The following is a 56,473-nucleotide window of genomic DNA, read 5'->3' on the forward strand; positions in this document are numbered from 1 at the left end:
GCGCAGGCAGGCGATGTTGTCGGCGTACAGGTCCAGCAGCGTGCCCTCGCGCGCGGCGGGGGTCAGGGCACGGTAGCGGGTGAGGGTGATGGTCCGGAAGCGCACCTCAGGGCCGCTGGTCAGGCATACGAGACCGTAGGCAGGGCCGCCCGCGTTCGGGGTGGCTGTCACGGGCGGTCCCGTTTGGCGGCGGCGCGACAGCGGTCCGAGCAGTACAGGACGTTGTCCCAGTCGCGTTCCCATTTCTTGCGCCACGTGAAGGGCAGGCCGCAGTGGGCGCAGGGTTTGCTGGGGCGTTCGCTGGGCTTGCGGCCTCCGCCGGGGCGCTTGGCAGTGGTGGGGCTCATGCTTCCGAGTGTGCCTGCTGGGGTGGGGGCAGAGTGTGCGATCCCTCCGGGGTGGCCTTCATGGTGAGTGAAGAGGGGTGTCCTCCAGTTTTGAAAGCGCTTTCAGAACTATAGGCATCCTGGCCGGCTGCACGACATGAGGGTCCGGCGAACGGCAGGCAAGAGCCCAGTACCCCGGCACACCCGGGCCATCAGACTGATCTGCATTCCGGCCGTCTGGAAGGGGCAGATCATCCTTTCTGGGCCCAGAGCGGAGGTCTGATGCCCGAACAGCCCCGGCGTACGCCGACCTTCACGCTTACCCCGGAAGCCTTGACAGCGTTTTCAGAATTGCTTAGGCTCAGGCCGTACAGACAGCCCAGCAGGAGCCGCGCTCCTACCCACGCCCACCGGCCTCTCCCGTTTCCGGGCCGCCCCGTTCTGCCGTCCCACACGGCCCCGTCTGCGCGGGTCCGGTGGCAGCAGGTCCTCTTGCACCCCAGGAGTCAGCATGAACAGCTCACTGAAAGGCCCCACCCGCCCGGCCACCCACGCCGCCCGCCTGTTCATGCTGGCACTGACCGCCTCGCTGCTGTCCGGCTGCACGCGGTCCGGCGCCACCGAACCGCAGGCCGTCTGGCAGGACGAATTCAATGGCACCAGCCTCAGCAGCGCCAACTGGACCCCGCAGATCGGAAACGGGTTCATGTCCGGCAGCGAGTACGTCAGCGGGTGGGGCAACAACGAACTGGAGTACTACACCGACCGCCCCGAGAACCTGCGCGTCGAGAACGGCGAACTGGTCATCACGGCCCGCCGGGGCGCGTACCAGGGAACCGCGAACGGGCAGCCCGCCTCCTTCGACTGGACGTCCGCGCGCGTGCGCACCGCCGGGAAGTTCAGCCGCGCCTACGGCAAATTCGAGATCCGCGCGAAATTTCCCACCGGCAAGGGCCTGTGGCCCGCCATCTGGCTGCTGCCGGAAGAACCCAACCCCTACGGCGTGTGGGCCGCCAGCGGCGAGATCGACATCGCCGAGGGCTGGGGCAGCAAACCCACGGAACTCGCGCAGACCCTGCACTACGGCGGGCAGTGGCCGAACAACGTGTACTCCGGCAACACCGTGAACTTCCCGAACGGCGGCACCATGGACCAGTGGCACACCTACGCCGTGGAATGGACGCCCGGCAAGATCCAGTGGTTCATCGACGGCAAACTGACCAGCGAGAAGACCGCCTGGTGGAGCGCCAGGGGCACGCCGCCCACCAGCGACGCCGACCTGCACGCCTGGCCCGCCCCGTTCGACAAGCCCTTCCATCTGCTGCTGAACCTCGCGGTGGGCGGCAACTTCGACGGCAACCCGAACGCCAGCACCCCGGACACCGCCGAGATGCGCGTGGATTACGTGCGGGTGTACGGCCTGACCGGCGAGACCGCCAGCCCCGGCACCCGCCCCGCCATGAAGTACCCCTGGACGCCCGCCGTGGCCCGGCCCTCCCAGCCGGACGGGAACCTCGTGTTCAACGAGTCCTTCGACTGGGCCGACAACGACCCGCGCGTCACCGCCGACGCCACCCGCCTGGACGGCGTGACCCAGAGCGCGTACTGGACGCTATTCCGCAGTGACGGGCAGGCCACCCTGAGTAACGACGTGGCCGCCGGGAAGGCCCTGAAGGTGGATATCACCAACCCCGGCAGCGTGAACTACGCCGTGCAGGTCCGGCAGGACGGCCTGAACCTGGAAAGCGGCGGCAAGTACGAGGTGTCCTTCGACGCCTGGGCGCAGACCGCGCGGCCCATGATGCTGAAAGTCGGCGGCGGGCAGGACCGTGGGTACGCCGCGTACTCCGGCGAGCAGACCCTGCCACTGGGCACCGCGAAGGAACGCAAGACCGTCACCTTCGACATGAAAGCCACCACGGACGCCGCCACCCGCCTGGAATTCAACCTCGGGAACGCCGGCACCGGCCCGGTCTGGATCGACAACGTGGTGGTCAAACGCGTCGGGAACGCCGCCGGGGCGCGTCCACCCGCCGCCGACGGGAACCTGCTGTACAACGCCGCGTTCACGCAGGACAGCCCCAACCACCCCGGCATCACGGGCGTGCCCGGCACCGCGTACTGGAGCACCTGGAGTAACGTCCCTGAACGCCTGAACACCAGCGTCAGCGGCGGCGCTGTGACCCTGAACGTCAAGGACGTGGACCCCGCCAACAACTGGCACGTGCAACTCAACCAGACCGACGTGCCCCTGACCGCCGGGAAGTCCTACACCCTGACCTTCAAGGGCAGGGCCACCGACGCCCGCGAGGTCGCCGTGGTGGTCGGTGAGAACGGCGGCAGCTACGCCCGCTACCTCGACAAGACGGCCGCCCTGAGCGCCACCGAGCAGACCTTCACGTACACCTTCACAGCGGCCGCCACGAACCCCGCCGCGCAACTCCAGATTCTCGGCGCGGTCGGCACGCCCGGCAGCAGCTACGGCCTGAGCTTCCGGGACTTCCGACTCGTGCAGAACCCCTGACCTGAACGGGACCTCTCCCCCACCCTGGCAGGCGTCCAGGGTGGGGGTTTGCGTGTGGGGTCAGCCCGCGACGACTTCGCGGCCCAGCGCGGCGTGTGCTTCGAGTAGCAGCGCCTCGGTCTCGTCCCAGCCGACGCAGGCGTCCGTGACGCTCAGGCCGGGAATCAGGGCGCGGCGGTCGGCGGGGATGCCCTGCTTGCCGGCGCGGAGGTTACTCTCGATCATCAGGCCCCGCACGGCGCTCTGGCCGGCGGCGCGCTGGTGCAGCACGTCGCGCCACACGAGGCCCTGGCGGGTGTGGTCGCTGCCGCTGTTGGCGTGCGAGCAGTCCACCATGACGGCCGGGGTCAGCCCGGCGGCGCGCATCAGGTCACCCGCTTCCTTCACGAACTGCGGGGCGTAGTTGGGGCCGCCGCGTCCGCCGCGCAGGATCACGTGCCCGTCGGGGTTGCCGCGCGTGTGGACGATGCAGGCCTGCCCGTCGTCGTCGACGGTGAAGAAGGCGTGCGGGGCGCTGGCGGCCACGATGGCGTCCACGGCGAGTTTGATGCCGCCGCCCGTGCCGTTCTTGAAGCCCATGGGGGCGGACACGGCGCTGCTCATGACGCGGTGCGTCTGCGATTCGGTGGTGCGGGCGCCCAGGCAGGCCCAGGCGACCGCGTCGAACAGGTACTGCGGCGCGAAGGGGTCCAGCAGTTCGGTAGCGACCGGCAGGCCGAGTTCACTGACGGCGATCATGAGTTTGCGGGTCAGTTCGAGGCCCCGGTTGATGTTGTTGCTGCCGTCCATGTCGGGGTCGAGGAGGTAGCCGCGCCAGCCGACGGTGGTGCGGGGTTTATCCACGTACACGCGCATGTGGACTTCCAGGCGGTCCCCCACGCGCTCACGCAGCGCCGCGAGGCGGTGGGCGTACTCGACGGCCTGATCGTGGTCATGAACGCTGCACGGCCCGACCACGACCAGCAGGCGGTCGTCGCGGCCGTGCAGGATGTCCTGCGCGGCCTGCCGTCCGGCCAGCACGGTCGCCTCGGCCTGCGGGGTCAGGGGGTGCAAGGCTTTCAGGGCGCGGGGGGTGATCAGGGGCGTGAAGCCGCTCACGTTGAGGTTCTCGGTGCGGCCTGCTTCGATGATGGGGTCCGGGTGCGTCATGGGGGTTCCTCGGGGGCAGGCAGGGAATGAAGGTGGGGAATGAAAAGACCCGGTGGCCTCTGGGGGCTCACCGGGCGGCGGGGGTACAGCGCACCTAGGCCCGGTGTGAACCGAACCAATAAAAGAAGGCGCCGCGACTGGTCATGAGGGCAGTGTAGGTCCCCTGCACGCGGGGGGGCGGCGCGGCGGTCTAGGGCAGTGTCAGAAACCTGTCCAGTCCTGCGCGGCGCGGTGGGGGGCGCGGCGGGGGTGGGTCAGTGTTCGGTGCCGGCGATGTTGCGCAGGTTGCCCAGGCGGTCGGCCAGTTCGCTCAGTTGCAGGGCGCGCAGGGCCTTGGCGGCGCGGGTCAGGCCGGCGTCGTCCACACGGCCCTGGTTCCAGCCGGCGATCAGCATGGCGCAGCCCTGGAGGGCCTCGGTCACGGTTTCCCGGTGAAACATGGCGGCCAGCGGGCTGGTCTGGGCGGGCTGGGTCTGCTGCACCTGCGCCTGGGTGTCCAGGATGACCTGCATGAACACGGGGTCCAGGCGGGCGCGGTCGTCGGCGCTGATGGGGGTTCCGGCGGGGCTGCTCATGCGTGGCAGTGTAGTGCGGACGGGATGGGGGTCACCGTGGCGCTGGCCCCTGGCCCTCCGCTGCGCGCAGCCCCGGCTTCCCGCGACTGCCGGCCGCCTTTAGCATGCCTTTGCTGTCTGCGCCGCTGCCCGCGCCGGGCGGGCGAAACCCGTATCTTGTTGCATCTCACGGGACGCGGGGGGAGGGCGGATGGCATGAAGTACGATCCAGGCATCAGGTTTTTCGATGAGATGTTCAGGGCAGACGGGCAGGTCCGTCCGCACTACGAGGGTGTGGAGGCGTACATCCAGCGGCTGGGCACGGCAGAGTTCGAGCGGCGCCGGCACCAGCTGGACGCGGCGTTCCGGAATCAGGGCATCACGTTCACGGTGTATGGCGACGCCATGGGTACCGAGCGGACCTTCCCGTTCGATCCGGTGCCGCGCATCATTCCGGCGTCCGAGTGGTCGCACGTCGAGGCGGGCCTCAAGCAGCGCGTGAAGGCCCTGAACGCCTTCCTGACCGATATCTACAGCGGCGCGCAGATCCTGGCGGACGGCGTGATTCCGTCGGAACTGGTGTTCACGTCCGCGCACTTCCGGCGCGAGGTTCACGGGGTCATTCCGCCGGGCGGGGTGTTCATTCACGTGGTCGGCACGGACCTGATCCGCAACGAGCAGGGCGAGTACCTGGTGCTGGAAGACAACCTGCGCTCACCGAGCGGCGTGTCGTACCTGCTGGCCAACCGGCAGGCCATGACCCGCATCTACCCCGGCATGTTCGAGGGTCAGCGCGTGCGTCCCGTGCAGCAGTACGCGACGGCGCTGCTGGCGAACCTTCAGGCTGTGAGCCCCAAACCGAACGGAACGGTGGTGGTGCTCACGCCGGGCATGTACAACAGCGCGTACTTCGAGCACGCGTTCCTGGCTCAGCAGATGGGCGTGGAACTCGTGGAGGGCCGCGACCTGTTCGTGGACGCCGGGCGCGTGTGGATGCGCACGACCGGCGGCCGCCGGCAGGTAGACGTGATCTACCGCCGCATCGACGATGACTTCCTGGACCCGCTGGCGTTCCGGCGGGACAGTTCGCTGGGCGTGGCGGGCCTGATGGAAGTGTACCGGCAGGGACGCGTGGCGATCGCCAACGCGGTCGGGACCGGCGTGGCCGACGACAAGGCCGTGTACGCGTACGTGCCCGATATGATCCGCTACTACCTGAACGAGGAACCGCTGCTGAACAACGTGCCCACCTACCTGGGCTGGAATCCGGATCAGCTGGAATTCATGCTGGCGAACGCCGCAGATCTGGTGTTCAAGGGCGTCGGCGAGGCCGGCGGGTACGGCATGCTGATCGGCCCGGCAGCCACCCGGCAGGAAATCGACGCCTACCTGGAGAAGGTGCGGCTGGAACCGCGCGAGTTCATCGCGCAGCCGGTGGTGGGCCTGTCGCGGCACCCGACGCTGTACCCGGATTCCGGGACGTTCGAGGGGTCGCACATTGACCTGCGTCCGTACGTGCTGTTCGGGCAGGACGTGACCATCGTGCCGGGCGGCCTGACCCGCGTGGCCCTGACGCGCGGCAGTCTGGTCGTGAACAGTTCGCAGGGTGGGGGCAGCAAGGACACCTGGGTGCTGGAGGATGCCGACGCGGCCGACGCCGAGGAAGCGCTGCGGGCCGCCCGGCAGTCCCAGAGTCAGAGTCAGTCCCAGGGGGGCGGCTGGCAGAGTCAGTCGCAGATGCAGGGCATGGTGTCGGCTTCCGGGGACGGCCCGGCGCGGTCCTACCAGCAGCAACTGGAGAAGGATCAGCTGGCGCACGATCAGCTGGAACAGGCACCGGACGGAACCGGCGCCTGGGGGGCTGAACAGCCCGGGGAGAACCGCTGATGCTGCTGCTGTCACGACTGGCCGAGAACCTGTACTGGATCGGCCGGTACATGGAACGCGCCGAGAACACGGCGCGCCTGCTGAACGTCAACTACTACGCCTCGCTGGAATCCGCCGGGCGGGTCAGTGAACACTGGCGGCCCCTGCTGGAACTCACGGGCGGCGAAGGTCCCCTGCTGGAACGTTACGGGCAGCTGGACACCCGCAGCGCCACCGCGTGGCTGGCGTTCGATCTGGAGAACCCTTCCAGTATCGCCAGCAGCTTGGCGCGCGCCCGGCAGAACGCGCGGGGCCTGCGAGACCGGATTCCCAGTGAAATGTGGGAAGCCGTGAACCGCTCGTACCTGAACCTGTGCTTCGAGACGGGCGACGTGATGGACCGCGACGGTCTGTACGAGTACTGCGTGGCGGCCCGCGAGGCGGCGCAGTTCTTCTTCGGGATTGCCTTTGCGACCCTGCCGCGCGACGAGGGCTGGTCGTTCCTGCGCAGCGGGCAACTGCTGGAACGCGCGGATAACACCGTGCGGGTGTTGCAGGCGCGCGTGGACAGCCCGCAGGACCCAGCGGCCCTGGGCGGCCCGGCCGACCCGACAGCCCGCGCCCTTCAGGAACAGCAGTGGGTCAGTGTCCTCAAGGGCGCGAGCGCGTTCGAGGCGTACCGCAAGTCGGCGCACAGCGGCATCGACCCGCGCGGCGTGGCGGGCTTCCTGCTGTTCGACGAGTATTTCCCGCGCAGCCTGCGTTACAGTGCCGAGAACCTGCACGACGCGCTGGCGCAGATCGACCGTCACCACCCCGGCGCGCACCCGGAAATCCTGCGCCTGTCCCGCTGGCTGGTCGCGCGCCTTCAGTACGCCCGGATCGACGATATTCTGGAGCGGCGTTCCCCTTCGCTGCCGGAACTGCTGATCGAGATCAACCGGGTGGGCGCCGCGATCGACACGGCGTACTTCCAGCAGGAATGATGGACTGCCTGAGCGCAGGAACACCGGCTCACCAGGACCGGGGAGAGGGCTGATGCGCTGCGAGATCCGTCACACCACCGAGTACCACTACCCCAAACCCGCCTGGGATTCGTTCAATCAGGTGCGGCTGCACCCCAGTCAGGAGGCCCGGCAGACCGTGCGGTCCTTTCACCTGCACGTCACGCCGGACGCCGAGGTCACCTCGCACAAGGATTACTTCGGGGCGATCGTGCATCACGTGCACGTGCATGAACAGCACCGGCACCTGCTGATTGAGGCGCAGGCGCTGGTAGACACGCACGCCGTGCCCGACCCGGTCGCCACGCCCTTCGGGGCGCTGTGGCCCGAGCGTGGGCGGCACACCGAGTTCCTGGTGGCCAGTCCGCGCGTCCCCGCAGGCAGCTGGCCGGAACTGTTCGGCGTGACGCGGCCCATCGGGACGGACGACCTGCCGTCCTTCCTGGTGAACCTGAACTCGTCACTGTACCGGCAGTTCACGTACGACACGAAAGCCACGACCGTCAACACGCCCCTGGCGGAGTTCGCCACGCACCAGCGGGGCGTATGCCAGGACTTCACGCACGCCATGCTGGGCATCACGCGGCAGCTGGGCATTCCGGCCCGCTACGTCAGCGGGTACCTGTACAGCGGCGGCGAGATGGTCGGGGCCGAGGCCACGCACGCCTGGGTCGAGTGCTTCGTACCGGGGTACGGGTGGCTGGGCCTGGACCCCACCAACAACTGCCTGGCACACGAGAAGCACATCAAGATCGGGCACGGCCGCGAGTACAGCGACGTGTCACCCGTGCGCGGCACGTACTACGGCGGCGGGCAGGGCCGCATGGACGTGGCCGTTCACGTGTACGGACAGGGACAGTAAACCCAGAACCGATAGGGACAGAACCGGCACAAAGGGAAGGGCAGAGGCGCTACATTCACGCCTCTGCCCTTCTTACCTGAACCGGCACTGACGGAACCCGTTTCTCTCCTGCTCGCTCCGCTCGGGTTGAAAGCTTTTGCAAACCTTTCAACCGGAATCCGTATCAGTTGCCGGTGACGGCGCGGCCCACCGCGAAGATGCCGCCCACCATGCCTGTCACGATCAGTCCCACGACGGCCTGAGCGATCCACGCGAGGACCAGGGTGACGGCCGCCTGCGTCTGGTCGCGCAGGTTCATGCTGCTCTGCACGGCCAGGAACCCGAAGTAGATCAGCGCGAGGCTCAGGGCGAGGCTGACCAGCCAGCCGAGAATCGGGATGATGCCGATCAGAGTCATGACGATGCTGATCGGCACGTAGAACAGCGCGAAGGTGTACGCCACTTCCGGGTACGTGCCGGTGCCCTTGAACAGCGTGCGGCCGATCAGGTACACCGCGCCCGTGAACATCAGGAACCCCACGGGCACGCCGATCAGACGGCTGAACAGCTGCCCGAAGAAGGTCACGTCGCTGTGCAGGAAGGAGAACACGGCGGCAATGACGGCCGAGACGACGGCGGCCACCATCACGTACGTCAGGGCGCTGCGCAGGCCGCCGCCTCGCTCGTAGCGTTCGAAGGTGGCGGGGCTGGGCTGCGTGAGGACGGCGGTGCTCTGGGCGAACATGTTCTGCACGCTGGCTTCCGGTCCGGTGACGGGGTTTCTCATGCCCCAGAGTACGGGCGTCAGGTCAGGGAAGTTGCGCCCCGCTGACCGTCCGTTCACTTCACCGAGTCTTCATGGAAACTGGTCCGGGCACGCGACGGGCGCGGCGGCGCTGCGTCATGCTGGAAGGCATGACCCAGGCCTCTGCCCCACTGCCCCTGAGCACGCGAACCTCGACCGCCCTGATCACGGGAGCCAGCAGCGGCATCGGCGAGAGCCTCGCGCGGCAACTCGCGGCGCGCGGCGCGAACCTGATCCTGGTCGCCCGCAACGAAACCCGCCTGGAAGCGCTGGCGGCCGAACTCCGCGCGCGCTGCCACGTGCAGGTGCACGTGCTGCCCGCTGACCTGAACCGCCCCGGCGCGGCCGCCGACCTGAGCCGTGAGGTCCGGGCGCGCGGCCTGACCGTGGACATCCTGGTGAACAACGCCGGGCTGGGCAGTTACGGCGAGTTCAGCACGCAGCAGACCGCCGAGATCGACCACATGATCGCCGTGAACATCAGCGCCCTGACCGGCCTGACCCGCGCGTTCCTGCCGGACATGCTGACACGCGGTCGCGGCCGCGTGCTGAACGTCGCCAGTACCGCCGCCTTCCAGCCGGGGCCGCTGATGGCCGTGTACTACGCCACCAAGGCGTACGTCCTGAGCTTCAGCGAGGCCGTCGCCGAGGAGGTCGCGGGCAGCGGCGTGTTCGTCACGGCGCTGTGCCCGGGCCCGGTGCAGACCGGGTTCCAGGCGGTCAGTCAGCTGCACGAGAGCGACCTGCTGAGCGGCCCGGCCCGCCTGACCATCCTGAGCGCCGACGAGGTCGCCCGCCTGGGCGTGCAGGGCATGCTGCGCGGCCAGCGGGTCGTCGTGGCAGGCCAGTTGAACCGCGTGCAGACGCTGCTGCCCCGCCTGCTGCCCCGCGCGGTCGTGACGCGGCTGATCGCGCGCGTGCAGGGCCGCCGCGCCCCCTGAACCCGCCCCGGCACCTTTGAGAGGCGCGCGGCATGAGAGAATGAAAACGATGACGGATTTTTCCTCCACCGGAGACCAGCAGACCCACTCGGGCTTCATTGCCATTATCGGCAAACCCAACGTGGGCAAAAGCACCCTGCTGAACAGCTTCCTGGGCACCAAGGTCGCCCCCACCAGCCCCCGCCCGCAGACCACCCGACGCGGCGTGCGCGGCATCCACACCAACGGTGACCGCCAGATCGTGTTCGTGGACACGCCCGGCCTCCACAAGGCCAAGGACGCCCTGGGCAAGTACATGAACCACGAAGTGCACAGCGCCCTGGCCGACGTGGACGCCGTCGTGTGGGTCGTGGACCTGCGCCACCCGCCCACCGACGAGGACCAGCTGGTCGCCCGCCAGATCCGCGAACTGCCCAAACCCCTGTTCATGGTCGGCAACAAGACCGACGCCGCCAAGTACCCGGACGAAGCCATGAAACTGTACCGCGCACTCCTCGAGGGCCGCGAGCACGACACCAGCGAGACCATGCTGAGCGCGCAGAACAACCCGGCCGCCGTGGCCACCCTGCGCGAGCAGCTGCTTGAGGTTCTGCCGGAAAACCCGTTCTTCTTCCCGCAGGGCGCCGCCAGCGACCAGACGCGCGAGCAGTGGGCGGCCGAGATCATCCGCGAGGAAGCCATGAAGAAGCTGCGCGACGAACTGCCGTACGCCGTCGCGACCCGCGTGAACTCCTGGACCGAGCGCCAGGACGGCCTGCAACGCATTGAGGGTGAGATCGTCGTCGAGAAGAACGCCCACAAGGGCATGGTCATCGGCGCGGGCGGCAAGCAACTGCGTGAGATCGGTCAGGCCGCCCGCAAGCAACTGGAAGTGTTCCTGAGCCGCAAGGTGTACCTGGGCCTGGAAGTCATCGTGATCAACAACTGGCGCGAGGACGAGGAAGCCCTGCGCGAACTCGGGTACGAGTAAGGGTTTATATCGGCACAACCACCAGCCGGGGCGGAACGCAGATTGACGCGTTTCGCCCCGTCTCTGGCTACCCTGGCGGTCAGCGCCCTCGTTCCCGCAGCGCGTCCTCGTAGAACAGTTTCGTGTGGTGCATACGGATCAGGCGGGCGTCGTACAGGGCGTCGAATTCGGTTTTCGGCACGAAGCGCACCTCGGTCACCTCGTCCGGCAGGGCGGGGTGGAAGGTGGAGTCTGGTAGGGCCTCGGCCAGCCACGCGTGCCGCAGGACGGGCACGCCGTCCGGGAAGTGACCCAGGTACGCGGCCAGGAATTTCAGCAGGCGGACCCGCACGCCCGCTTCCTCCCACGCTTCGCGCACGGCGGTGTCCTGGGGGTTCTCGCCGTCCTCGACGGTGCCGCTGGGGATGTGCCACAGGCCTGCCTTCTGCCGCTGCGCTGGGACCCCGTTCTCCCGGACCATCAGGAGGTCACCGGCGGCGTTCAGGATGACCACGCCCGCCGCGCGGTGGGAGATGGGGGTATGGAGTTCGGGGCCGAACTGCACTTACCAGCCGTTCCGTTCGCGCAGGGCCGTGATCTGGGCGGTGTGGTGCCGTCCGTGCCAGGCGTACATGGCGAGCAGGGTGTCCACGGTGTACGTGCGGCCCTGCGCAGGGTGCGTCCAGGGCCTGGCCCAGTCGGGGCCGGCGGGGTCCAGGGAGGCGAACAGCATGCCCAGGCGCGAGTGCAGCGCGTCGATCAGGTTCAGGCTGACGTCGGGGACCAGTTCGTGGTCCGGCAGGGTCGCCCAGCGGTCCTCCTCGTAGGGTTTGATGGTGGGGTTGTCCTCGGTCAGCGCGAGTTTCAGGCGGATGAAGGCGTTCATGTGGCTCTCGGCGACGTGATGCACGACCTGCCGGACGGTCCAGCCACCCTCACGGTACGGGGTGCCCAGTTGCCCGTCGCTCAGGCCCTGCACGGCCTCGAACAGGTCGGCGGGCAGGGCGAACAGGTGCCCGAGGGCCTCCACGCGCTCCACGGGCGTGAGGGTCTGCGGTTTGGGCATCAGCCCGAGCGGGTAGCGCAGGTCGCCGGTCACGGGGTGGCCTCGGGCTCGCTGGCGTCCTTGAGGGTCCAGCGGGTCGCGTCGCGCTTCTCGATCTTGGCCATCATGCGTTCGAAGCCGCGTTCCAGGTTCAGGCCGCGTTCGTTCGCCATGCAGATGGTCACGAACAGCAGGTCCGCGAGTTCCATCTCGAGGTCGCCGGCATCCTCGCCGGGTTTGGGCGTCTTGCCGTTGGCGTGCGCGATGACGCGGGCGATCTCGCCGGTCTCCTCGGTCAGTCGGGCCAGCATCAGCAGCGGCGGAAAGTACCCCTCCCGGAACTGGCTGATGTAGGCGTCCACGCGGGCGCTGGCGTCCTCGAAGGTCAGGCTCATGCGGGTCAGCATAGCGGGAATGGCTCAGCGGGCCCTGCATGAACTGGCCGACGCGCGGGCCACCCCGCAGGGCGCACCATGCGGGTATGAACGCGCCGCATCCTCTGCACCACCCGCTCCACAGTGCCGGGCCGCCCGTGTGGGACGTGACCCGCGCCGGGGGGTTGGGGGTGCTCCCGGCCGATCCGGGCGCGCTGGAGGCGTTCCTGCCGGACCTGCGCTCGGCGCTGGCGGGCGTGCTGGTCGCGGCCGGGGGCGCGGATCTGGTATTCGTGGGCCGTTCGCCCGAGCCACTGCGCGCGTATCTGGGCGGCCTGCTGTGGGGCGTGGGCGTGCCGTGGCGGGTGTCGGGCCTGAACGTGTCGCTGCTGAACGCCACCCTGAACGCCGGGCAGGCGCGGACGCTGCGGCCCCTGCTAGCTGGGGCGGGCCTGCACCCGCGTGAACTGGTGAGCTCGGGCCGCCGGGCCGCGCTGGTGGACGTGGTCGCGTCGGGCGGGACGTTTGCCGAGCTGCACCGGGCACTGCGCGGGTGGGCAGAGCAGGACGGTCTGGGTGGGCGCTGCGTGACCCGGCGGGTGCGGCTGGTGGGGCTGCTGCGCGGCGGGTACGCGCGGCCCGCCGCACACCGCTGGAACGCGCTGCCGGAGTTGCGGGGCGTGCAGGCCCGCAGCGTCCTGACCGGCGCGGCCCTGTGGTCCTGGCTGGCCGAGGAGGGTGAGAAGGTCGCGCCGCGCTTTCCGGCCGACGCCTGGGCCGCGCCCCCCGCCGGTCTGCCCACCCGCGAGCCGGAGCGACTGGCGGCGCTGGCGCAGGCCCGCACGCTGTTCCTGCTGGGGCAGCGGCGCGGCGAGCGGGAGGCCATGACGGCCGCCCTGAATGCCGCCGGAGGTCAGCGGGTGGCGGCCGTACGCGCCCTGTGCGGCGCGTGGCGCGGCGCGGCCCAGCCTGCCGGGCGGGCAGCGACAGGACGCCTGCCCACAGCCCGCCGCACGCTGGGGTAGCCGCGCACCGGGGGACACGAGAGGGGGGGAACCCTGTCTGGATTCCCCCCCTCTACCTGCCAGCTCTGCCTCCCAGCCGGGCTTCAGCGGATGTACAGGTAGGTTTCCTGCACGTCGCGGTCAGCGGCGGCGTAGGGTTGCAGGTAGGCGCTGCTGCTGGCGTTCCAGCGGCCCTCGTCGTACGTGCCGCGCAGCACGAGGTCCGTGGTGGGGCGCACGCGGGTGAAGATGGCGCGCACGCGTTGCAAGCCGCGCGGTTCGGCCACGTTGAACGTCACGCCGTCCTGCGCGCGCGGGAAGGTCGTGGTGCCGGCGGGCACGTAGATGTTCCGGACCAGGGTGCTGGTGTACCCGTTGCTTTGCAGCGCAATCAGGGTGACGTACCCGGCCGCGCGGGTGGTGACGCTGATCCGCAGCGGCTCGCCCAGAGCGTAGGTGCTGCCCTCGCCCCGGTCAGGGCGCAGGCTGGCGATCAGGTTGCTGCCCGATCCCTGAAGGCCCAGGTTGGGGCGGACGGTGACGGTGCAGGCGCTGAGGCCAAGGGCCAGCGTGCCGAGCAGAAGTGCAGTGCGCATACGGTCAGCATACCGGGCGAGCCTGACGGAAACCTGAGCGTCCCTCCGGTGGGGGTGCTGGCGGGCGGCAGGGATGGTCAGCGGGCGCGCGGTCAGGCCGGGCGGACGGGCGTAGCATGAGGCATGAATTCTGCCGCCGCCGCCCCCGTCAAAGCTGCTGCCGCTGTGCGGCGGACCCTCCGGCCGCGCGTGGCCGTGACGGGCCTGCTGGTGTGGGCGCTGTGCGGCGGCATGAACACCCCTGGCCTGGGCATGCAGGCGTCGGCGGCAGCGGCCAGCGCGCCCATTCAGACGGCGCCGAAGCCCACGCCCAGTCTGTCCGAGGGACCGTACTCCAGTAATCGCTTTTTCAGTGATCTGCAGGCGAGGCGGGTGTCGCGGGTGGTGCTGTCCAGCGCCGGTCAGGCCAACGTGACGTTCGTGGACGGCAGCCGCCCGCGCTCGCTGGTCGTGCCGGCGGACGGTGCGACCCTGGCCCGTATCCGCGCGGCGAACGTACCATTGCAGGTGACGCAGGCTGGGTCGTCGTTCGCGTGGGTGGGGCAGGTGCTGCCGCTGATCCTGACGGCCCTGATCCTGGTGGTTCTGTGGCGCAGCATGCGCGGTAACGGCGGCGCGGGCGCGGCGGGGAATTTCGGGAAGTCGAAGGCGGCCGTGATCAGCGAGGGTCAGATCAAACTCAACTTCACCGACGTCGCCGGCTGCGACGAGGCCAAACAGGACCTTCAGGAAGTCGTCGATTTCCTCCGCCACCCTGAGAAGTACCACCAGCTCGGCGCCCGCATCCCCCACGGCGTGTTGCTGGTTGGCCCTCCAGGCAGCGGCAAGACGTTGCTGGCCAAGGCTGTCGCCGGTGAGGCCCGCGTCCCGTACTTCAGCATCAGCGGCAGCGACTTCGTCGAGATGTTCGTCGGTGTCGGCGCCGCCCGCGTCCGCGACCTGTTCGAGCAGGCCCGCAAGGCCGCCCCCTGCATCGTCTTCATCGACGAGATCGACGCCGTGGGCCGTAAACGCGGCATGAACATGCAGGGCGGCAACGACGAACGCGAACAGACCCTCAACCAGCTGCTCGTCGAGATGGACGGCTTTTCCAGCGGGCAGGAGGTCATCATCCTGGCCGCCACGAACCGCCCGGACGTGCTGGACGCAGCGCTGCTGCGTCCGGGACGCTTCGACCGGCAGGTGGTGGTGGACGCGCCGGACGTGCGGGGCCGCGAGCAGATCCTGCGCATTCATGCGCGTAAGAAGCCCCTGGACGCCAGCGTGGACCTGGGCGTGGTGGCACGTCGGACGGCGGGGATGGTGGGGGCGGACCTGGAGAACCTGCTGAACGAGGCGGCGTTGCAGGCGGCGCGGTCGGGTCGGACGCGAATCGTGGGGCGGGACGTGGATGAGGCGCGGGACCGGGTGCTGATGGGCCCGGAGCGGCGCAGTCTGGTGGTGCGGGAGGCGGACCGGAAGGTCACGGCGTACCACGAGGTCGGCCACGCCCTCGCCGCCCAGCTGCTGCCGCACGCGAACCGCGTGGCGAAACTGACGGTCGTGCCCAGGGGCCGCGCCGCCGGGTTCATGATGCCGGACGCCGATGACCGCCTGCACGTCACCCGCCCCGCGCTGGAAGACATGATCGCCGTGGCCCTGGCCGGCCGCGCCGCCGAGGAAGTCATCTTCGGTGAGGTCACGACTGGCGCGCAGAACGACTTCCAGCAGGCGACCGGCATCGCGCGGCGCATGGTGACCGAGTGGGGCATGGGCGAAACCATCGGCAAGGTCGCCCTGGCCAGCAGTGAGGGCGGGTTCCTGGGCGGCGGCGCACAGATGACGCCCATCAGCGAGGCCACGGCTGCGCAGGTGGACGCCGAGGTCCGCACCCTGATGGACGCCGCGTACGCCCGCGCGGTCGCCCTAGTCGGCGAGCACCTGGGGCGCGTACACGAGATCGTGACCGTCCTGATGATCCGCGAAACCCTCAGCGGCGAGGAATTCAGCGCCCTGCTCGGCGGTCAGGAACTCGAGCCCCTGCCGCCCGTCGCGCCGCCCAGCCCGGCCAGCCTGCCCGGCTGAAGCCGCACAGACAGACGGCAGGCACAGGGCGGCGGCCCCGCCCTTCGGGGCGGGGCGTCTGCCCTGAACGACAGGCACCGGGCCTGTGACGCGGGCGCCCACCTGTCCGGGTTGCCAACGCCACGCCCGGAGTCCGTATCAGATCTCTTCTTCCTCGGGGTCGCGGCTCAGGCTGGGTTCCACGGGGGGTGTGCGGCGGTTCTGGGTGCTGGTGTCCTGCGCGGGGGACGGGGCGGGCACGTCGTCGCGGGTCAGGCGGATCTCGATGGGGTTGGAGCCGAAATTCACGCTGCGCTGAGGGAAGGGAATCTCGATGCCGGCCTCGTCCATGGCGATCTTGATGCGGCGGTTGAACTCGCGGCCCAGCGCCCACTGGCTCTTGGGCTGCACCTTGTACAGGGCGCGCAGCGTCACGCCGTCCGGGGCGAGCTGCACCACGCCCTGCATCTCGGGTTCTTCCAGGAAGAAGTGCCGCCAGTCGGGCGACTCGTACAGTTCGGTGCTGACGGCCTGCAGGACCTTCAGGGCCTCGTCCACGTTGGCGTTGTACGTGACGTCCACGGCGGCGACCACGCGGGACCAGTCCTTGCTGCTGACGCTGACCGTCTGAATCTGGCCGTTCGGGACGATGTGCATGGTGCCGTCCAGTGCGCGCAGGGCGGTCACGCGCAGGTTCAGCCGTTCCACACCGCCCGAGAGTTGCCCGGTATTGATGGTGATCACGTCGCCCACTCCGTACTGGTCCTCCAGCAGGATGAAAAAGCCGTTGAAGACGTCCTTGATCAGGCTCTGCGCGCCGAAACCCACGGCGAGGCCCAGCACGGACACCCCGGCCAGGAGGCTGGTGGCGTTCAGGCCGATGGCCTGCAGCGCGGCAATGGCGCTGATGATGACCACCACGACCCGCAGCGTACTTTCCACTACGCCCTTGAGGGTCTGCACGCGCACGCTGCGGCGGTTGAATTCCTGTTCCGCGACAATGCGGGCCGCCAGGGTGCTGATCAGGTTCCAGGCGATCAGAGCCATGGCGATCACCACGACCAGTTGTCCGGCGCTGTGCCGGAATCCCTGCGTGATGTCGCGGCCCAGCTCGAACAGCACGGGCACGCTGGGCAGGTACGTGACGAAGGTGGCGACCGCCAGCCACGACACGCTGACGACCAGCAACCACACCCACTTGAGGACGCCGGGAAGGCCGCGGTGAATGTGGGGGCTCAGGGTCCTGATCAGCAGCCGTCCGAAACGGTAGATGGCGTAGGCGAACATGGCCGTCAGGGCCAGCCCGATCCACACCTGCGGTTTGACGATCTGAACACTCAATTCGGCCAACATGCCCCCCACCTTCTCATGAGAAGATGAGGGATGTGAAGGAAAACGGTCAGCTCAGACTTGACTGTTCCTGAAAGGCGGCTTCCAGGCGGGGCACCAAGTTGGCGTCGTGGGCGCGGGCGGCGCGTAGCAGGGCGTTCTTGACGGCGCGGGCGTCGGCGCTGCCGTGCCCGATGAACGCCAGACCCCTCACGCCGATCAGCAGGCTGGCGCCGTACGTGCTGGGGTCCATACGGTCGGCCAGTCCGCGCAGCGAGCCGCGTACCAGCAGGCCCCCGATCTTGCTTTTCAGGGTGCTGCCCAGGGCTTCCTTGACCCAGCCGAACAGCACTTTTGCCTCACCCTCGGCGAGTTTCAGGACGACGTTCCCGGTGAACCCGTCGGTCAGGACGATATCGGTGGTGCCCATGAACACGTCGCGGCCCTCAATGTTCCCGTGGAAGTTCACGCCGCGCCCGTGCAGTTCCCGCAGCAGCCCGTGCGCTTCAAGGACCAGGGCATTGCCCTTATGGTCCTCCTCGCCGATGGACAGCAGGCCCACGGTGGGGTTCTCGCGGTCCTCGACGACCCGCAGGTACACGCTGGCCAGCCGCGCCCACTGCGCGAGGTAACTGGCTTTCACGTCGGCGTTGGCCCCCACGTCCAGCATGGTCGTGAACCCGCCGCGCGCGGGCAGGTGCGCCAGGATGGCGGGGCGTTCCACGCCGGTAATGCGGCCCAGGGTCAGCAGCGCGGACGCCATGGTCGCGCCGCTGTGGCCCATGCTGACGGCCGCCGACGCGCGGCCTTCCTTGACGAGGCGGGTGGCGACGTTGATGCTGGCCTGCGTGCGGCGGCGCACGTCGCTGGCGTGCTCGTCCATGCCGATCACGTCGGTCGCCTCGACCACCTCGATGGGCAGCGCGGCGCTCCCGGCGTGCTTCCCGAGTTCCGCGTGCAGTTTCACGCGGTCTCCGACCAGCAGCACACTGACGCCCGCGCGGGCGGCCAGGACGGCTCCCTCGACGTTCGGCGGGGCGCCGTGATCGCCGCCCATCGCGTCAAGCGCGACCGGCAGGATTTTCGGGGCTTCAGCGGTCATCGGATTCCTGCAACGCCGCCGAGGTGTAGAACGGGCGGTGCTCGCTACCGCCGTTGCCGCGCGACTCGCTGGGCAGGCGGTAACCGGGGCGCTCGACGTGCTCGCGGATATCCTTGAAATCCACGTACTCGTCGGCGGCGTTACGCAGTTCGTAACTGGTCATCTCGGCGATGCAGGCCACGACCACGCGCTTGCCCCGGGCGCGCAGCACCTCGACCGGACGCTCGAAGTCGCCGTCACCGGTCAGCAGGACGGCCGTGTCGAAACGGTCGCTGGTGGACAGCAGGTCCGTGACGATCTCGATATCCAGGCTGGCGCGGCGGTGCGTCTCGCCGCCCTCGTCGGTCGCCTCGCGCAGCGGGCGGGTGCGGACCGTGTACCCCATGTACGTCAGGGCGTCCGTGAAGCGCTTCTGCTTGTCGTCAATGGGCGTGGGGACCGCCGTGTAGTAAAAGGCGTTGTACAGTGCGCCGCCCGCCGAGAAGTGCTCCAGGATCTTACGATGATCGAAGTTCCAGCCGAGTCGTTTGGCCGCTGCGTACACGTTCGCGCCGTCAATAAAAAGTGCAATACGTTCCATCTGATGTCTCTCCTGTGCGCCCTGCCCGCTGCGGGGCCCGGGCCGCGGAGCGCCGCCCCGGATGGGGGAACGCCCGCCCCGCAGAATACCCGACCCCCGGCGCGCCACCCACCCCCACCTACCCCCAGACTTCATTCACGGCCCGGCAGCCATTCACGACCCGGCAGGGGGGTGCAGGCGGGGCCGCCGCGCCGGGTCATGCAGGGCCTCCCAGACTTCGGCCCGCAGACGCGGCAGGTCCACGCCCCCGTAACCGGGCGGCAGGGTTTCCAGGTACCGGCTGGCCTTGTGGTAATTGCGGTGCGTGAGGCTCCCGTGATGCCAGCGCTTATGCAGCGCCGCCGCCAGCAGGATCACGCCCTGCAAGAAGGCCCGGTCCGGCCCCGCCGCCCGGAGCCACGGGTCCTCCCAGGCCTCGTGCGCCTCCCACCACTCGCCCTGCGCGAACAGGGCCGCGCCCCGCGCGAACGCCGCCGCGTCCCCTGGAGTCCAGTCCCCGCCGCTCAGGGCGTCCGGGAAGGCCGGGGTGCCCGGCAGGGAAGGCAGGTCAGCGTCAGGAGTCACGCCCCCACGCTACCGCCCCACGCGGTGGACCGGGCCAGAGGACCTGCCGGATTGAGATGCCCGTCACGACGGTTAAACAAGCGGTGAGCGTCTCCCCCATCCGCCGCCCATCCCAGGCATGCCCCCCCGGCGTATAGTGACGGACATGAAGCCTGTGGAACTCACGGACAGCAATTTTAACGACGAAATCGCCAGCGGCCTGACCCTGGTGGACTTCTGGGCCCCCTGGTGCGGACCCTGCCGGATCATCGCGCCGGTCATCGAGGAACTCGCCGGGCAGTACGAGGGCCGCGTGAAGATCGGTAAGGTCAACGTCGACGAGAACCCCGTCACGCAGGGCCAGTACCGCGTGATGAGCATCCCCACCCTGATCCTGTTCAAGGACGGCCAGCCCCTCGAGGGCGTCGTGGGCGCCCAGCCCAAACGCGCCTTCGAGACGCTGCTGGACAAGCACAGCGCCCCGGCCGACAAGATCGACGCTGCCCAGCCCAGCGCCTGAACACCACCCGCCCACACTGAACCCTCAGTGCAACATTCAGTAAGAAGGGCCGCCCCGGTCAACCCGGCAGGCGGCCCTTTCTGTTCTGTCGGCGCTGTTGGATCAAGCCCTCAGAAGCGCACGATGTCCGGCGGTGTCCAGGCGTGCAGCGCCTCGCCCAGCAGCACCTCGCCGTCCGGCCAGTCGCCGTGCCCGCTGGCGACGTTGATGTGCCCCGCCTCACCGGCCGAGATGAACGCCGCGCCCCAGGCGTCCGCGAACGCCTCGGCCCGTTCGAAGCGGGCGAACGGGTCGTTCTCGCTGGCGACCACCAGCGCCGGGAACGGCAACTCCTGCATGGGCACCGGGGCCATCTGCGCCACTGCCGGGTACTCGGCGAACGCCTGATCCGCGTCGGTCGGGCCGACCAGCAGCGCGCCCTTCACCCGCTCGTGCCCGCCCGTCAGGGCCGCCCAGTGCACGACGTTCAGCACCCCGCACGAGTGCCCCACCAGCACCAGATCGCCCGGCGTCGCCTCGATCACTTCCTGAAGTCGCTGCGACCACGCCGCCGGGGTCGGGCTGTCCGGGTCGTCCTGCTGCACGCGCGCCGCGCCGAACTTCTCGGTCCACAGGGACTGCCAGTGCTCCGGGCCGCTGTCTCCCAGGCCCGGCACGATCACGATGGTCGGTGTCATGGGCTCAGGCTAACGCCTGGGTGGATGAGTGGCTACAGGTTGATCGGCATCCAATACTTCGCTTACATGTTCACTTAGGGCATCTCACAGGCAACCCGTAGGACGTTGGGATCTATTCCTCCCGCCACTGAGCGATTTGACGTAACTCGAGCACCTCCAGAATTACGAAGAGCTTGGGAAATGGCAGCCGTTGGCCTATATGAAGTACTCGTAAACATTCCTAATAAAGCAGAATCAGCAGAAATAATATAAGGCGCTGCCGTGGAATATTTATTGAACGGGCTATATTGCCCATATTCACTACCATACTGTCCGTATTTATTAAACATACTGTGGGTGCCGTAAGGGCTACCATATCGGCTGTAGTCATTTGAGATGCTATTCGCACCATACGCGCCGTCGCAGGTTCCAAGGAAATTACCATCGGCGGCCACAATCATGGCGCCCCTAAGATTTCCAGCGATGGCAGACGAGCTGCCTGCTAGACAAAGCACACACAGAAATCCACGCCATTGGCTCATATCATCCCTCCATAGCAATTTAATTCACTGGGCTTGGCGCCATCTTACTCCTTATCTACAGAGAAACAAAAAGGTGATTTTGTGCATCTCACCCTTCGAGCAGTTCGACCTGCCTGCCGTCGGGGTCCTGCACGAAGGCCATGTCGCGTCCGCCGGGGCTGGGTTGCAGGTCGCGGGTGACGGTGACGCCGCTGGCGCGCAGGGTGGGCAGCAGGGCGCGCAGGCCGGTGACGTGCAGGGCGATGTGTTCGGCCCAGTGGGGGTGCGGGGCGGGGGTCTCCTCCGGGATCTGGAAGAACTGCAGGCGGCCCTCCCCGAGGCGCAGGACGGCGCGGCGGTAGCCTTCGGGGGTGGTGAGGTTCTTCTCGGTGACGCCGCCCAGTGTTTCGTAGAAGGCGACCGTGGCGTTCAGGTCGCGGGTGAGGAACGAGACGTGTTTCAGCATGGGGTCAGGGTATACGCTGAGGGCCGTGACGGATGAAGCTGCGCTGGTGGGGGCCGGGCCGCCGTGGACGCTGCGGGGGGCCGGGCTGGTCGCAGTGTTCGGCGCCCGGGGCGTGCTGATGCTGGTGCGGTACGCGTCCTCTCCGGTGGGGCCATATGACGAGCTGTTGTGGGCCGAGGTGCGTGGCAGTCCGGTGGGGCTGCGCCCGCAGGTGACGCGGATCGTGGTGAGTACGGAGGCCAGCGTGGTGTGGGGCCGCCGGAACTGGGGCATTCCGAAGGAACTCGCGGCGTTCCAGTGGTCGGGTGCCGGGCTGGTTGGCGGGCCGGACGGTTGGGGTGGCGAGGGTGGGCAGGTGCGGGTCATGGGGGCCGGGGGCGAGGTGCTGGCGCACCTGGGATTCCGGGCGGGCGGGCCGCGCGTGCCGGTGTGGACGGGGGTGGTGCCGGGGGCGTGGCGGACGCTGGCGCAGCCGGACCTGACGCCGGACGCGGACGCCGCAGGCCCGCGCGGGACGTTGCTGCCCACCGTGCTGACCACCGTGCAGGCGCGCGGGCAGGTGCAGGCGGCCCGCCTGAGCGTGGTGCAGGGCGCGTTTCATCCGGCCCTGATGGATTCGCAGCCGTTGCTGACGCTGGCGGCGCCGGAATTCCGGATGGTGTTTCCGGTGCCGCGCGTGGTCCGGGCGGACGGGCGGCCTGCCTGACCGGTCGTTCGGGGTCATCCCTCCCCGGCCGGTGGTGACATAGTGCCGGTCATGGAATACCGCAAGTTGCAGGGCACCGACCTGACCGTCAGCGCGGTCGGGTTTGGCGTGTGGACGGTCGGCACGACCTGGTGGGGCGTCAAGGACGAGGAGATGGGCAAGGGCCTGCTGCGCCGGGCGTTTGATCTGGGCGTCACGTTCTTCGATAACGCGGACACGTACGCGTCGGGCCGCGCCGAGGAGCTTCAGCGTGAGGCGCTGGGCGGCGTGCGCGATCAGATCGTGATCGGCACGAAGTTCGGGTACGACATCTACAACCACCCGGACCGTCCGGGACAGCAGGAGCGTCCGCACGACTGGACGCCCGCGTACCTGCGAAAGGCGCTGGAAGGCAGCCTGAAACGCCTGGGCACCGATTACATCGACTACTACCAGTTGCACAACCCGCGCATGGACGCCGTGCTGAACGACGACCTGTGGGCCGAACTGGACCGCGCGAAGTCCGAGGGTCTGATCCGCGCGTACGGCACGGCGCTGGGGCCGGCGCTGAACGAACGGCAGATCGAGGAAGGGATTGCCAGCGTCCGGGACCGCCGCGCGCCCACGCAGATCATCTACAACCTCCTCGAGCAGATGCTGGGTGAGGCGATCCTCCCGGCGGGCGAGGCGGCGGGTGTGGGCGTGATGGCCCGCGTACCGCACGCCTCCGGGCTGCTGGAGGGGTACATGACGCTGGACACCGAGTTCGAGCCCGGTGACCACCGCAACTGGCGTATGACCACCAACGCCCGGCGCAAGGCCTGGATGGAGGACGGCCTGAAGAAGGTCGAGCAGCTTCAGGCGCAGTTCGTGGAGGGTCAGGGCCGCACGGTCGGGCAGCTGGCGATTCAGTTCGCGTTGCGTTCCCCGGTCATGGCGAGCGTCCTGCCGAACATCTACTCGGCGCAGAACCTCGAGGAATACGCCGCGACCTTCGACGCCGCGCCCCTGACCGACGAGGAATTCGGCGCGATTCAGGCGCTGTACCGGGAGAACTTCGGCCTGACGCACGACCTGCGCGGCGAGGTTGTCGCGGGAGGCGCCAAGTGAGCGGCCGTCCTGACAGCACCCGCCCCGAGGGTGCGATGCCCGCCGAGACGGGAGCGCCCGCACCCGCCGCGCGTCCGGGTCGCCCGAAGATGATGGTGGACCTCGACCCGAGCGGTCAGGTGACGGGCCGCGAGGCCGACCGCGCCAACCGGCAGTTCCTGAACTACGCGTTCTTCAAGCTGGACCCCGCCTTCCGGCGACTGCCGCAGGCGGAACGCGACGAACTGAAGGCCGAGTTCCTCGCTGCCGCGAACGGTTGGGCCGCCGACGCTCCGGCCGAGAAGGGCCTGATCCTGCGCCCGTACTCGCTGGTGGGCGTGCGCGGCGACGTGGACTTCATGCTGTGGCGCATCGCGTTCGACGTGCGCGACTTCCAGGAATCCCAGGCCCGCCTGAACCGCACGCGCCTGATGGGGTACCTGACGCAGCCGTTCAACTTCATCAGCATGAACAAACGCAGCCAGTACGTGAACCGCGTGGAGGGCAGCGGGCACGGCCTGGAAATCCTGCCCGGCCAGGGTCAGTATCTGTTCATCTACCCGTTCGTGAAAACGCGCGCGTGGTACGACCTGACACCGCACTCCCGCCAGGGCATGATGGACGAGCACATCAACGCCAGCGTGCCGTTCAAGGGCGTGCGCATCAACACCAGTTACTCGTACGGCATCGACGATCAGGAGTTCGTGGTGAGCTTCGACAGCGATTACCCGCAGGAGTTCGTGGATCTCGTGCACCGCCTGCGCTACACCGAGGCGAGCATGTTCACGTTGCAGGACACCCCGATGTTCACCTGCGTGAAGAAGGACCTCGCGGGCGTGCTGGACGACCTGGGCTGAGCGGACCCAGGTGGGAGGCGGCGGTCCGCGTGGGCCGTCGCCTCCTCCGCTGTTTACAGGCGCTTGTAGTAGATGAGCGTGCCGTTCAGGCGGCCGTCCGGTGTCAGCGCGAAGTCCGGGATCTCACCGACCAGGGTGTAGCCAGCAGTCTCGTAGAGTTTCCTGGCGCCGCCGTCCACGGAGGTGTCGAGCGTCAGCAGGGTGCGCCCCCGGCGGGCGGCCTCGGCCTCGGCGGTCCTCAGGAGGCGGGTGGCGACGCCCTGGCCGCGCCACGCCGTGCGGGTCATCATCTTGGCGATCTCGGCGCGGTGCGGCTGGTTGGGCGGGAAGTCCAGCAGCAGCGTGACGGTGCCGATCAGCTCGGGGCCGTGCCACGCGCCGTACAGCACGCGCCCGCCAGCGTCGGCGGCGGTCAGGGAGGCCTGCCAGAACGCGTGGGCCTGTTCCTCCGGCAGGGGGTGCATGAAGCTGACGGACCCTCCGGCGGCGACGGTCTCGATCAGGAGTTCACCCAGCTGGGGCAGGGCGGCGTGGGTCAGCGGCGTGATCTGGAGGTCGGTCATAGGGTCAGCTCCGGGCGAGGGCGACGAGGTACGTGCAGGGGTGGGCAGTCTCGTTGGCGATGACCACGTCGGCGGGCGGGCCGAAGCCCAGGCTGTCCCCGGCATGCAGGTGGTGGGTTTCACTGCCCTCGGTAACCGTGAGCTGGCCTGAACGCACCTGGATCACCTGCCGGATCAGGGCGTACGAGGAGGCAGGCAGCGCGGCCTGCCCACCGGGAGGCATGGTGACCTGCACGAGTTCGACCGGGTGGTCGGGGCGCATGAACACCTGCGTGCGGGTGTAGCCGGTGGCCGGGTCGCGCCACACGGGCTGGTCGGCGGCGCGGGTCAGGCGGCTGGCGGCGGCCTCGGCGCGGACGAGCAGACCGGCGAGCGTGAGGTCGAAGGCCCCGGCGAGGCGCACGAGCAGCGCTGCCGTGGGGCTCATCTCGCCGCGTTCGATGCGGCTGATGCTGGCCCTGGCCACGCCGGAGCGCGCGGCGAGGTCGGCCAGGGACCAGCCGCGCGCCTCGCGTTCTAGGCGCAGTCGATGGGCGATGGCGTCCGTCGTTTCGTCGCGCGTAGTAGACACTCATCTACTATACGCGACAACAGGGAGGAAGAAGGCGGTTACAGGTCCACGCCGTCCAGGCTGGCGACACCGTTCTTCAGGGCGTACAGCGCCGCCTGGGTGCGACTGTCCAGGCCCAGTTTGCCCAGCAGGCGCGAGACGTGGGTTTTCACGGTGGCCTCGCTGACGTTCTGGTCGGCGGCGATGTCCTTGTTGCTGTAGCCGTGCGCGATCAGTTGCAGGACGATGGTTTCCTTGGGCGTGAGGCTCTCGCGCATCTCGCCGCCCCGGAAGTCCCGCACGAGGCGGCGGGCCGCTTCCGGGTGCAGGCGCACCTCGCCGCGCGCGGCGGCGTGAATGGCGTCGGCCAGGGTGTCACTACTGGCGTCCTTGAGCATGTAACTGATCGCGCCGGCCTCGATGGCGCCGTTCACCTTGTGTTCCTCCAGGGTGCTGGTCAGGGCGATGATCTCGGTATCCGGGTGCGCGCGTTTCAGGGCTCGGGTGGCAGTAATGCCGTCCATGACGGGCATCATCAGATCCATGATGACCACGTCCGGGTGCAGCGCGGCGACCTGAGCAAGGGCTTCCTCGCCGTTGGCGGCCTCGCCGATCACGTCGATCAGGGGATCGAGACCCAGGAACAGGCGCAGGCCCTGGCGGACGACAGCGTGGTCGTCGACCAGCAGGACGCGCACGGAAGGTTCAGTGGGAGTGGGGTGGGTCATGGGGTGTCCTCCAGGGGGGTCAGGGTGAAGTTGGCGCGGGGGGCGTCCACGAACACGTCGAGGTCCGGGGCGAGGGGAGCGGGCGCGCCGCGCGGCCAGGAGAGGGTGTCACGGTCCGTGAAGCGCACGCGGACCTTCAGGGCGGGCGGCAGGCGCAGGGTCACGTCGCCGCTCTGCGTGCGGATGTCGAGGTTCCCGCGCGTGAGGGGCGTGGCGGTCACGGTGAGGTTGCCGCTGTCGGTGGTCAGGGTGGCGCGGCCCGTGACGGTGGGCAGCGTGAGGCGCACGTCGCCGCTCTCGGTACCCACGCCCAGCGTCTGGGTGCGCATGGCGCTCAGGTCGAGCGTCTGGTCGCCGCTGGCGGTGTTCACGCGCAGGGCGTCGGGGGCCGAGCCGGTCGCGGCGCGGACGGTGACCTCGCCGCTGCGGGTCACGACGCTGAGCGCCCCGGCAGGCCGGGCGGGCAGGTCGAGCGTCTGGTCGCCGCTGTCGCTGCGGAACGTCAGGGTGCGCAGGCGCAGCGGACCCAGGTCGGCGGTGACGTTCCCGCTGGTGGTGTCGCCCGCCAGGGTCAGCGGCAGGTCCCGCGTGAGGCGCAGGTCGGCCGTGTGCTGCACCTGTTCCGGGCCGGCCACGATCACGCCCCCCCGGTCCAGCGACTGAACGCGCAGGGACAGCGCGGCGTTCAGGGCGCGGCCCTGGCGGGTCACGTCGGCCTGCACGGGGTTGCGGGCGCGGTGGTGAACGAGGCCCTGCACAGCCAGGGGACTGCCCGCCGGCAGAGCCCCCAGCGTGAGGTCCACCCGGTCGCCGCTGAAGCTCAGGCCGGCCGTGCGGGCCAGGTCCAGGGGCAGCGGGCCGTCCAGGGGCACGCTGACGGGCGTGTCCAGCACGCTCATGCCGGGCGTGGGCTGCAGCGTGACGTTCTGCCACGCCAGCAGCGCGCCCCCGCCGGCCAGCAGCAGCCCGGCCGCCATGCGCGTCAGCACCGGCATCAGGGACCGCGAGGGCGGAACGGTGGTCACGCGCTTCCCCGAGCGGGCAGGGTCAGGGGGGCCAGGGCCGGCAGGGTCAAGGTGACGGTGGTGCCGGCCATGCCGTCCGCCCCGGACTGCACGGTCAGCGTGCCGCCCGCCCCGGCGGCGCGCTCCCGCATGCTGCGCTGCCCCAGCGTGCCGCGCCCCTGCGCCTGCGGGTCGAAGCCGCGCCCGTCATCCCGGACGGTCAGGGTCACGTGCGGTCCGTCCTGCACCAGCGACACCCACACCTGCGCGGCGCGGGCATGCTTGACCACGTTGTGCAGCGCTTCCTGCGCCACGCGGTATGCGGCGGCCTGCACGTCCGGCGCGAGGTCCGGTTCGCGGCGCAGATCGGCGTGCACCTGAAGGCCGTGCCGGGCTTCCAGGGCGTGCGCGTGCTGCGTGAGAGCCGCGATCAGGCCGCCTTCCTCCAGCGCGTCGGGGCGCAGGCTGAACAGCAGCGCCTTCATCTCGGACACGCCGCCCTCCGCGAGCCGGATGGTGTAATCCAGGCTCTGCAACGTGCGGGCCGGGTCGCGTTCCAGCGTGGCACGCGCCGTCTTGGCCCCCAGCGTGATGCCGTACAGCGCCTGCGCGACACTGTCGTGCAGTTCGCGGGCCAGCCGGGCGCGTTCCTGCTCTCCGGCGCGCGCTCCGGCCCGCTCGATCAGTTGCGCGGCGTGCAGGGCGGTGCCCGCGTGGTCCGCGATGCTCAGCAGGAACGCCAGTTCGTCCGCGCCGGGCCGCACGCCCGGACGGTAGCGGGCGCGCAGCGTGACGCCCTCCAGCGTCCCCGCCGAGGCGGGCAGCGAGACCGGCAGTACCGCCATCAGGCCCCCGTCGGGCCAGGGCAGCACGTTCGCCTCACCCGGCTGCGGCAGGGCCGTGTCCGGCACGTCCCCCACCGGCCCTGCTTCCGCGTCCGCCCAGGCATCCGAGGAACTCGACGCCCACAGCGTGCCGTCCCGGGCGTGCAGGGTGACCCGGGCGGCGGTGCTGGCCGCGCAGGCCTGGGTGGTCAGGTCGCCCAGTGTGGCGTTCAGGTCGTCGCCCAGCGCGACCCGCCCGGCGGCGCGGCGCAGCGCGATCACCTCACGTCTCGCTGCCTCGTCCCCGGCGTCCAGCGGCAGCAGGGCCGCGGCCAGCCTCGTCCACATGCGGCCCATCAGGTTCAGGACGCCCGCCGTGACGATCAGCGTGCCCAGGCCGACCAGCATCAGGCCCGCCACGGCGACCGGACCGGGCTGCACGGTCCACTCGTTCCACACGATCGGCACGGCCGACCCCAGCGCCCACGCCGGAGCGGCCAGTCCCATCAGGGCCACGATCATCAGCGTGACCAGCACCAGCCAGCACAGCAGCCCCAGCGGCAACTGCACCACGTGAAACAGCAGCGTCCGGTACGTCACGGGAGACGCCAGTTGCGCGCCCAGCCACGCCAGCACGCCAGCGTAGGACGCGGGAAGCCGGCGGGCGAACGAGACGCCCAGCACGCCCGCCATCCACCTCTGCACGTCCCCCAGTGCCCCCACCAGCCACACCGCGCCCACCAGCGCCGGAGCGCCGATCAGGACCGGCAGGGTCAGCAGGCCGCCCGCCACGACCACCGTCAGCAGCACGGCCACCAGCGCGCCGACCGGCAGGGTCAGCAGCACGTACGCCGCCGCGCGGTACGTGCCGGGATCGGTCATGTCACGCAGGGGGCCGCCACGCACCCCGCGTGACCCGCCCGGTTCCCGCACCGCTCCCATGACCTTCATCATGCCGCGCAGCGTAGCGCCGCGCACCCCATCCGCTCGTCCCACCAAAGGCGGAGACGCCCAGGCTGCAGGATTTCCCACGGGTTCCCTGGGTGCAGAAGGCGGGCCGGTCCCATAAGAGACCGGCCCGCCCTGAAGACTGCTCCGGCTCAGCCGGGAATGCGGATCTTCTGCCCGACCTGGATCAGGTCCGGGTTGCTGATGTTGTTGTAGTGCGCGATTTTCTTGTACTCGGCGGCGTTGCCGTAGTACTTCTGCGCAATGGCGCCCAGGGTGTCACCAGACTTCACGGTGTACACGGTGTCACCAGTGCTGGTGTCCTTCTCCTTGACGAGTTCCTTGGCGCCCGCAGCCACGCGCAGGCCGCTGGCGTCCACGGAGGCGACGCCCTGCACTTCACGGGCCAGCTTCTCGGCGAGGCGCTGCTCGTGCTCGTTGTCCACCACGCCGCGCAGGATGACGCTCTTGCCGCTCTGAAGAACGTCGATGGGATCGTCGGCCAGTTCCACGTTGCCGCGCAGGGCTTTCAGGACGGCCTTGGCGACGCGGCTGTTGTCTTCCATCTCCTTGACTTCGGCGTCCAGCTTCTCGTCAGCGGCGCTCAGGTCGGGCGTGGTGACGGTCGCGGCGGGCGCGTCCGGGGCGGGCTGGGCGGGCGCGGCCACCTGCTGCTCGAAGGTCACGCCGCTGGTGTCGACGTTCTTCACGCCGTTGATGCCGCCGGCGACAGCGTTGATCAGGCCCACGTACCGCTCGTTGGGGACCATGCCCGTCACGGTGACGGTGCCGCCGCGCTCCTGCACCTGGAGTCCCAGGTCCTTCAGGCGGGGCTGCTCGTTGATGGCGTCGTTGACTCGGTCAGCGGTGCTCTTTCCAAATGGCCACATGAGCCGAGCGTACACCGCCAGCAGCCGCTAACGTGAGATACCCCACGTTCCTTAAGGGCTGATCAGGATTCCCTGAGGGGTCCTTCAAGGCCACCTTTCGGTCAGGGGGCCGGCGGCAGCACAGAACTCTGCACCCAGTCCCTCAGGACCCGCGCAGCCTGCTCTCCCAGGGTGCGGCGGGTGTAGTCCAGCAGGTCGTCGGTGCCGACCACCTGAGCGGCCCTTTCCGGAGCGGCTGACGGGGCTGCTGCGCCGCCCTGGGCGTAGCCGCGCAGGAAGGTGCGGAAGGCGTCGTCCCCGGCCTGTCGCCGCAGGGCGTGCAGGGCCAGGGCGCCGCGCTGGTAGGCGCTGCTGTCGAACATCTCGCCCTGGGTCGTGGCGGTCAGGGGCCGGGTGCCGCGCCGCTGCAGGGTGGCGTACCAGGCGTCTGCGAGCACCTGCCCGTCCTGGCCCTGGTGTTCGGTCCACAGGAGTTCCGCGTACGTGGCGAATCCCTCGTTCAGCCACACGTCGGACCAGTCGCGCAGCGTGACCCTGTTCCCGAACCACTGGTGCGCCGTTTCGTGCACGATCACGCGCTCGCTGCTGGACGTGACGGGCATGGTCGAGAGCGTTGCGGTTTCCAGAGCCGGCAGGCGAGCCGTGACGACCGCCGAGCCGTACGTGGCGAACGGGTACGGACCGAACCAGTCACTCAGGGCTTTCAGGATCTCGCCGGTGCGGCGGTAGGGGGCGCGCACCGCGTCGGTCGTGCCGGGCGGAAAGTAGTCGCGGCGGGCTACCAGGGTTCCGCCGGCCCCGACGGGCACGCCCGGGCTGTCCACGGCGTCCAGGGGCCCCAGGTGCACGGCCAGGGCGTAGGTGGGAATGGGCTGCTTCTGGTCGAAGGTGACGGTGTGCGCGCCGGGCGTGTCAGGGGTGTCGGGCGTGTCGGTCACGAGCACGCGCTCACCGCTGGCGACGGCGGTCGTGCCGGGCGGGACGGTCAGGGTGACGGTGAACGTGGCGGGGTCCGAGGGATGATCGTTGACCGGCAGGAAGGTGCGCGCGCCGTCCGGTTCGCTGAACGCGAAGTTCGCGCCGCCCCCCACGTTCACGGGGTCCGGAACGGCCTGCCAGCCCAGCGTGAACGGAAAGACCGGGTCCGGCAGGACGCCCGCCACGCCGGCGTACCGCAGGGTCACGCGGGCCTCCTGACCGGCAGGCAGGGCGCGCAGGATCAGCAGCTTCCCGGCCGCGTGGTCCTGCCGGAACGGAACGGGCTGGCCGTTCCACAGGGCCACCGTGACGGCCGGCCCCAGGAAATCCAGGCTGACCAGTGGCAGGGACCGCCGCGCGCGCAGGGTGACGTTCACGTCGCCGCTCAGGGCGCGGGTGCCGGGCTGCGTGACGGTCAGGTGCACGTCGTAGTGCACGGCGTCCAGGCCCGCCTGCCCCAGCGTGGGGTACAGGGTGTCCCCCACCGACCGGACCTGGGCAGCGGGGGACAGCTGCGGAGCGGTCTGCGCGGCGACCGGCAGCAGCAGCGGACCAGTCAGCAGTTGGCCGGCCAGTAGCCACCGGACCCAGCGGGAGCGGCGTGACCGGCGCAGACTGTAGGCGCGCAGACTGGACGGGGGGTCGGCTGGGCGCACCGGGAACCGGGCCTAGATGGGGTAGTACGCGCGGGGCTGACCGCGCACGAAGTCGCGGGTGGGCACCCAGATCAGCGGGTTGCGTTCCTCGACCTCGGGCGGCGGGCCGTAGCGGACCAGGGACTCGACCTGCTCGAACGGCACCCACTTGACGCCCACGACCTCGGGGTCGGTGGGGTCCAGTTCGCCGTGGAAGGTCGCGGTGAACCGCCCGAAGATGGCGTAGCACTCGTTGCGGGTGCCGGGCAGCAGTTCGCCCTCAAGCAGGCTGACGAACATCAGGTCCGTGACGGTCAGGCCCGTCTCGTACAGCACCTGACGCACGGCGGCGTCCCCGAGGGTCTCGCCGGCGTTGGCCTTGCCGCCGGGCAGGCCGTAGAAGATGCTGCCGTCGTCCATGCGTTCCTCGACCAGCAGCAGGTGCCCGTCGCGGATCAGGTACACGTGCGCGGCGCGCTTGATGGGCAGGGTGCGCGACAGGTTACTCATGTGAGTGGCAGTCTAGCGCGCCTGCGCCAGTCACGGGCTGTACTGGTCACGCGCCGGGCGTGCCGGACAGCGAGGCCAGCACGTCGTCCGGCAACCGGGCGGGACGGTAGGCGTGATCGGTGGCGATGTGGCGCGTCTCGCCCTTGGCGAGCAGTTCGTCGCCGCGCCGGACCTCGTACGTGAAGGTCAGGGTCCGTGAGCGCACGGACGTGACGCGCGTCAGGACGTGCAGCGTGTCGTCGTACCGGGCGGCGCGGCGGTACTCGACGTTCAGACCCGAGAGCATCAGGTAGTAGCCGCGCGCCTCGACCTCACGGTACGGCAGGCCCAGGGCGTTCATCAGGTCCGTGCGGGCCACCTCGAACCACACCGGGTACGTGGCGTGATGCACGACGCCCATGGCGTCCGTCTCGGCGTACCGCACGCGGATCACGGTCGGCGCGTTCAGTGAAGGACCGACCGGAGGGCTGGCGGGCGCGGTCACAGAATGGTGTCCGACACGGCGTGGAATTCCAGGGTGGGCGTGCGGCGCAGTTTCACCTGATCCGCCACCTGCCGCTGAAGGTGCCCGCGTGCGCCGCGCAGCGCGTCGAGCAGGTCGTCCATGTCGCCGGTCATGGCGCTCACGTACACCCGCGCGATGCCGTAATCGCTGGTCACGCTGATCCGCTCGACGGTCACGATCATGGGCACGCGCGGGTCCCGCAGGCCCGAGATGGCCTCGCTGAGGACGCGCGTCAGTTGCGACTGAAGCTGTTCGGGTTTCATGCGCGCACCGGGGTGGCAGGCAGGCAGAGTGCGGTCAACATCCGCGCATGGTAAAGCATGCCCCGGCGTGCCTGCCGGAGCGCCGTCACGGAAGGCGGCCCGGCAGTGGCCAGGGGCGGCGGTCACGGACGTGGCACGGTCCGGTCACGGGGCGCGGCGCAGGGTAGGGGCACCCGCCTCATCCGGCCGCCGCGCAGGCAACCGGGCCGCGCAGGCAAGCAGGCCGGATACTCCCACCGGGCGGGCAGGAGGAACACCCATGCGCCGAACCCCGACCCTCTCGCTGACCTCTGCACCCATGAAGTCTGCACCGATGGCCTCTGCCCCGATGAAGTCCGCGCCAACCATCCGTGCCCGCTGCCGGCCACTGCTGACCGGGGCGGCCCTGCTGGGGGCGTGCAGCGCGGCCGCGCAGGACGCCGCCCCGAATCTGGCGGCCCCTCCCCTGACGGCCCCGGTGCTGGCGGCCCCCACGCTGGCCGGGCCGCTCGCAGCGGGCTTGCAGACCATGCCGGGCACGCATGAACAGGTGTGCGCGTCGCTGGAGGCGGCCGGGTGGTCCCTGATCGCCGTGGCGTACAGTCACGGGCACGAACGGCACCTGTTCATGCTGAGCACGCCGGACGGTCACGTGCAGTACGCCCTGGTCAGCGGTACGTCGCCTGTGCAGCTGAACGTATCGACGAGTCAGCCGTCCATGCCTCACGGCAGCGTCACGGCCCACTGAAAATCCCGTCTCCCCTGCTCTCTGCCCCTGCCCGGCCGGATGACGCGGCTGGGTCAGCAGCTGGGTCAGCGGGCGTAGCGGCGGCCGGTGTAGTCCGTGAACACGCCGATGCCGTAACTGACCTTGCGGACGCTTTCAATCACGGCCCGTCCGTTCCAGGCGATGCCGGTCGAGCTGCCTCCGTCGAGCAGCAGGGCGTCCTGCACGCCCAGGCGGGCCATGACGCGGCCCATCTCGGTGGTCGTGAGTTTCACCTGGGTGCTGACCAGCACGAGGTCGCGGTTGCCGATCAGGCCGACGGCGCTGCGGGCCGCGCGGCCGAACAGGGCCGGGTCGCGGAAGGCGGCGCTGTAGCGGGTCAGGAGTTGCCCACGGCTGAGAATGCGGGGGCCGGTGGCGATCACGGTTTCCATGCCGACCCAGGTGGTATCCAGCGGGCGGCCCAGAAGCGGGGTGGTGCTGGCGCGGATGGTGGCGCGGTTGTCGGGCGTGATGGCCAGCGCCATGGGAATGCGGCCCCAGGTGAGCATGCGGCCCTGCATGACGATGTCCCCGGCGGGCGCGTACGTCTGCGGGTGAAAGTAACTGCCGTTGATGACGACGCGCGCGCCGCTGCTGCGGGCCAGCTGGCTGACGCGCGCGCCGCTGCCGAACGCCATGCTGGGACTGGCGAGCACCGGGGCGATCAGGGTGTTCCGGTGCCGCAGGTCCACATTTGCGACCTGAACGGGGATGTTCAGGGGCGTCAGGCGTTTGAAGGTCACGGCGCTGTTCACGGGGCGGGGCGGGATGGGTACCGGGACGCGCGCGGGGACCAGCAGTTTCTGGCCGGGGACGATCAGCCGGGCGGTGTTCAGGCCGTTCAGGCGGCGCAGGTGATCCACGCTCAGGCGGTAGCGGGCGGCCAGCCGGGTGGGGGTGTCGCCGACGGCCATGCGCACGTAGCGGTACACGGTGCGGACCTCGGAGGTCGCGGGTCTGGACGGCGCGGCGGTCTGCGGGGGGAGTTTCAGAACCTGACCGGGCCGGATGACGCTGCTGCGCAGGCTGTTCCCGGCTTTCAGGGCGGCGACGCTCACACCGTAGCGGCGCGCGATCAGGCTCAGGGTGTCGCCCCTGCTCACGGTGTGCCGCCCGGCGGGCGCGGCGGAAACGGAAGCGCTTCCGGTGACGCGAAGCACCTGCCCGGCGCGGATGATGTCGCCCTTCAGGCCGTTCAGGGCGCGCAGCCGGTTCACGCTGACGCCGCTACGCCGCGAGATGAGAAAGAGGGTGTCGCCGGATTTCACGGTGACAGTGGCGGGGGCAGTAGACGGAGCAGCGCCGGCCACGCCGGTCAGGGTCAGGCCAGTCACGATCGGGCCAGTCACGCTGCCGAGGGTCAGGAAGGTCAGGAGAAGTCGGCGCATGGCGTCACACCTGAACACAGTGAAGGCCGCCGCGTGTGAACGGTCCCTGACGCGAAGTTCATGCGGGCCCCCCAGATCACGGGGGCCACGGGGCGGATGGGAGGCGCGGCACGGAGCGCCGCGACTGTTCTGGCGGAAGTCCGTCATGCCCTCACCCTGGCACGGGGGCTCTGCCACGCCTCTGACCGCAGCAGACAACCCGGGCGCGCGTCAGCTGCCGGGCGTACTGCCGGGGAACACCGCGACCCGCCCGATCATGTACGCGCAGCCGTACAGGAACAGGGTGGCAACCGGCAGCAGGCGCAGGCCCACGCGGTGCTCGATCAGGCGGCCCCGGACCAGTACTTCGATCACATACAGGCTGATGACACACAGGCCCGCGTACATCCAGTGCTCCCAGTCACGGCTGGGATCTACCGGGAAGCCGTACTTGCTGACCCCCTCTCCGGCATCGGTGGCGCTCGGGACCTTCGCGCCGCCCAACGCCAGAATCACGCCCGTCACGGCCGGCAGGAGCGTCAGCACCCACGTGACCCGTAACCAGAGCATGAATCCCCCACCGATCCGCATTTTCACGGCGGGCGCGATACTCCACACGAACAGCACCAGGGTCGCCAGTGCATACGGCGTGGGAAACAGCTGAGCGAGGCCGCTATTGAACTGATACCCGTGAATCAGGCGAAGGAACTCCATACCCGCAGCGTAGCGCGCCGCTCAGGGGCTGATGGGTAATGGCCAGTCACGTTCGCGCGGCGGGTCAGTCACGCGGCGTGACTGTCCCCGGCAACCCCACCCAGTCTGCTTGCCCGTCAGCTCAGGAAGTCCACGACGGCGTGCGGGGGCAGGGGCGTGCCGGGCGTGAGGACGGTGTTCTCGCCGGCGACACGCAGTTGCAGGGTGTCCGGGGCGTGCAGCAGCAGCAGGTCGCGGCCGCTGAGGCTGACGCTCAGGCCTTCCAGGGCCGGGGCGCGCAGGGTCACGCCGAGGTCGGTGGTGGGCGCGTGAACACGCAGGGCGTGCTCGCCGTACGGGCCGCGGACGTGCAGGACGGGACCGCGACTGTGCAGGGCCAGCGGGAGGCCCAGTCCGGCGAGGCTGCCGAGGGTGGGGTGGGGGGCGCGGGCGCGGCGGGCGACGGCCACGCCCAGCAGCGTGCCGGGGCGCACCACGTCGCCGGGTTGCAGGAGGCGGGCACCCTGGCTGACTTCCAGGTCGGTGGGGATGCGCAGGATGCGCAGGCCGTCGCGGTGCTGTTCGGCGCGCAGGCCGCTCAGGTGCGGCACGCGGGCCATCTGCCCCAGGTCGAAGGGGCCGCCCAGGGGGGTGGGGATGCTGCTGACCTCGCCGTCCGCGCCGACCAGGGAGATGGTGCGGTCGTCGCGGTACTCGAGGCCCTCGACGGGCGTGGGGTCGGCCGGGCGGGGCGTGCGGGCGCGCGGGGCGGGTGCCGGCGGGCGGGCGCGCCAGCCCAGGATCAGCGCGGCGGCCAGGGCCAGACCGGTCAGCCAGACCAGCGTGGACCGTGACGGTCCGGCGGGAGCGGACGGCCCCGTGGTGGGTGGCCTGGGGTCGGGTGTGGCGGGTGCCGGCGGGGGGGGCAGGCGGCCGCCGGGCGCGCCGGTGACAGCGGCCAGCGGTTGCGGCGGCAGGCCCGGGATGGACAGGACCGGGGTGACGCTCTGGCTGGCGCTCAGGCCGTCGCCGGTCAGCTGGACGGCCAGTTTGCGGCCTCCGGGCTGGGTGTGCAGCTGGGCGCGCAGGCCGGGCGCGCCGCTCAGGGTCGCCTGTTCCAGAGGCAGGCCGGGGGGCGTGCGGTAACGCAGGATCACGTCCTCACCGGCTTTCAGGGTGCGGTCCGCGCCGGGGTTCAGCCACAGCAGGGGGGCCTGGGTGTTCAGGCGCAACAGCACCTGCCGGGGCCGGGGGGCCACGTGATTCGCGCCGGTCACGGGCGGGGCGCACAGCAGGGCCGCGCCGCTCTGGTCGGGCAGGTTCAGCAGCTTCAGCTGGCCGCCGGTCACGGGCGGGTCGTTCAGGCGCAGGCGTGGAGCGCTGGCGTCCGGGGTGAGGGTCAGGGGCGCCGTGTCCGGGAAGGGGCTGGGCGCGGCGGCCGGGTCGGTGATGGTCAGCAGGCCGCCTTCCAGGCCGGGGGCGTCCAGGGTGGGGGGCGTGCCGACCGGGAGGGTCAGGCCGCTGGCGTAATCGCTGGCCTGCAGGGCGGCGCGGGCGTCGGCGGGAATGTCGGTGCCCAGCGCCACGTAGTGCAGGCGGTCCAGCGGGCCACGCGCCCGGAAGGCGTCCAGCGCGGCGCGGGCGGTCACGGCGGGGCGGGTCTCGTCGTTGTCGATGCCGTCGGTCAGGACGAACACGGTGGTCAGGGTGGACCCGGCCGGGGCCGGCTGGGCTGCTGTCGACTGGGCTGGGCTGGCGTTCAGGGGGGTCAGGGCGTCCCGGAGGCTGCGGTACAGGTAGGTGTTGCTGCCGTCGGCTTTCAGGGCGCCCAGCGCGGCTGTCCACGCGGGGTTACGGGCAGGCTGTTCGAAATGCGCGCGGCTGCGCAGGCCGGCGTCGAAGGTGAGCAGGTCGGCCTCGTCCGGCTGGTGGGCCTGCACGTAGGCGGCGATGCTGTCGCGGACCTGCCGGAAGATGTCGGCGCGTCCGTCCCCGATGCCGCGCATGCTGCCGCTGGTGTCCAGGATGAACACGCTGCGGGTGCGGGTAGGGAGGGTCCCGCCGGGCAGGGCGCAGGTGCCGGCGCTACTGGGGGTGCTGGTCGTGGCGCCGGGCGCGGCCGCGCTGGGGGCCGTGTCCTGCGCGGCTGCGGCGGGGCTCAGCAGCAGGAGGCTGGTCAACAGGTGGGCGCGGCGCATCGGCCTTCTATTTTGAGGCCTGCGGCGCAGGCTGTGTGCACGGGGCGTGCGTGGCCCCGGGGGCGTGGGTGGCCGCGCGCCGTGCGGGGGCGGCCCAGACGGTGTTTCCGCCGGGCTGGGCAGGGGCACGAGTTCCCAGGAATATTACGCTATATACGTAATATATTTGACCCTTTTCAACCCTGGTAGTATACTGGGCAGACACGGCAGGCGCACGCAGCGCCCAACCACCACCAACCACCCCACTCAGTCCGCCGCCCCAACAGGCCGCGAATTTCAGGAGCCACATGACCCAGATCGACGACCAGAACACCTCCACCGTCCAGGGCGGCCCCAGCGGCAACTACACCGCCGCCGACATCAGCATCCTCAAGGGGCTCGAAGCCGTCCGCAAACGCCCCGGCATGTACGTGCAGGGCGGCACCGGCATCGACGGCTACCACCAGCTGCTCACCGAGATCATCGACAACGCCATCGACGAGGGCCTTGCCGGATTCGCCAACGAAGTCCACATCATCATGCACGCCGACGGCGCCGCCACCGTCACCGACAACGGCCGCGGCATCCCCGTCGACATCATGCAGAGCGAAGGCCGCTCCGCCATCGAAGTGATCTTCACCGAACTGCACGCCGGCGGCAAATTCGGCCAGGGCGCGTACAAGGTCAGCGGCGGCCTGCACGGCGTCGGCAGCAGCGTCGTGAACGCCCTGAGCACCTACCTCGACGTGACCGTCAACAAGCACGGCCAGCTGCACCACATCCGCTTCGAGAAAGGCGACGTGACTACCCCCCTCGAAATTCTCGGCGACACGCCCGCCGACGTCACCTGGGCCACCCGCGTCTCCTTCCTGCCTGACTCGGCCGTGTTCAGCGAATTCGACAACAAATTCAACTACGACCGCATCCGCAACCGCCTGCGCGAACTGGCATACCTGACCGGCCTGAAAATCGTGATCCGTGACGAACGCACCGAACTGCACGCCGGTGAGATCAAGGAAGAAACCTTCCACGAGAAAGGCGGCATCGCCAACTTCGCCCGTGCGCTCGTCACCGACGACACCAAACTCCTGTACGACCAGCCCATCGTCATGCGCGGCACGCACAGCGACGTCGAAGTCGAAGTGGCGTTCATCCACGCCAACACCTACGCCAGCGACAACATCCTCACCTACGCCAACATGATCCGCACCCGCGACGGCGGCACCCCGCTCACCGGCTTCAAGACCGCGTACACCCGCATTCTCAACAAGTACGCCAAAGACAAGAACATGATCAAAGCTGGGAACCCCGTCCCCACCGGCGACGACCTCCTCGAAGGCATCTACTGCGTCGTCAGCGTCAAACTGCCCGAACCGCAATTCGAATCGCAGGCCAAAGTCAAACTGCTGAACAGCGAAGCGCAGACCGCCGTGAACGCCATCGTCGGCGAGAAATTCGGCGAGTTCCTCGAAGAGAACCCCAAAGTCGGCAAGACCATCGTCGAGAAAGCCGCCGAAGCCGCCCGCGCCCGCGAGGCCGCCCGCAAAGCCCGCGACATCGTCCGCCGCAGCAACCCCCTGGAAAACGACGACCTGCCCGGCAAACTCGCCGACTGCAGCAGCCAGGACCCCGCCGAGAGCGAACTGTTCATCGTCGAAGGCATCAGCGCCGGCGGCAGCGCCAAAGGCGGCCGCGAACGCCGCTTCCAGGCCATCCTGCCCCTGCGCGGCAAGATCCTGAACGTCGAAAAATCCGAACTGAACAAGATCCTCAAAAACGCCGAGATCCGCGCCCTGATCGGCACCATCGGCGCCGGCGTCGAAGGCACCGGCGACCGCATGCACTTCGACCTGTCAAACCTCCGATACCACAAGATCATCATCATGACCGACGCCGACATGGACGGCGGCCACATCGCCACCCTGCTCCTGACTTTCTTCTACCGCTACATGCGCCCCATCGTCGAAGCCGGATACCTGTACATCGCCCAGCCGCCCCTGTACCGCGTCATGGTCGGCCGCGAGAAGAAAGGCACGTACCTCTACGACAACGACTCCCTGAAAGTCGCCGTCGCCCAGGCCAACCGCGAAGGCAAAAAGTACGACATCCAACGCTTCAAAGGCCTCGGCGAGATGAACGCCGACCAACTCTGGGACACCACCATGAACCCCGAAACCCGCGTCCTCAAACGCGTCGGCATCGAAGACCTCATCGTCGCCAACGAAGTCTTCGAGAACCTCATGGGCACCGAAGTCGCCCCCCGCAAAACCTTCATCCAGGAAAACGCAAGATTCGCAGAAATCAGCGTGTGATTGAAGTAGATTGACCTTAAATTTAGCACCTTCACGCCGGACTGTTAACAGTCCGGCGTTATGCTATTTACACAATTCTGATATTTGAGATGAATTCAAGCGTCCTTTTGAAAAATCTACTATATTGATATTTTCTTTATTCCCAGAACCAATATCTGTTTTTCGGGATATGAATGTAGCTATTTTATCTCTACTGGCACGGCAGTCTTCAGGTAGCTGAGTAAGGGTATTTGCCAGGGCCGCAGTCACGTAAGGAACGGAAAATGATGTTCCCAGATGAGGCATAGATGCGGGATCTCCATAAATGTCCAAAGCGGGAGCATATGTCTGAGCTTCATATTTTTTAGGAAGGGCAGTTGCACCATTGTCAAAAAAGTCTACCAATTGCATCTTTTCATTAATAAATAGACCGCCAACATTGATCATTCGACTGTAAGAAATTGCATCGTAGGCAGGGTACTGACGTTGGTCAATAAACCCCGAAGCTTCAGGGCTGACTGGTTGAATCTTATACCGATCAGCATTTCCATTAGCAACAACAATCCAGACACCATTTTTCATTGCACTTTTTAGCACTCTATCCATTAGAGATGATCTAATGGTATACGTCATACTAAGGTTAACAACAACATGCCGCCCTGTCGATATCCGATGGAGAATGGCATCGCAAATAACCTGTGCAGTTCTCGCGAGTGAGCAATCGCTTAACTGACATGCACTAAGTTGACGCACTGCAACATTTTGGTTTACCAGCTTGGAGATGTTTCTTGCTATGATAGAGCCATGGCCACTTATAGTATAAATTTTACTACTATCTTTTACTTGATTAACAAAAGAGTCGGTTACTATTCCATTATTATCAATACGGCTCGTGTCTATCACAAATACATCAACCTCTTTGCTGCCCTTATTAGGCGATCCGGAAATACCCATATAATATTCGGCACTTTCCATCACTAAGTCACTTTTTTCTAAAAGGTGAATCAGTTTATTTTTTCCCAATAGCTCACTATAATCCGCAGTACCAGTGAATGGTTCAGTCGTGGGAGCCGGGGAACCAGCGCCTATTATCTCAGGGAAATTACTATAAAATGAGCCGTACGAAATATCAACACTGAAATCAGCAAAAGGCTTTTGGCAAGTTTCGTCTATATCATCAAAATCTACATTGATGGTATTTGGAGAATAATTCATGGGGTATATTGCATTTAGTAAAGATGGCCTTCTATAATTATTTTCGACTTTCGACTTTAGCTCTTTTTCTAGCGGACCGTCGAGATTAAGTCGATCAATTCCGATCTTTATTTGAGCGATTTCACTTGATATGTCCAAATCAAACCTACCGTTTCTGATTAGGATGGGATAAAAAAGGTATCCTTCCTCCATAAGTCCGCTAAAATCTTGCCTAATCTGCTCGACCTCTTGTACTTCTGTCACTATTTCTGGACCAGTATATCTTTTATAAAAATTGTTTTTAATCTTATTCAATTTCAGAGAGTATTGGCGCATTATCTCCATATATTTTTCTTTGTCCTTTAAATCCAAACTTTTGAATCGATCAGCTAAAATCAAGAAAGGTTGTCTATATTTGCTATCTGAGTTAACAGGCAAAAATATATTATTGCTCTCATCGATATATATGATAGGTAACATATTTGTTTTTTCCACTTCGAATATAGTACGGTCATATTGGGTAAAAATAGAACTGTGCTCTCGATCAATAATTTTTATTTCATATGGAGCGGAAACTACTAACTCGTCTTCGACAAGAGATATCGAATATGACCCAGGAACGAGCGTCTCTGGCAATTTACATAACCATCTTCCAATTATATCAGCATCAGCACGGCATTCTATTTTTCTCAATCCGGTTTTTATTGACAATTCCAGTTTCTTTGTATTCTTTTGATTCAAAAGGATTTCCATTGTAGATCCCGGATAAATCCACTTAGGCTCTATTCCATCGACCCTTACTACATATTGGGCCGTAGCGGTACATGTCGCCATAAAAGAGATCGCAAGAAGAAGATTTCTACACATAAGACTCCTCAGTTTACTGGGATGGAAGCTTATTTGAAACTATCACACTACTTAAAATATTATCCGAATCATGTTTCAAAAAGTCAATGGTCTTTTTAAACTCACGCTCATCATTAGATAGCTCAGCGATGTTTGCTCGAATAATAGTCTGTAGTCTCAAATTTGACGCTCGGCTTGCAAATTCTAGACTATCTTCATAGCATTTCCCGGCTAAACTGAACATCCTCCGCATATGGAAAAATGCCCCTTTTGAATTTAATGCACTTGCCACTCCCGTCATATGACCTATATCATCAAATTTTGATATTGCACAATCATACAAATTAACTATATATTCTTTTTCAACCGTTTGCTCTTCATACTTAGACGCAAGCCATTCAGCATTATTCAAGACAATAGTTGGATGTTGTATAGGAAAATGAATCGATTTTTCAACTATCCCACTATATTTACGCCTCACGTCACCGTTATCTTCGATTCTTAGAAGGATTGATTCACATAATAGCGACATTCCAGTGTTTTTGCTGGCATTAAAATAAGAGATTGCATAAGAATAGTAATTTTTGGCTATATCCAGCTTATATTCACGCATTGAAATATGCGCCACTAACATATTCTTCCAACCACTCACCATACCTTTGTCATTTGGCAGCCTACTAATATACAATTTTGCCTCATCGTATAATCCAATTCTATATTTTAAGTCGGCAAGTACAATAAACTTTCTCACAGAATCAGCACAACATGAGACTCTTGCCTCTATTTTTTCAATCGCTCCGATCGACAGATTATATTCCGAGACGACAAGTCTTAATTCATCTGAAAAGAGGCAATTCTCTAAAACTTTTACTGCTTTATTGACATTTCCATTATCGTAATATTTCGCCGCTGTGAAGAGCGCAGCGTTCTCAATACTCTCCTGGTCAGATGGTTCCCAGAGGTCGCGGGCGCGTAGCCAGTGGGGCCATGCGGTTTCCGTGGGGTGGTGTCGGGCGAGGTGCAGGTGGGTCAGGGCGGTGTCGAGGGGGTGGGTATCGAGGAGGTGTTGGGCGGGGGTGCTGGCGCGCACTCGGCCACCTGAGGTTGTGAGGCCTTCGCGGGTGAGGGTGTCGAGGGTGGCGGCCAGTGTGGCGGGGGTGAGGTTAAGGGCGGCGCGGGTGGCGCCGAGGTTGGGGGTGTCCTGCGCGGCCAGGGCGAGGAACAGGCGGCGGTGGTCGGGGCCAAGGAGGGTCAGGTGGGCGTCCAGGGTGCGGTCGGGGGGGGTGCCGTTCAGGTACGAGGCGAGCAGGGTGGGGTGGCCGCCGGTGGCGGCGTGCGCGCCGGGGTGGCCTTGCAGGTCTTGTTCGGTCAGGGAGTGCAGGGGGATGTGGTGGTGGGTGGGCAGGGCGGGGGGTTGGCGGGCGGTGATGGCGATGGTCGCGCCGGGGTGCTGGCGGGCAGCGAGGGTGAGGGTGGCGCGCGTGGTTTCATCCATGTCCTCCCAGTCGTCGAGGGCGAGTTTGAGGCGGGTGTCGCGCAGGAGGTTCAGGGCGTCGGCGGCGCTGCCCAGCGGGTGGGCGCTGAGGGGTTCGAGGGTGGCGAGGGGCAGGCCGCCGCGGGCGGGCAGGACGCGCCAGCCGGTGTGGGCGAGGCTGTCGATCAGGGCGGTTTTGCCGATGCCTGGGGGGCCGCTGATCCAGGCGATCTGTCCGGCGGGCAGGTGGTTCAGGATGTCGAGTTCGGTGGCGCGGCCGATCAGGGTGTGGGTGGGTGGGGTGGGGGCGGGGGCGTGCAGGGTGAGGCCGAGTTCGCTGGCGTCGCGGCGGAGCGTGAGGGTCAGGGGGTGGTCGCTGAGGCCCAGGATCTGCCAGAGGCGGAGCAGGTCTTCGGGATCGCAGGGGGGCGCGCCGGGCGTGTGGTAGGCGTGGGTAGCGTGCGCGTGAGCCTGGGGGTGTTCGCTGCGGGCGTGGCGGTGTTCGGCGAGGCTCAGGTGCGCGGCGCGGGCTTCGCGGGCCAGGGTTTCGCGGGTGTCGAGCAGCCATTCCTCAAGGTCGGGGTTCAGGGCGGCGTTCAGGCCATCGAGAAACGCGCCGTGGTACAGGGTCAGGGCGTCGGCGGGGCGGGCGGCGCGGCAGTGGTCGCGGAAGGCCTGGGCGTCGCTGGGGATCAGGGCCTCGACGCGGCCGGCCTGTTCGAGGACCGCGCCGCTCAGGGGGCGCAGGCGGATGAGGTTCTGCGCCAGGGAGTTCATGGGGTTGGCCGCGTCCGGCCAGAACAGGCTGGCGAGGCGGCGGCGGGGTTGCGGGCCTTCCAGGCACAGGTAGGCCAGCAGCAGCAAGGGCTTCTCGCGGCGGAAGGTGACGCCCTCGACTGACACCCCGCCGAATGTGAGAAGTTTCATAGAGCATTGTAGCGACACACCCGGTGGGGGGGTCAAGTGGATGTGACCACCCGGCCTGAGAGCGGGTGGTCACGTCGGGGTCCTGCGGGGTTGGGGATCAGGGGCAGGCGTTCACGAGGCTGGCCGCGATGGGGGCCTGTCCGGACGTGGTGACCAGGGGCAGCAGGGGCACGCCGGGCTGGCAGCTCAGCCAGTTTGCCAGCACGCCGCTCACGACCGGCGCGGCGAAACTGGTTCCGAAGTACGGGTAAGCGCCCAGCCAGAACTCGCCGGGGGCCTGCACGCTGGGCGGCTCGGTCAGCACGCCGGGGTTCCCCACGCCCCGGTTGTACGTGGCCAGTTGCTGCCCCGCGATGTCCCACCCGGCCACGCTGAGCAGCATGGTGGGCCGCAGGCTGCGGGACGCGAGGTTGACCGCCGGGCCGAAATCGAACGCGCGGGTCCAGTCGGCAGGGTAATGGTTGCAGCGGTCCCCGGCGACCAGACCGGCGCAGTCGTCGCGGTTCCCGTAACTGGCGACGGTCGGCACGCCCAGCGCGGCCACCTCGCGCAGCGCGAGTTCCAGGCCGCGCGTGGGGTTCGGGCCGCCCACGCTGAGGTTCACGACGTGCCGCCCGCCGCGCCGGGCCTCTGCCGCAACAGCGCACAGGGCCTGCACGGTCTTCAGGGTAGAACAGGTGCCGTCCTTGTCGCACACCTGCTGGTACTGCACGGCCGCGCCGGGTGCGACCGCCTGTGCGATCTGCCCGATGGCCTGACCGTGGCGGGGGCGATCCGTGAACGTCACGTTGTAGTACTGCCCGCTGTAGGTGAACGGATCCTCGGCAGCGCTGGCCGTGTCGAGGACGTGGATAGTCACGCCCTTGCCATTTCTGGATTTGAGATTCAGCAGGCGGGCCAGCACTGAGGCCGGCGGCGTTCTGGCGTAAGGCGGTTCTCCGACCTGATCGGGCCAGCCGACACGGGTTGGGTCGGTCTGCAAGTCACCGGCGAAGATCAAGTCCAGCAGCGTGAGCACCTGCCCCAGCGGAAGCCCGGCGGTGGGCACGGTGCCCGCCAGCGCCGAGCAGATCGAGTCGGTGGGCGCGGCGGGGGGGCGGGCGGCCGGGTTAAGCAGTTGCGCCAGGTTCGATGCTTTCAGGGTGTTCAGGGTGACCAGGGGCGCGCGGACAGCCACCGTGGGGGACAGGGTGGTGCGGGGCGCGACCAGTCCGGGCGTGACGCCCTGCCCCCTTATCGGCGCACTCAGGGGAGTCAGTGCGGGCGGTTGCTGGGTGCTCAGGCTTTTCAGCACGGCCTGGACCTCCGGCGGACAGCTTTTCGCGCAGGTGTCGGCCAGGGCCTGAAGGCGGCGGGTGTACTCGGTCTGCACGGTCCTGGCGGCGTCCGCACGGACGTAGATCAGGGCCTCCGTTCCGGATGGCACTTTCAGGACGTTCAGCCGCAGGTTCTGCGGGGCGCCGCGCAGCGTGAGGGTCTGCGGGCCCCCGGCCGCCGCCTGTGGTACCTGAAAGGCCAGCCAGCCGCTGGCGCGGTCCAGGCGGTACTCGGCTGCCTGCCCGCCGACGCTCAGTTTACCTTCCGGCGCGACGCCGTTCAGGCCGAAGATCCAGGCGGTCTCGCCGGGCGCGGCGGCAGCGGGAAACAGGCCAGCAGGGCGCGCCGCCGTGGCGGCCGGCAGCGCGGCGGGCGTCTGCTGGGCGTGGGCGGCCCCTACCAGGATCAGGGAAAGCACGCTGGTCAAACGGGAAAGCAGTGCGGATCGAGTCATGGATGTCCCTCCGGTGAGTAGCATCTCAGGTGCGGCGTGATCGGAGCGTGATCGGCGGTCAGGGGGGAGTCTGCAGTTGGGCGTTCCTGCGGATCTGCGTGACCAGTTCGTACTGACCAGCTCCAGTCAAGAGGGTCAGGGCGTCCTCAAACGCGCTGAGGTTGCCGTCAATCTCGCTGAGATTACTCAGGGCGACACCCAGCAGTCGCGTATTACCGGTGCCGCGCAGATGCGTGATGGCAGCGCGGTAATGCTCGGCGGCAGCCGTGAAATCGCCGCTCTCATGGGCATCTACTCCGCAGTTGATGTGGACGTTCGCCAGCCCGAAAGTGTCACCTGCCTCCCGCAAGGCCTGCATCAGGGCCGGGTACAGCGCCTCCGCCTGGGCCCGCTGACCAAGGGTGCCCAGCAGCATCACATAGTTCAGGAGCAGGCGGCTGCGTGCGCTGGGAATATTACGGGCACGTTGCAGCAGCGGCCCGAACACCACGTGCGGCTCCGAACCCAGCCCGACCTGGGCGCGGGCGACCATGCCCAGTTCGGTCAGGTGCGCCTCGTCGTCGCCGTGAAGGTTCCAGAGGTCGGCGGCGATCTGGCTGTGGCGCCGGGCGGCTTCCCAGTGTTCGCGCATGCGGGCGGCGTGGGCGCGGACACTCTCGGCGTGCGCGGCGTCCGGGCTGTTCCCGCCGATCCGGTCGGCGAGGGTGGTGGCCTCGTCGGCGCGGCCCAGGCGGATCAGGGTGACGGCGCGGGCGGCCAGGGCGTCGCTGACCTGCTGGTCGTGGGGGCTCAGGGTGTTCAGGCGGTTCAGGGCGTCCTGGTAACGGCCCACGCCGATCAGTGCCCAGGCGTGCGGGACGGCCAGTTCGGGCAGGCCGGGCAGCGTGTCGAGCAGTTCGGCGGCCTGCCCGGGGTACCCGCGTTTCAGGTGGGCGTGCGCGTGGATGCGGGCGGCGCGGGCGGCGCGGCGTTCGTCGGTGTCTTCCCACAGGTCGCGGCTGCGGTCGTAGAAGGGCCAGGCGTCCTCGTCGGGCAGGGCGCGGGCGAGTTGCAGGTGAATCAGGGCGGCGTGCACGTGAATCTGCGCCAGGGCGTCGCGGGTGGCGGAGGCGGCGTAGGCGCGGCCCGTTTCGGTGGTCAGGCCCTCGGTGGTCAGGAAGGACAGGATCCGCGCGAAGTCCTGCGCGCCCAGGTTCATGGCGGCGCGGGTGGCGCGCAGGTTCGGCTGGTCCTGAATGGCGAGTGTCAGGAACGTGTCGCGGACCGGGTCCGGGTAAGAGCGGACGCGCGCCCCGAATTGCAGGTCCAGGGGCTGGCCGCGCAGGGCTGCGCCGACCAGGGTGGGGTGCCCGTCGGTGTGGGCGTGCAGGCCCGGCCAGGGGGTCAGGTCGCCCGGCTCCAGCGGTCCCAGGTGCAGGTGCAGGTCCACGTCGAAGGGCGGGTGGGTGCGGCCCGTGATCAGCAGGGCCGCGCCGGGCCGCACCTGCGCGTCCCGGCCCTGCGCGGCGAGGGTCAGGGTGGCCTGCGTGCCGGGGTCGGTGCCCTCCCAGCCGTCCACGGCCACGCGCACCTGGGGGTCGCGCAGGGCATTCAGGGCGGCGTGGGTGCTGGTGGGCGGGGCGGCGCTCAGGGGAGCCAGCGTGCCGAAGGGCAGGTCGGCGCGGCCCGGCAGGACCGTCCAGCCGCCGGCGCGGGCCAGGGCGTCGAGCAGCGCGGTCTTGCCCATGCCGGCGTGCCCGGTGATCCAGGCGACCTGTCCGGGCATCAGGGCGCCCAGCGCGGCCAGTTCGGTTTCCCGCCCGGCGAACGGGGCGGGCGGCGCGACCTGCACGGCGTCCAGGTGCAGGCCCAGCGTGCGGGCCTCGCGTTCCACCTGCGCGGCCAGCGGGTGTCCGGCCAGGGTCAGCAGGTGGTGCAGGCGCGGGAGTTCCAGTTCGTCGGCGGGGGGCGCGCCGGGCAGGGTCAGGGCGCGCGCGGCGAGGTCCCCGGCGTGCGCGGCGTTCCCGTGCGCGGCGGCCTGCGCGGCCAGGGTGGTCAGGGCGGTGCGGGCGTCGCGGGCGACGGTTTCGCGGGTGTCGAACACCCATTCTTCCAGGTCCGCGCCGAGCGGGATGGTCAGGCTGTCCAGGAACGGGCCGCGGTACAGGTCGGCGGCGTCCTGCGGGCGGCCGCGCCGCACGGCCTCGCGCAGGTCGCAGGCGTCGCAGCGCAGCGCCCCGCCTTCCTGCGCGGCGCCGGCGGTTCCGGCGGCCACGCGGGGGCCGTCCTCGGTGAGGGCGCCGCCCAGGCCGCGCAGGTGCACGAGGTGCTGCGCGAGCGAGTTCATGGGGTTGGCCGCGTCCGGCCAGAACAGGTCCGCGAGGCGGCGGCGGGGTTGCGGTCCCTCCACGCACAGGAACGCCAGCAGCAGCAGCACCTTCTCGCGCCGGAAGGTGACGCCCTCCACGGACAGATCCCCCAGCGTCCGCAGGTTCATGTCACCCATTGTCCCGGATGGGGGCACTGGACGCAACGGGGCGGACCCCAGTTCACGCATCCCGGCGCGGCCCGGTCAGGCGGCTTGTTATGGTGGGGCATGCCGTCATTCCCCGTGGACATCTCCCGTCAACTCACACCCGGCCATCCCACCTGGCCCGGCGATCCGGATTTCCGCGTGGAACCGCAGGCACGCATCTCGCGGGGCGACAGCGTGAATACCGGCGAGATCCGCACGAGCACGCACACGGGCACGCACGTGGACGCCCCCTGGCATTACGACGACGCGGGCCGCCGACTGCACGAGGTGCCGCTGGGCACGTACATCGGCCGCTGCCGCGTGGTCAGCGTGCAGGGCAGCGGTGAGCCGCTGATGCTGGAACCGGGCGTCCTGGCGGGCCTGCCGGACGCGCTGCCGTCCCGGGTGCTGCTGAACACCGGGCAGCCCGCCCACTGGGAGGAGTTCCCGACGCGTTTCGCGGCGCTCTCCCCTGCCTTCGTGCAGGAACTTGCACGGCGCGGCGTGCAACTGATCGGCACGGACTGCCCCAGCGTGGACCCGCTGACCAGCAAGACCCTGGACGGGCATCACGCCTGCCGCGAGACGGGCCTGCTGATCCTGGAGGGCCTGAACCTGAGCGGCGTGCCGGACGGCGAGTACGACCTGATGTGCCTGCCGCTGCCGCTGGCCGAGATGGACGGAGCGCCGGCGCGGGCCGTGCTGCTGCCCGCCGGAACGCTGGACGGCCTGAACGGGTAACTGGGGTGCGGGTGGCCGTCTCCCGGACCGGGGAACGGCCACCCACACCCCTGCCCGCTCAGCGGCTGAGGACGGCGTCGCTGAAGCCGAAGCGGGCGCTCACGGTTTCCGGCGCACGTTTGGGACGCCCGGTCACGGGGTCCACCCACACCCACTCGGTCTGGCACTCGGCGAGGCGCACGCCGCCCCCCGGGTCGCCGGGGTTCACGCGGTCCAGGGCGTAGGCACGGACGCTGCGCACCCCGGCGTGCAGGGTCAGGGCCGTGCGGACCCGCACCGCGTCGCCCAGCACGGCGGGCCGGTGGTACGTGATGACGTGCTGGCGCGCGACCGGGACGGCGCCCAGGGCGCTCAGGGCGTCCGTGCCCATGCCCAGACGCAGGGCGTGCTCTCGGGCCACCTGCTCGCACCACGCGAGGTACACGGTGTTGTTCACGTGGCTCAGGTCGTCGAGGTCATGCTCGTGGACGTGCAGTGTCAGTTCGTGACGGCGCGCGTCAGGCAGCGTGTCCCACAGGACGTCGGCGTCCGGAATGCGGAGTTTCAATCCTGGTCCGCCTGCGCCTGGGTGTCCGGGGCGGGCAGTAGGGTGTCCACAGCCCGCGCGCCGTCAATATCGGCCTGGGTGACGCCGCCCGCGTCGTGCGTGAAGAAGTTGACGCGCACCTTGCGGAAGTAGATGTGCAGGTCCGGGTGGTGGCCGCGTTCCTCGGCCTGCGCGGCGACCCGCACGGCGAAGTCCACGCCCTGCTGGTACGTACCGAACTCGAATTCGCGGAACAGTTTGCCGTCGTCGCCGTACCAGCCGTCGGGTTTGAGGTCCTGCACGTCCCCGTCCGTCAGTTTGCGGGCGGGGTCGTAGTTCATGCGGGGATCGTAAGCCATGCCCTGCATGGTAGGCCGCGCCGTCCCGCAGGGCAGGCGAACCGGGACACAGTTCAGTACGCGCCTTTCAGTGAACGCCGTAGGCAGGTGCCGGTAGCCGCGCAACATCGCAGAAGTCAGCGTACGGTGAGTTTTTTCACATCAAAGTAAAAAGGTCTTCATGTACAGTCAGGCTTACATCAGATTCACCGGAATTCAGGAGCCCTCATGACTGCATTGCTGCGCCGTCTCTTCCTCCGTCGTCCCGTTCAGCCCGCCGCACCGGCCATGACGCGCCGCCCCCTCACGGAACTCGATCTGCTGCGCGCCCTCGGCTGCGACGAGTAACGGCGGACAGCCCTCCGAACACACCCCTTCCGCCCGGTCATTCCGGGCGTTTTCGCTGCACCGCGCCCGCCTCTCCCCTGCTGTGTCTCCCTTTGTGCCGCCGCCGCTGTCGGGTGCGGCGTGCCCCCGCTATGCTGCGCGGGATGCGGGCTCAGAACGTCCTGAAGGGAACCGGGTCGGGAGCACTCCCGCCCATGCTGGAACAGTACGTGCGGATGCGCGACGAGGTGGCCGCGCAGTTACCGCACGCCCTGCTGCTGTTTCAGGTCGGCGATTTCTACGAGACTTTCGGTGAGGACGCCGAGCGCGCCGCGCGGCTGCTGGGGCTGGCCCTGACGCACAAGAGCAGCCGGGATTTCAGTACGCCCATGGCGGGCATTCCGCTGCGCGCCCTGGACGGTCACGTGGAGCGGCTGCTGGCGGCCGGGGTGTGCGTGGCCGTGGCCGATCAGGTCGAGGAGCCGGGCAGTGGGCTGGTGGACCGCAAGGTCACGCAACTGCTCACGCCGGGCACCGTGACCGAGGAGCGGCACCTGGGCGCGGACGAGAATTACCTCGCGGCGGTCGCCACCGGGGACGGGTACGCGCTGGCGCTGCTGGACGTGTCAACCGGCGAGTTCCGCTGCGCGGCGTTCCACACGCGCCTGGCGCTGTACGACGAGCTGTCGCGCTGGCGGGCGCGGGAGGTGCTGCTGGCCCCGGAACTGTCAGGGAACGCGGCGCTGCTCGCGGACTTCCAGGCGCGCTTTCCCGTGATGCTCTCGCCCGCCACCTTCGACGAGGACGCCGCGCACGCCGAACTGCTGACCGTGCTGGGCGAGGTGTCGCCGGAACTGGCGTCGGCGGCGCTGCGCCGGGCCTGCGGGGCGGTGCTGGGCTACGCGCGCGTGACGCAGCAGGGGCGGCTGGACATGGTGCGGCGCGTGGTGCGCTTCGAGCCGGGCGCGCACATGCGCCTGCCGGACGCGGCCGTGCGGGCGCTGGAACTGTTCACCGCGCAGTCCCCGCAGGGCCGCACCCTGACCGACACGCTGGGGCACACCCGCACGGCCGGCGGGCGGCGGAGGTTGCGGGCGTGGCTGCGCGCCCCGCTGCTGGACGAACTGAGCATCCGCGCGCGACTGGACAGCGTGGAAGCCCTGACCCGCGCGCCGGACCTGCGCGGCGCGGCCCGGTCCCTGCTGTACCGCGCGCACGACCTGGAACGCCTCGCGGCGCGCGTGGCGACCCGCCGGGCCACGCCGCGCGAGGTGGCGTCCCTGGCCCGCACACTGGACCTGCTGCCCGAAGCGGCGGCCCTGCTGGACACCCAGGGCGGCCTGCTGGGCAGCGTCCGCACGCGCCTGACGGGCCTGCCGGACGTCGTGACCCGCATCCGCGCCGCACTGGTCGACGAGCCGCCCATCCGCGCGGGCGACGGCGGCCTGATCCGCGACGGCTTCCACGCCGAACTGGACGAACTGCGCGGCGCGGCCATCGGGCACCGCGCGTGGCTGGCGGAACTGGAAGTCAGCGAACGCGCCCGCACCGGCATTCCCAGCCTCAAGGTCGGCTTCAACAGCGTGTTCGGCTACTACCTGGAAGTCACGGGCGCGCACCTGGGCAAGGTCCCGGCTGACTACCGCCAGATCGCCACGCTGAAGGACCGCGCCCGCTTCACCCGCCCGGACCTGCGTGAACGCGAACGCGAGATCGCCCGCCTGGACGCCGCCAGCGAACGCCTGGAACTGGAGGTGTTCACGGAACTGCGCGACTCGCTGGCCGCGCACGCCGAGGCGCTGTCCGAGGCCGCCGGGGCCCTGAGTGAACTGGACGTACTGGCCGCCCTGGCCGAGATGGCCGCCGCGAGCAGCTGGGTGCGCCCGGCCACCACAACCGGCCACACGCACCTGACCCAGGCCCGGCACCCGGTCGTGGAAGGCAGCCTGGGCGGCCGCTTCGTCCCGAACGACGCGCGGCTGGGCGAGGACCGCCGCACCCTGCTGCTGACCGGCCCGAACATGGCCGGGAAAAGCACGTACCTGCGCACCGTCGCCCTGTGCGCCCTGCTGCACCAGATCGGATCGTTCGTGCCCGCCGACCGCGCCGAACTGCCCATCTACGACGCCATCCACACCCGCATCGGCGCCAGCGACGACCTCGCCGGGGGCCGCTCGACGTTCATGGTCGAGATGAGCGAACTGGCCGCCATCCTGCACGGCGTCACCGCCCGCAGCCTCGTCATTCTCGACGAGATCGGGCGCGGCACCAGCACCCTCGACGGCCTCGCCATCGCGCAGGCCGCGCTGGAACACCTGCACGCGGCGGGCGCGCACACGCTGTTCGCCACGCACTACTTCGAACTCACCCGCCTGGAAGCCGACCTGCCCGGCCTGATCAACCTGCACGTGGCCGCAGAAGAAGTGCACCTGGAGAACGGCGCGGCCGGCAGCGGCGGCCTGACCTTCTACCATCAGGTCGTGCCCGGCGCGGCCCGCCAGAGCTACGGCGTGGAAGTCGCCCGCCTCGCCGGACTGCCCGGCCAGGTCACCACCCGCGCCGCGAGGCTGCTGGGCGCCCTGAGCGTGCAGGGCGACGACACCCGCCTGAGCCGCGAACTCGCCACGCTGGACCTCGGCCGCCTGACCCCCATGCAGGCCCTGGAAACCCTGCACCGCTGGCAACGCGAACTGAACGGCCAGGCAGTCGCAATCGAGAGTTGAGGCAGCAACGCCGCGCACCGGACCCGCTACCCTGACCGCGTGACCCTGCCCGACATTCACGTTCTCCCGGCTCACGTTGCGCGTCTGATCGCGGCGGGTGAGGTGGTGTCGCGGCCGCTGGACGTGGTGCGGGAACTGGTGGAGAACGCGCTGGACGCCGGAGCGACCCGCCTTGAGGTGGACGTGGAGGGCGGGGGGTTGCGGCTGGTGCGGGTGCGGGATAACGGGTCGGGCATTCCGGCGGGCTCGGCGGGGCTGGCGGCGCGGCGGCACGCGACGAGTAAGCTCGCGCCGGACGCGTCGTCGGTGGACGCGGTGACGACGCTGGGGTTCCGGGGTGAGGCGCTCTGGGCGGCGGCGCAGGCGGGCGAGGTGCATCTGGTGACGCGCCCGGCGGCGCAGGTGGGGGCATGCGAGGTGCGGGCCTGCGGGGATGAGGTGCTGGTGTCGCGCACGTCGGCTCCGGCGGGGACGACCGTGTCGGTGCGTGGTCTGTTCGCGGGGCTGCCGGCGCGGCTACGCACGCAGGCTCCGGCGGCGGCGGAGGTGCGGGAGGTGACGGCGCTGCTGGGCCGGTACATGCTGCATCATCCGGGGCTGCACTGGCGGCTGAGCGTGGACGGTGAGGTGCGGCTCTCGCACGCGCCCAGCGATCACCGGGGCGCGGTGGCGAGCGTGTACGGGCCGCTCAGCGCGAACCGCGTGCTGACCGTCGTGGCCGACGGCGTGCGGGGTGTGGTGTCCCGCCCGGAGTTGACGCGCGCGCGGCGGGACCGGATGCATTTCAGCGTGAACGGGCGGCCCGTGCTGGCCCCGCCGGAACTGGAGCGGGCCGTGATCGACGGCTTCGCGGAGCTGCTTCCGGCGGGCGCGGCGCCGCTGTGCGTGCTGGACCTGACGGTCGCGCCGGAGGATCACAATCCGAACGTGCATCCGGCCAAGCAGGTGGTAGCGCTGGCGGACCTGCCAGGCGTGGCGGCGCGCGTGCAGGCGGCGGTGGCGGCGGCGCTGGCCTCGCACCCCCTGGCGCGGGCGGCCCCGGCGCTGATCCCGCCAGCGGAGGCCGGGAGCGCGGCGGCCGCGAACGGGTCCTTCCCGGCGCTGACGTTGCTGGGCGTGTACCAGGAACTGTACCTGCTGGCGCAGGGCGAGGGTGACCTGTGGATCGTGGACGCACACGCCGCACACGAGCGCTCACTGTTCGAGCACCTGACCCGCACCCTGGAGGCCGAGCCGCCCGCCGAGCTGCCCGAGCCGGAACTGCTGCACCTGACGCCCGAACAGACCGCCCGCCTGCACGAGCGCGCCGCCACGCTCCAGGGCTGGGGCCTGACCCTGGAGGATTTCGGGGCGGGACTGGCGCGGCTGCGGACCGTGCCAGCCACGCTGGCGGCGCTGAACGTGCCGCGCCTGCACGAGCAGATCGTGGAAGCGGCGCTGGGAGACCACCCGGACCCGCGCCGGGACGTGCTGGCGCGGCTGGCCTGCGCGCCCGCCCTGAAGGCCGGCATGCTGGACCACGCGCGCGGCGAGGCGGTCCTGCGCGCCCTGGCGGCCTGCGAGCACCCCTGGGCCTGCCCGCACGGGCGTCCCACCGTGCTGCGCCTGAGCGAACGGGAGCTAGCGCACTCGTTCGGGCGGCGCGGCGTGCGGGACGTGCCGCGCGGCCGGGACGCCGCGCCCCGCTAGGCCTGACATGCTGCGGGTGCCGGGTCCCGTCCTAGCGGCTGGCCAGGGCGGGTGACCCCAGGGCTTCCTGCTGACGCTGTAGCAGGCGGCCCCGCACGCGGCCTTCCAGGGTCAGCAGCAGCAGCCCGGCCCCGGCCGCCAGACCGGCGATCACGACCCACATGCCGCCTGCCCCCAGCGTCTGTAGGAGGGCGCCGCCCAGCAGTGGGGCGATCAGGGCCGCGAGACCCGCCATGCTGCCCACCAGTCCGACGTAGGTGCCGCGCTGCGCGGCGGGGCCCAGTTCGCTGACGATGGCCTTGGTGATGCTGTACGCGACGATCTCGCCCAGGGACCAGACGGCCACGGCCAGCATGTGCTCGCCGAGCGTGTTCGCTAGGGCGTGTCCGAAGAAGCCCAGGCCCTGGAGCAGGGCGCCCAGCGCCTGCCAGCGCGGGTGGTTGCTGCGGGCGATCAGGTGACCCAGCGGCAGGCCCAGCAGCACGACCAGGACGCCGTTCACGGCGAGCACCTGCCCGTACTGCAGGGCGGTGAAACCCTGCTGGGCGAACACCACGGACAGCAGCTTGTAGCTCTGGTACGTCATGCCGAACAGCAGCGACGCGAGGCAGAACTGCCACAGCAGCGCGTCGCGCGGCAGAAAGGTGCGGCGTGGGGGTGCCGCGTGACGGCGCACCTGGGGGAAACGCAGGAACAGAATGGCTGCGGCCGTGAACATGGTCGCCGCGTCCAGCCAGAACAGCAGGCGGAAGGACCAGCCGGCCAGCCAGCCGCCCAGGACGGGCGCGACGGCCGCCCCGACGCTGATCACCCAGTACAGCAGGTTGTACGCGCGGGTGCGGCGTGGGCCCTGCATCAGTTCGGCCACGGCCGTGACCACTGCGGGCCGGTACAGAGAGACGCACAGAGCAAAGCCCAGGGCGGCCGCAGCCGTCCACGTGAATCCCCGGGCGTAGGACAGCAAGACGGTCATCATGGCGCCGCCTGCCAGGGCGAGCGTCATGGTAAAGACGGCGCCGCGCCGGTCAATCAGCACGCCACTGAAACCTTCGGACAGGAAGCGCCCCAGGCCGAGCATGGCGAACACGACGCTGATCTGCGTCACGTTCAGTTGCGCGCTGGACGTGAGGTAGAAGCCCAGCAGTGGAATGACGAATTCTCCCAGGCGGTTGACCAGGGTGCTCCACCACAGCACCCAGAAGCCGGCAGGGTAGGCCTGGATCACGGCGCTCGCGCGCAACAGGCTAGCCACGCCAGTACGCGTTCTCGAGGGGCGGCTGTGGTTGATGGCCCTGCACCGGGCCATCCCATTTTCTGTTCCCGGTATTGCCCTGTACCGCACAGGAACAATCGCCGAAATGAGCGTTGATTTTAAACTTC

52 protein-coding genes (1 of these 52 running past the window's edge) are annotated in these 56,473 nt (G+C 68.4%); 17 read left to right on the forward strand and 35 right to left on the reverse strand.

The features are described 5' to 3' along the window. Together uvsE and M8445_RS18315 are read right to left on the reverse strand one after the other, a co-directional pair. Nucleotides 1-171: the 5' portion of a UV DNA damage repair endonuclease UvsE gene (uvsE, locus tag M8445_RS00840; RefSeq protein WP_345385059.1), read on the reverse strand. It extends 735 nt beyond the left edge of the window; the window shows 171 of its 906 coding nt (coding positions 1-171); the start codon lies at nt 169-171; its stop codon lies off the left edge, out of view. Beyond that, nucleotides 168-347 (reverse strand): DUF2256 domain-containing protein, encoded by a 180-nt coding sequence (locus tag M8445_RS18315; protein ID WP_345385058.1) that lies wholly within the window; start codon nt 345-347, stop codon nt 168-170. Before M8445_RS18315 ends, uvsE begins: the two co-directional genes overlap by 4 nt. A 490-nt stretch (nt 348-837) precedes the next feature. On the opposite strand from M8445_RS18315, the gene M8445_RS00845 reads away from it, so the two are divergent. Further along, nucleotides 838-2,850 carry a carbohydrate binding domain-containing protein gene (locus M8445_RS00845; RefSeq protein ID WP_273989006.1) on the forward strand — a complete coding sequence of 671 codons (2,013 nt, stop codon included), beginning with the start codon at nt 838-840 and terminating at the stop codon, nt 2,848-2,850. Nucleotides 2,851-2,910: 60 nt separating this feature from the next. On the opposite strand, the gene M8445_RS00850 is transcribed toward M8445_RS00845, so the two are convergent. Then, nucleotides 2,911-3,999, reverse strand: coding sequence for a 3-deoxy-7-phosphoheptulonate synthase (locus M8445_RS00850; RefSeq protein WP_273989008.1), 1,089 nt, complete (start codon nt 3,997-3,999; stop codon nt 2,911-2,913). A gap of 254 nt (nt 4,000-4,253) precedes the next feature. Next, a complete protein-coding gene (locus M8445_RS00855) occupies nt 4,254-4,574 on the reverse strand; it encodes a hypothetical protein (protein WP_273989009.1) in 321 nt (106 codons plus the stop codon). A gap of 195 nt (nt 4,575-4,769) precedes the next feature. Between M8445_RS00855 and M8445_RS00860 the strand changes: the two genes are divergently transcribed. Genes M8445_RS00860 through M8445_RS00870 form a run of 3 tightly spaced genes read left to right on the forward strand, consistent with a single transcriptional unit; the run spans nt 4,770 to nt 8,285 of the window. Then, on the forward strand, nt 4,770-6,440 hold the full coding sequence (locus M8445_RS00860; RefSeq protein ID WP_273989011.1) for a circularly permuted type 2 ATP-grasp protein: 1,671 nt from the start codon (nt 4,770-4,772) through the stop codon (nt 6,438-6,440). Then, complete coding sequence (locus M8445_RS00865; RefSeq protein ID WP_273989013.1) at nt 6,440-7,405, forward strand: alpha-E domain-containing protein; 966 nt, start codon at nt 6,440-6,442, stop codon at nt 7,403-7,405. The genes M8445_RS00860 and M8445_RS00865 overlap by 1 nt, the downstream gene beginning before the upstream one ends. Before the next feature lie 52 nt (nt 7,406-7,457). Then, nucleotides 7,458-8,285 carry a transglutaminase family protein gene (locus M8445_RS00870; protein WP_273989014.1) on the forward strand — a complete coding sequence of 276 codons (828 nt, stop codon included), beginning with the start codon at nt 7,458-7,460 and terminating at the stop codon, nt 8,283-8,285. Between the two features lie 163 nt (nt 8,286-8,448). Here M8445_RS00870 and M8445_RS00875 read toward each other — a convergent pair whose 3' ends face one another. Continuing rightward, on the reverse strand, nt 8,449-9,051 hold the full coding sequence (locus M8445_RS00875) for a YIP1 family protein (protein WP_273989016.1): 603 nt from the start codon (nt 9,049-9,051) through the stop codon (nt 8,449-8,451). 128 nt (nt 9,052-9,179) lie between these two features. On the opposite strand from M8445_RS00875, the gene M8445_RS00880 reads away from it, so the two are divergent. Both M8445_RS00880 and era read left to right on the forward strand, forming a co-directional pair. Next, nucleotides 9,180-10,010 (forward strand): SDR family NAD(P)-dependent oxidoreductase, encoded by an 831-nt coding sequence (locus tag M8445_RS00880; protein WP_273989018.1) that lies wholly within the window; start codon nt 9,180-9,182, stop codon nt 10,008-10,010. A 49-nt stretch (nt 10,011-10,059) separates the two neighbouring features. Beyond that, nucleotides 10,060-10,980 (forward strand): GTPase Era, encoded by a 921-nt coding sequence (gene era / locus M8445_RS00885; RefSeq protein WP_273989019.1) that lies wholly within the window; start codon nt 10,060-10,062, stop codon nt 10,978-10,980. Nucleotides 10,981-11,059: 79 nt separating this feature from the next. On the opposite strand, the gene M8445_RS00890 is transcribed toward era, so the two are convergent. The 3 genes from M8445_RS00890 to M8445_RS00900 are packed head-to-tail and all read right to left on the reverse strand — an operon-like array spanning nt 11,060 to nt 12,399. Further along, a complete protein-coding gene (locus tag M8445_RS00890) occupies nt 11,060-11,524 on the reverse strand; it encodes a Nudix hydrolase (RefSeq protein ID WP_273989020.1) in 465 nt (154 codons plus the stop codon). Beyond that, nucleotides 11,525-12,058 (reverse strand): YfiT family bacillithiol transferase, encoded by a 534-nt coding sequence (locus M8445_RS00895; RefSeq protein WP_273989021.1) that lies wholly within the window; start codon nt 12,056-12,058, stop codon nt 11,525-11,527. It lies immediately after the preceding gene. After that, nucleotides 12,055-12,399 (reverse strand): nucleotide pyrophosphohydrolase, encoded by a 345-nt coding sequence (locus tag M8445_RS00900; protein ID WP_273989022.1) that lies wholly within the window; start codon nt 12,397-12,399, stop codon nt 12,055-12,057. Before M8445_RS00900 ends, M8445_RS00895 begins: the two co-directional genes overlap by 4 nt. An 86-nt stretch (nt 12,400-12,485) precedes the next feature. Between M8445_RS00900 and M8445_RS00905 the strand changes: the two genes are divergently transcribed. After that, nucleotides 12,486-13,403 (forward strand): hypothetical protein, encoded by a 918-nt coding sequence (locus M8445_RS00905; protein ID WP_273989023.1) that lies wholly within the window; start codon nt 12,486-12,488, stop codon nt 13,401-13,403. Nucleotides 13,404-13,486: 83 nt separating this feature from the next. Here M8445_RS00905 and M8445_RS00910 read toward each other — a convergent pair whose 3' ends face one another. After that, nucleotides 13,487-13,978: a DUF4384 domain-containing protein gene (locus tag M8445_RS00910; protein WP_273989025.1), complete on the reverse strand. Its 492-nt coding sequence runs from the start codon at nt 13,976-13,978 to the stop codon at nt 13,487-13,489. Nucleotides 13,979-14,101: 123 nt separating this feature from the next. Between M8445_RS00910 and ftsH the strand changes: the two genes are divergently transcribed. Further along, nucleotides 14,102-16,042: an ATP-dependent zinc metalloprotease FtsH gene (ftsH, locus tag M8445_RS00915; protein ID WP_273989026.1), complete on the forward strand. Its 1,941-nt coding sequence runs from the start codon at nt 14,102-14,104 to the stop codon at nt 16,040-16,042. 138 nt (nt 16,043-16,180) lie between these two features. Here ftsH and M8445_RS00920 read toward each other — a convergent pair whose 3' ends face one another. The 4 genes from M8445_RS00920 to M8445_RS00935 form a co-directional block, all read right to left on the reverse strand. After that, a complete protein-coding gene (locus tag M8445_RS00920) occupies nt 16,181-17,374 on the reverse strand; it encodes a mechanosensitive ion channel family protein (protein WP_273989027.1) in 1,194 nt (397 codons plus the stop codon). A gap of 46 nt (nt 17,375-17,420) precedes the next feature. After that, complete coding sequence (gene plsX, locus M8445_RS00925) at nt 17,421-18,452, reverse strand: phosphate acyltransferase PlsX (RefSeq protein ID WP_273989029.1); 1,032 nt, start codon at nt 18,450-18,452, stop codon at nt 17,421-17,423. After that, nucleotides 18,442-19,032 carry a LabA-like NYN domain-containing protein gene (locus tag M8445_RS00930; protein ID WP_189063586.1) on the reverse strand — a complete coding sequence of 197 codons (591 nt, stop codon included), beginning with the start codon at nt 19,030-19,032 and terminating at the stop codon, nt 18,442-18,444. The genes plsX and M8445_RS00930 overlap by 11 nt, the downstream gene beginning before the upstream one ends. A gap of 153 nt (nt 19,033-19,185) precedes the next feature. Beyond that, the gene (locus M8445_RS00935; RefSeq protein WP_273990954.1) at nt 19,186-19,539 is read right to left on the reverse strand and encodes a DUF309 domain-containing protein; all 354 of its coding nucleotides are present in this window, start codon (nt 19,537-19,539) and stop codon (nt 19,186-19,188) included. Nucleotides 19,540-19,741: 202 nt separating this feature from the next. On the opposite strand from M8445_RS00935, the gene trxA reads away from it, so the two are divergent. Then, the gene (trxA, locus tag M8445_RS00940) at nt 19,742-20,095 is read left to right on the forward strand and encodes a thioredoxin (RefSeq protein ID WP_273989032.1); all 354 of its coding nucleotides are present in this window, start codon (nt 19,742-19,744) and stop codon (nt 20,093-20,095) included. 110 nt (nt 20,096-20,205) lie between these two features. Here the strand turns inward: trxA and M8445_RS00945 are convergent, their stop codons facing one another. Both M8445_RS00945 and M8445_RS00950 read right to left on the reverse strand, forming a co-directional pair. Beyond that, nucleotides 20,206-20,772: an RBBP9/YdeN family alpha/beta hydrolase gene (locus M8445_RS00945; RefSeq protein ID WP_273989033.1), complete on the reverse strand. Its 567-nt coding sequence runs from the start codon at nt 20,770-20,772 to the stop codon at nt 20,206-20,208. A 609-nt stretch (nt 20,773-21,381) separates the two neighbouring features. Further along, complete coding sequence (locus M8445_RS00950) at nt 21,382-21,738, reverse strand: VOC family protein (protein ID WP_273989034.1); 357 nt, start codon at nt 21,736-21,738, stop codon at nt 21,382-21,384. A 25-nt stretch (nt 21,739-21,763) separates the two neighbouring features. On the opposite strand from M8445_RS00950, the gene M8445_RS00955 reads away from it, so the two are divergent. From M8445_RS00955 to M8445_RS00965, 3 genes are all read left to right on the forward strand, one after another. Further along, nucleotides 21,764-22,444 carry a hypothetical protein gene (locus M8445_RS00955; RefSeq protein ID WP_273989036.1) on the forward strand — a complete coding sequence of 227 codons (681 nt, stop codon included), beginning with the start codon at nt 21,764-21,766 and terminating at the stop codon, nt 22,442-22,444. Between the two features lie 51 nt (nt 22,445-22,495). Beyond that, a complete protein-coding gene (locus tag M8445_RS00960; protein ID WP_273989038.1) occupies nt 22,496-23,533 on the forward strand; it encodes an aldo/keto reductase in 1,038 nt (345 codons plus the stop codon). Between the two features lie 89 nt (nt 23,534-23,622). Next, nucleotides 23,623-24,369, forward strand: coding sequence for a chlorite dismutase family protein (locus M8445_RS00965; RefSeq protein WP_273990955.1), 747 nt, complete (start codon nt 23,623-23,625; stop codon nt 24,367-24,369). 53 nt (nt 24,370-24,422) lie between these two features. On the opposite strand, the gene M8445_RS00970 is transcribed toward M8445_RS00965, so the two are convergent. The 10 genes from M8445_RS00970 to M8445_RS01015 all read right to left on the reverse strand — a co-directional run bounded on the left by M8445_RS00970 (nt 24,423) and on the right by M8445_RS01015 (nt 32,767). Further along, nucleotides 24,423-24,932 carry a GNAT family N-acetyltransferase gene (locus M8445_RS00970; protein ID WP_273989039.1) on the reverse strand — a complete coding sequence of 170 codons (510 nt, stop codon included), beginning with the start codon at nt 24,930-24,932 and terminating at the stop codon, nt 24,423-24,425. Nucleotides 24,933-24,936: 4 nt separating this feature from the next. Next, the gene (locus M8445_RS00975) at nt 24,937-25,503 is read right to left on the reverse strand and encodes a helix-turn-helix domain-containing protein (RefSeq protein ID WP_273989040.1); all 567 of its coding nucleotides are present in this window, start codon (nt 25,501-25,503) and stop codon (nt 24,937-24,939) included. 38 nt (nt 25,504-25,541) lie between these two features. After that, nucleotides 25,542-26,210 (reverse strand): response regulator, encoded by a 669-nt coding sequence (locus M8445_RS00980; RefSeq protein ID WP_273989041.1) that lies wholly within the window; start codon nt 26,208-26,210, stop codon nt 25,542-25,544. After that, on the reverse strand, nt 26,207-27,235 hold the full coding sequence (locus tag M8445_RS00985) for a DUF4097 family beta strand repeat-containing protein (protein ID WP_273989042.1): 1,029 nt from the start codon (nt 27,233-27,235) through the stop codon (nt 26,207-26,209). The genes M8445_RS00980 and M8445_RS00985 overlap by 4 nt, the downstream gene beginning before the upstream one ends. Then, nucleotides 27,232-28,992: a sensor histidine kinase gene (locus tag M8445_RS00990; RefSeq protein WP_273989043.1), complete on the reverse strand. Its 1,761-nt coding sequence runs from the start codon at nt 28,990-28,992 to the stop codon at nt 27,232-27,234. Before M8445_RS00990 ends, M8445_RS00985 begins: the two co-directional genes overlap by 4 nt. Before the next feature lie 146 nt (nt 28,993-29,138). Beyond that, nucleotides 29,139-29,876: a BON domain-containing protein gene (locus M8445_RS00995; RefSeq protein ID WP_273989046.1), complete on the reverse strand. Its 738-nt coding sequence runs from the start codon at nt 29,874-29,876 to the stop codon at nt 29,139-29,141. Nucleotides 29,877-29,977: 101 nt separating this feature from the next. Continuing rightward, entirely contained in the window at nt 29,978-31,510 is a 1,533-nt protein-coding gene (locus tag M8445_RS01000; protein ID WP_273989047.1) for a M1 family metallopeptidase, read from the reverse strand. Nucleotides 31,511-31,522: 12 nt separating this feature from the next. Then, nucleotides 31,523-31,999, reverse strand: a complete 477-nt coding sequence (locus M8445_RS01005) for an NUDIX domain-containing protein (RefSeq protein ID WP_055362805.1) — start codon at nt 31,997-31,999, stop codon at nt 31,523-31,525. A gap of 46 nt (nt 32,000-32,045) precedes the next feature. Further along, nucleotides 32,046-32,483, reverse strand: coding sequence for an acyl-CoA thioesterase (locus M8445_RS01010; protein WP_273989050.1), 438 nt, complete (start codon nt 32,481-32,483; stop codon nt 32,046-32,048). After that, nucleotides 32,480-32,767, reverse strand: coding sequence for a ribosome-binding factor A (locus tag M8445_RS01015; protein WP_273989052.1), 288 nt, complete (start codon nt 32,765-32,767; stop codon nt 32,480-32,482). Before M8445_RS01015 ends, M8445_RS01010 begins: the two co-directional genes overlap by 4 nt. A gap of 259 nt (nt 32,768-33,026) precedes the next feature. On the opposite strand from M8445_RS01015, the gene M8445_RS01020 reads away from it, so the two are divergent. Next, entirely contained in the window at nt 33,027-33,494 is a 468-nt protein-coding gene (locus M8445_RS01020) for a hypothetical protein (protein WP_273989054.1), read from the forward strand. Between the two features lie 65 nt (nt 33,495-33,559). Here M8445_RS01020 and M8445_RS01025 read toward each other — a convergent pair whose 3' ends face one another. From M8445_RS01025 to M8445_RS01035, 3 genes are all read right to left on the reverse strand, one after another. Then, nucleotides 33,560-34,903, reverse strand: coding sequence for a LysM peptidoglycan-binding domain-containing protein (locus M8445_RS01025; protein WP_273989055.1), 1,344 nt, complete (start codon nt 34,901-34,903; stop codon nt 33,560-33,562). Between the two features lie 210 nt (nt 34,904-35,113). Further along, nucleotides 35,114-35,596, reverse strand: coding sequence for a hypothetical protein (locus M8445_RS01030; protein ID WP_273989056.1), 483 nt, complete (start codon nt 35,594-35,596; stop codon nt 35,114-35,116). A 116-nt stretch (nt 35,597-35,712) separates the two neighbouring features. After that, entirely contained in the window at nt 35,713-37,773 is a 2,061-nt protein-coding gene (locus tag M8445_RS01035; protein WP_273989058.1) for a vWA domain-containing protein, read from the reverse strand. A 287-nt stretch (nt 37,774-38,060) separates the two neighbouring features. Between M8445_RS01035 and M8445_RS01040 the strand changes: the two genes are divergently transcribed. Then, complete coding sequence (locus M8445_RS01040; RefSeq protein ID WP_273989059.1) at nt 38,061-40,064, forward strand: DNA gyrase subunit B; 2,004 nt, start codon at nt 38,061-38,063, stop codon at nt 40,062-40,064. 63 nt (nt 40,065-40,127) lie between these two features. Here the strand turns inward: M8445_RS01040 and M8445_RS01045 are convergent, their stop codons facing one another. The 4 genes from M8445_RS01045 to M8445_RS01060 all read right to left on the reverse strand — a co-directional run bounded on the left by M8445_RS01045 (nt 40,128) and on the right by M8445_RS01060 (nt 48,731). Beyond that, nucleotides 40,128-41,978, reverse strand: a complete 1,851-nt coding sequence (locus M8445_RS01045; RefSeq protein WP_273989060.1) for a S8/S53 family peptidase — start codon at nt 41,976-41,978, stop codon at nt 40,128-40,130. A gap of 139 nt (nt 41,979-42,117) precedes the next feature. Next, nucleotides 42,118-44,484: a hypothetical protein gene (locus tag M8445_RS01050; protein ID WP_273989062.1), complete on the reverse strand. Its 2,367-nt coding sequence runs from the start codon at nt 44,482-44,484 to the stop codon at nt 42,118-42,120. A gap of 97 nt (nt 44,485-44,581) precedes the next feature. Continuing rightward, nucleotides 44,582-46,255 (reverse strand): S8/S53 family peptidase, encoded by a 1,674-nt coding sequence (locus M8445_RS01055; RefSeq protein WP_273989063.1) that lies wholly within the window; start codon nt 46,253-46,255, stop codon nt 44,582-44,584. 58 nt (nt 46,256-46,313) lie between these two features. After that, a complete protein-coding gene (locus M8445_RS01060) occupies nt 46,314-48,731 on the reverse strand; it encodes an AfsR/SARP family transcriptional regulator (protein ID WP_273989065.1) in 2,418 nt (805 codons plus the stop codon). A gap of 99 nt (nt 48,732-48,830) precedes the next feature. On the opposite strand from M8445_RS01060, the gene M8445_RS01065 reads away from it, so the two are divergent. Then, the gene (locus M8445_RS01065) at nt 48,831-49,490 is read left to right on the forward strand and encodes a cyclase family protein (RefSeq protein WP_273989066.1); all 660 of its coding nucleotides are present in this window, start codon (nt 48,831-48,833) and stop codon (nt 49,488-49,490) included. A gap of 58 nt (nt 49,491-49,548) precedes the next feature. On the opposite strand, the gene M8445_RS01070 is transcribed toward M8445_RS01065, so the two are convergent. Next, nucleotides 49,549-50,037, reverse strand: coding sequence for an acyl-CoA thioesterase (locus M8445_RS01070; protein ID WP_273989068.1), 489 nt, complete (start codon nt 50,035-50,037; stop codon nt 49,549-49,551). Then, on the reverse strand, nt 50,034-50,375 hold the full coding sequence (locus M8445_RS01075) for a 4a-hydroxytetrahydrobiopterin dehydratase (protein ID WP_273989071.1): 342 nt from the start codon (nt 50,373-50,375) through the stop codon (nt 50,034-50,036). The genes M8445_RS01070 and M8445_RS01075 overlap by 4 nt, the downstream gene beginning before the upstream one ends. A gap of 470 nt (nt 50,376-50,845) precedes the next feature. Here M8445_RS01075 and mutS point away from each other — a divergent pair, with 470 nt between their 5' ends. Together mutS and mutL are read left to right on the forward strand one after the other, a co-directional pair. Continuing rightward, on the forward strand, nt 50,846-53,404 hold the full coding sequence (gene mutS, locus M8445_RS01080; RefSeq protein ID WP_273989072.1) for a DNA mismatch repair protein MutS: 2,559 nt from the start codon (nt 50,846-50,848) through the stop codon (nt 53,402-53,404). A 45-nt stretch (nt 53,405-53,449) separates the two neighbouring features. Next, nucleotides 53,450-55,093, forward strand: a complete 1,644-nt coding sequence (gene mutL / locus M8445_RS01085; RefSeq protein WP_273990957.1) for a DNA mismatch repair endonuclease MutL — start codon at nt 53,450-53,452, stop codon at nt 55,091-55,093. Nucleotides 55,094-55,124: 31 nt separating this feature from the next. Here the strand turns inward: mutL and M8445_RS01090 are convergent, their stop codons facing one another. Next, nucleotides 55,125-56,345, reverse strand: a complete 1,221-nt coding sequence (locus M8445_RS01090; RefSeq protein WP_273989073.1) for an MFS transporter — start codon at nt 56,343-56,345, stop codon at nt 55,125-55,127. Nucleotides 56,346-56,473: the final 128 nt, after the last annotated feature.

Source organism: Deinococcus aquaticus (assembly GCF_028622095.1).
Taxonomy (GTDB): Bacteria; Deinococcota; Deinococci; order Deinococcales; family Deinococcaceae; genus Deinococcus; species Deinococcus aquaticus.

Coding starts and splice junctions, on each gene's coding strand:
- M8445_RS18315 (WP_345385058.1), bottom strand. CDS start 347: ATGAGCCCCACCACTGCCAAGCGCCCCGGCGGAGGCCGCAAGCCCAGC.
- M8445_RS00845 (WP_273989006.1), top strand. CDS start 838: ATGAACAGCTCACTGAAAGGCCCCACCCGCCCGGCCACCCACGCCGCC.
- M8445_RS00850 (WP_273989008.1), bottom strand. CDS start 3,999: ATGACGCACCCGGACCCCATCATCGAAGCAGGCCGCACCGAGAACCTC.
- M8445_RS00855 (WP_273989009.1), bottom strand. CDS start 4,574: ATGAGCAGCCCCGCCGGAACCCCCATCAGCGCCGACGACCGCGCCCGC.
- M8445_RS00860 (WP_273989011.1), top strand. CDS start 4,770: ATGAAGTACGATCCAGGCATCAGGTTTTTCGATGAGATGTTCAGGGCA.
- M8445_RS00865 (WP_273989013.1), top strand. CDS start 6,440: ATGCTGCTGCTGTCACGACTGGCCGAGAACCTGTACTGGATCGGCCGG.
- M8445_RS00870 (WP_273989014.1), top strand. CDS start 7,458: ATGCGCTGCGAGATCCGTCACACCACCGAGTACCACTACCCCAAACCC.
- M8445_RS00875 (WP_273989016.1), bottom strand. CDS start 9,051: ATGAGAAACCCCGTCACCGGACCGGAAGCCAGCGTGCAGAACATGTTC.
- M8445_RS00880 (WP_273989018.1), top strand. CDS start 9,180: ATGACCCAGGCCTCTGCCCCACTGCCCCTGAGCACGCGAACCTCGACC.
- era (WP_273989019.1), top strand. CDS start 10,060: ATGACGGATTTTTCCTCCACCGGAGACCAGCAGACCCACTCGGGCTTC.
- M8445_RS00900 (WP_273989022.1), bottom strand. CDS start 12,399: ATGAGCCTGACCTTCGAGGACGCCAGCGCCCGCGTGGACGCCTACATC.
- M8445_RS00905 (WP_273989023.1), top strand. CDS start 12,486: ATGAACGCGCCGCATCCTCTGCACCACCCGCTCCACAGTGCCGGGCCG.
- M8445_RS00910 (WP_273989025.1), bottom strand. CDS start 13,978: ATGCGCACTGCACTTCTGCTCGGCACGCTGGCCCTTGGCCTCAGCGCC.
- ftsH (WP_273989026.1), top strand. CDS start 14,102: ATGAATTCTGCCGCCGCCGCCCCCGTCAAAGCTGCTGCCGCTGTGCGG.
- M8445_RS00920 (WP_273989027.1), bottom strand. CDS start 17,374: ATGTTGGCCGAATTGAGTGTTCAGATCGTCAAACCGCAGGTGTGGATC.
- plsX (WP_273989029.1), bottom strand. CDS start 18,452: ATGACCGCTGAAGCCCCGAAAATCCTGCCGGTCGCGCTTGACGCGATG.
- M8445_RS00930 (WP_189063586.1), bottom strand. CDS start 19,032: ATGGAACGTATTGCACTTTTTATTGACGGCGCGAACGTGTACGCAGCG.
- trxA (WP_273989032.1), top strand. CDS start 19,742: ATGAAGCCTGTGGAACTCACGGACAGCAATTTTAACGACGAAATCGCC.
- M8445_RS00945 (WP_273989033.1), bottom strand. CDS start 20,772: ATGACACCGACCATCGTGATCGTGCCGGGCCTGGGAGACAGCGGCCCG.
- M8445_RS00950 (WP_273989034.1), bottom strand. CDS start 21,738: ATGCTGAAACACGTCTCGTTCCTCACCCGCGACCTGAACGCCACGGTC.
- M8445_RS00960 (WP_273989038.1), top strand. CDS start 22,496: ATGGAATACCGCAAGTTGCAGGGCACCGACCTGACCGTCAGCGCGGTC.
- M8445_RS00965 (WP_273990955.1), top strand. CDS start 23,623: ATGATGGTGGACCTCGACCCGAGCGGTCAGGTGACGGGCCGCGAGGCC.
- M8445_RS00970 (WP_273989039.1), bottom strand. CDS start 24,932: ATGACCGACCTCCAGATCACGCCGCTGACCCACGCCGCCCTGCCCCAG.
- M8445_RS00980 (WP_273989041.1), bottom strand. CDS start 26,210: ATGACCCACCCCACTCCCACTGAACCTTCCGTGCGCGTCCTGCTGGTC.
- M8445_RS00990 (WP_273989043.1), bottom strand. CDS start 28,992: ATGATGAAGGTCATGGGAGCGGTGCGGGAACCGGGCGGGTCACGCGGG.
- M8445_RS00995 (WP_273989046.1), bottom strand. CDS start 29,876: ATGTGGCCATTTGGAAAGAGCACCGCTGACCGAGTCAACGACGCCATC.
- M8445_RS01005 (WP_055362805.1), bottom strand. CDS start 31,999: ATGAGTAACCTGTCGCGCACCCTGCCCATCAAGCGCGCCGCGCACGTG.
- M8445_RS01015 (WP_273989052.1), bottom strand. CDS start 32,767: ATGAAACCCGAACAGCTTCAGTCGCAACTGACGCGCGTCCTCAGCGAG.
- M8445_RS01020 (WP_273989054.1), top strand. CDS start 33,027: ATGCGCCGAACCCCGACCCTCTCGCTGACCTCTGCACCCATGAAGTCT.
- M8445_RS01025 (WP_273989055.1), bottom strand. CDS start 34,903: ATGCGCCGACTTCTCCTGACCTTCCTGACCCTCGGCAGCGTGACTGGC.
- M8445_RS01030 (WP_273989056.1), bottom strand. CDS start 35,596: ATGGAGTTCCTTCGCCTGATTCACGGGTATCAGTTCAATAGCGGCCTC.
- M8445_RS01035 (WP_273989058.1), bottom strand. CDS start 37,773: ATGCGCCGCGCCCACCTGTTGACCAGCCTCCTGCTGCTGAGCCCCGCC.
- M8445_RS01040 (WP_273989059.1), top strand. CDS start 38,061: ATGACCCAGATCGACGACCAGAACACCTCCACCGTCCAGGGCGGCCCC.
- M8445_RS01050 (WP_273989062.1), bottom strand. CDS start 44,484: ATGAAACTTCTCACATTCGGCGGGGTGTCAGTCGAGGGCGTCACCTTC.
- M8445_RS01055 (WP_273989063.1), bottom strand. CDS start 46,255: ATGACTCGATCCGCACTGCTTTCCCGTTTGACCAGCGTGCTTTCCCTG.
- M8445_RS01060 (WP_273989065.1), bottom strand. CDS start 48,731: ATGAACCTGCGGACGCTGGGGGATCTGTCCGTGGAGGGCGTCACCTTC.
- M8445_RS01065 (WP_273989066.1), top strand. CDS start 48,831: ATGCCGTCATTCCCCGTGGACATCTCCCGTCAACTCACACCCGGCCAT.
- M8445_RS01075 (WP_273989071.1), bottom strand. CDS start 50,375: ATGGCTTACGATCCCCGCATGAACTACGACCCCGCCCGCAAACTGACG.
- mutS (WP_273989072.1), top strand. CDS start 50,846: ATGCGGGCTCAGAACGTCCTGAAGGGAACCGGGTCGGGAGCACTCCCG.